Source organism: Actinomadura scrupuli (genome assembly GCF_050971785.1).
GTDB lineage: Bacteria > Actinomycetota > Actinomycetes > Streptosporangiales > Streptosporangiaceae > Actinomadura_E > Actinomadura_E scrupuli.
The window spans coordinates 573,594-631,264 of record NZ_JBPCCU010000001.1 but is presented as its reverse complement, the minus strand read 5'-3'; the positions used below and the strand labels follow the sequence as shown (position 1 = coordinate 631,264).

44 protein-coding genes and 1 other RNA gene (2 of these 45 cut by a window edge) are annotated in these 57,671 nt (G+C 71.6%); 16 read left to right on the top strand and 29 right to left on the bottom strand.

What is annotated here, in order from left to right:
• On the bottom strand, nucleotides 1–111 hold the beginning of the coding sequence (gene pgfA / locus ACRYCC_RS02880) for a cell envelope lipid trafficking protein PgfA (RefSeq protein WP_433808360.1). It extends 936 nt beyond the left edge of the window; the window shows 111 of its 1,047 coding nt (coding positions 1–111); its start codon is at nucleotides 109–111; its stop codon lies off the left edge, out of view.
• Nucleotides 112–193: 82 nt separating this feature from the next.
• Between pgfA and ACRYCC_RS02875 the strand changes: the two genes are divergently transcribed.
• The 5 genes from ACRYCC_RS02875 (at nucleotide 194) to ACRYCC_RS02855 (ending at nucleotide 5,656) form a co-directional block, all read left to right on the top strand.
• Nucleotides 194–1,660: an MFS transporter gene (locus tag ACRYCC_RS02875; RefSeq protein WP_433808358.1), complete on the top strand. Its 1,467-nt coding sequence runs from the start codon at nucleotides 194–196 to the stop codon at nucleotides 1,658–1,660.
• Nucleotides 1,647–2,462 carry a glycosyltransferase family 2 protein gene (locus ACRYCC_RS02870; RefSeq protein WP_433808356.1) on the top strand — a complete coding sequence of 272 codons (816 nt, stop codon included), beginning with the start codon at nucleotides 1,647–1,649 and terminating at the stop codon, nucleotides 2,460–2,462. The genes ACRYCC_RS02875 and ACRYCC_RS02870 overlap by 14 nt, the downstream gene beginning before the upstream one ends.
• Before the next feature lie 98 nt (nucleotides 2,463–2,560).
• Nucleotides 2,561–3,157, top strand: coding sequence for a PadR family transcriptional regulator (locus tag ACRYCC_RS02865; RefSeq protein WP_433808354.1), 597 nt, complete (start codon nucleotides 2,561–2,563; stop codon nucleotides 3,155–3,157).
• On the top strand, nucleotides 3,154–4,350 hold the full coding sequence (locus ACRYCC_RS02860; protein ID WP_433808352.1) for an FAD-dependent oxidoreductase: 1,197 nt from the start codon (nucleotides 3,154–3,156) through the stop codon (nucleotides 4,348–4,350). The genes ACRYCC_RS02865 and ACRYCC_RS02860 overlap by 4 nt, the downstream gene beginning before the upstream one ends.
• Nucleotides 4,351–4,444: 94 nt before the next feature.
• Complete coding sequence (locus tag ACRYCC_RS02855) at nucleotides 4,445–5,656, top strand: acyltransferase family protein (protein WP_433808350.1); 1,212 nt, start codon at nucleotides 4,445–4,447, stop codon at nucleotides 5,654–5,656.
• Between the two features lie 19 nt (nucleotides 5,657–5,675).
• Here the strand turns inward: ACRYCC_RS02855 and ACRYCC_RS02850 are convergent, their stop codons facing one another.
• From ACRYCC_RS02850 to ACRYCC_RS02810, 9 genes are all read right to left on the bottom strand, one after another.
• Nucleotides 5,676–10,307, bottom strand: a complete 4,632-nt coding sequence (locus ACRYCC_RS02850; RefSeq protein ID WP_433808348.1) for an alpha-(1->3)-arabinofuranosyltransferase domain-containing protein — start codon at nucleotides 10,305–10,307, stop codon at nucleotides 5,676–5,678.
• 39 nt (nucleotides 10,308–10,346) lie between these two features.
• Complete coding sequence (locus ACRYCC_RS02845) at nucleotides 10,347–11,657, bottom strand: glycosyltransferase family 4 protein (protein WP_433808346.1); 1,311 nt, start codon at nucleotides 11,655–11,657, stop codon at nucleotides 10,347–10,349.
• Nucleotides 11,654–12,463 (bottom strand): glycosyltransferase, encoded by an 810-nt coding sequence (locus ACRYCC_RS02840; protein ID WP_433808344.1) that lies wholly within the window; start codon nucleotides 12,461–12,463, stop codon nucleotides 11,654–11,656. The genes ACRYCC_RS02845 and ACRYCC_RS02840 overlap by 4 nt, the downstream gene beginning before the upstream one ends.
• Nucleotides 12,464–12,514: 51 nt before the next feature.
• Nucleotides 12,515–12,643 carry a hypothetical protein gene (locus ACRYCC_RS02835; RefSeq protein ID WP_433808342.1) on the bottom strand — a complete coding sequence of 43 codons (129 nt, stop codon included), beginning with the start codon at nucleotides 12,641–12,643 and terminating at the stop codon, nucleotides 12,515–12,517.
• A 10-nt stretch (nucleotides 12,644–12,653) separates the two neighbouring features.
• The gene (locus tag ACRYCC_RS02830; protein WP_433808340.1) at nucleotides 12,654–14,483 is read right to left on the bottom strand and encodes an MmpA family trehalose lipid delivery protein; all 1,830 of its coding nucleotides are present in this window, start codon (nucleotides 14,481–14,483) and stop codon (nucleotides 12,654–12,656) included.
• A 65-nt stretch (nucleotides 14,484–14,548) separates the two neighbouring features.
• Nucleotides 14,549–16,831, bottom strand: a complete 2,283-nt coding sequence (locus tag ACRYCC_RS02825; protein ID WP_433808338.1) for an acyl-CoA dehydrogenase family protein — start codon at nucleotides 16,829–16,831, stop codon at nucleotides 14,549–14,551.
• 81 nt (nucleotides 16,832–16,912) lie between these two features.
• The gene (locus ACRYCC_RS02820; RefSeq protein ID WP_433808336.1) at nucleotides 16,913–18,421 is read right to left on the bottom strand and encodes a hypothetical protein; all 1,509 of its coding nucleotides are present in this window, start codon (nucleotides 18,419–18,421) and stop codon (nucleotides 16,913–16,915) included.
• Nucleotides 18,422–18,527: 106 nt separating this feature from the next.
• Nucleotides 18,528–20,021 (bottom strand): hypothetical protein, encoded by a 1,494-nt coding sequence (locus ACRYCC_RS02815; RefSeq protein ID WP_433808334.1) that lies wholly within the window; start codon nucleotides 20,019–20,021, stop codon nucleotides 18,528–18,530.
• A 156-nt stretch (nucleotides 20,022–20,177) separates the two neighbouring features.
• Complete coding sequence (locus tag ACRYCC_RS02810; RefSeq protein ID WP_433808332.1) at nucleotides 20,178–21,020, bottom strand: EI24 domain-containing protein; 843 nt, start codon at nucleotides 21,018–21,020, stop codon at nucleotides 20,178–20,180.
• Nucleotides 21,021–21,146: 126 nt separating this feature from the next.
• On the opposite strand from ACRYCC_RS02810, the gene ACRYCC_RS02805 reads away from it, so the two are divergent.
• The gene (locus tag ACRYCC_RS02805; RefSeq protein WP_433808330.1) at nucleotides 21,147–21,602 is read left to right on the top strand and encodes a carboxymuconolactone decarboxylase family protein; all 456 of its coding nucleotides are present in this window, start codon (nucleotides 21,147–21,149) and stop codon (nucleotides 21,600–21,602) included.
• A 230-nt stretch (nucleotides 21,603–21,832) separates the two neighbouring features.
• On the opposite strand, the gene ssrA is transcribed toward ACRYCC_RS02805, so the two are convergent.
• The 6 genes from ssrA to ftsE all read right to left on the bottom strand — a co-directional run bounded on the left by ssrA (nucleotide 21,833) and on the right by ftsE (nucleotide 27,997).
• Nucleotides 21,833–22,204, bottom strand: a transfer-messenger RNA (tmRNA) gene (ssrA, locus tag ACRYCC_RS02800).
• 370 nt (nucleotides 22,205–22,574) lie between these two features.
• A complete protein-coding gene (locus tag ACRYCC_RS02795; protein WP_433808328.1) occupies nucleotides 22,575–24,545 on the bottom strand; it encodes a penicillin-binding transpeptidase domain-containing protein in 1,971 nt (656 codons plus the stop codon).
• A gap of 57 nt (nucleotides 24,546–24,602) precedes the next feature.
• Nucleotides 24,603–25,085 (bottom strand): SsrA-binding protein SmpB, encoded by a 483-nt coding sequence (smpB, locus tag ACRYCC_RS02790; RefSeq protein WP_433808326.1) that lies wholly within the window; start codon nucleotides 25,083–25,085, stop codon nucleotides 24,603–24,605.
• A 4-nt stretch (nucleotides 25,086–25,089) separates the two neighbouring features.
• A complete protein-coding gene (locus ACRYCC_RS02785; protein WP_433808324.1) occupies nucleotides 25,090–26,265 on the bottom strand; it encodes a S41 family peptidase in 1,176 nt (391 codons plus the stop codon).
• 66 nt (nucleotides 26,266–26,331) lie between these two features.
• On the bottom strand, nucleotides 26,332–27,243 hold the full coding sequence (gene ftsX, locus ACRYCC_RS02780) for a permease-like cell division protein FtsX (RefSeq protein WP_433808322.1): 912 nt from the start codon (nucleotides 27,241–27,243) through the stop codon (nucleotides 26,332–26,334).
• Nucleotides 27,244–27,307: 64 nt separating this feature from the next.
• Nucleotides 27,308–27,997, bottom strand: a complete 690-nt coding sequence (gene ftsE / locus ACRYCC_RS02775; RefSeq protein WP_433809903.1) for a cell division ATP-binding protein FtsE — start codon at nucleotides 27,995–27,997, stop codon at nucleotides 27,308–27,310.
• Between the two features lie 260 nt (nucleotides 27,998–28,257).
• Between ftsE and ACRYCC_RS02770 the strand changes: the two genes are divergently transcribed.
• Nucleotides 28,258–28,440: a hypothetical protein gene (locus ACRYCC_RS02770; RefSeq protein ID WP_433808320.1), complete on the top strand. Its 183-nt coding sequence runs from the start codon at nucleotides 28,258–28,260 to the stop codon at nucleotides 28,438–28,440.
• A 91-nt stretch (nucleotides 28,441–28,531) separates the two neighbouring features.
• Here ACRYCC_RS02770 and ACRYCC_RS02765 read toward each other — a convergent pair whose 3' ends face one another.
• Complete coding sequence (locus ACRYCC_RS02765) at nucleotides 28,532–29,563, bottom strand: DUF8094 domain-containing protein (protein ID WP_433808318.1); 1,032 nt, start codon at nucleotides 29,561–29,563, stop codon at nucleotides 28,532–28,534.
• A gap of 169 nt (nucleotides 29,564–29,732) precedes the next feature.
• Between ACRYCC_RS02765 and prfB the strand changes: the two genes are divergently transcribed.
• Nucleotides 29,733–30,857, top strand: coding sequence for a peptide chain release factor 2 (gene prfB, locus ACRYCC_RS02760; RefSeq protein WP_433808316.1), 1,125 nt, complete (start codon nucleotides 29,733–29,735; stop codon nucleotides 30,855–30,857).
• Between the two features lie 338 nt (nucleotides 30,858–31,195).
• Entirely contained in the window at nucleotides 31,196–32,179 is a 984-nt protein-coding gene (locus ACRYCC_RS02755; RefSeq protein WP_433808314.1) for a DUF8094 domain-containing protein, read from the top strand.
• Nucleotides 32,180–32,209: 30 nt separating this feature from the next.
• On the opposite strand, the gene ACRYCC_RS02750 is transcribed toward ACRYCC_RS02755, so the two are convergent.
• Nucleotides 32,210–32,680, bottom strand: coding sequence for an ATP-binding protein (locus ACRYCC_RS02750; RefSeq protein WP_433808312.1), 471 nt, complete (start codon nucleotides 32,678–32,680; stop codon nucleotides 32,210–32,212).
• 79 nt (nucleotides 32,681–32,759) lie between these two features.
• Between ACRYCC_RS02750 and ACRYCC_RS02745 the strand changes: the two genes are divergently transcribed.
• Entirely contained in the window at nucleotides 32,760–33,575 is an 816-nt protein-coding gene (locus ACRYCC_RS02745; RefSeq protein WP_433808310.1) for a helix-turn-helix domain-containing protein, read from the top strand.
• Entirely contained in the window at nucleotides 33,572–33,763 is a 192-nt protein-coding gene (locus ACRYCC_RS02740) for a DUF397 domain-containing protein (protein WP_433808308.1), read from the top strand. The genes ACRYCC_RS02745 and ACRYCC_RS02740 overlap by 4 nt, the downstream gene beginning before the upstream one ends.
• A gap of 385 nt (nucleotides 33,764–34,148) precedes the next feature.
• On the opposite strand, the gene ACRYCC_RS02735 is transcribed toward ACRYCC_RS02740, so the two are convergent.
• The 3 genes from ACRYCC_RS02735 to ACRYCC_RS02725 all read right to left on the bottom strand — a co-directional run bounded on the left by ACRYCC_RS02735 (nucleotide 34,149) and on the right by ACRYCC_RS02725 (nucleotide 42,770).
• A complete protein-coding gene (locus ACRYCC_RS02735) occupies nucleotides 34,149–38,978 on the bottom strand; it encodes an NAD-glutamate dehydrogenase (RefSeq protein ID WP_433808306.1) in 4,830 nt (1,609 codons plus the stop codon).
• 171 nt (nucleotides 38,979–39,149) lie between these two features.
• Nucleotides 39,150–40,820, bottom strand: a complete 1,671-nt coding sequence (locus ACRYCC_RS02730; RefSeq protein ID WP_433808304.1) for a serine/threonine-protein kinase — start codon at nucleotides 40,818–40,820, stop codon at nucleotides 39,150–39,152.
• A gap of 102 nt (nucleotides 40,821–40,922) precedes the next feature.
• Nucleotides 40,923–42,770 (bottom strand): serine/threonine-protein kinase, encoded by a 1,848-nt coding sequence (locus tag ACRYCC_RS02725; RefSeq protein ID WP_433808302.1) that lies wholly within the window; start codon nucleotides 42,768–42,770, stop codon nucleotides 40,923–40,925.
• Between the two features lie 483 nt (nucleotides 42,771–43,253).
• On the opposite strand from ACRYCC_RS02725, the gene ACRYCC_RS02720 reads away from it, so the two are divergent.
• On the top strand, nucleotides 43,254–44,225 hold the full coding sequence (locus ACRYCC_RS02720) for a C40 family peptidase (protein ID WP_433808300.1): 972 nt from the start codon (nucleotides 43,254–43,256) through the stop codon (nucleotides 44,223–44,225).
• Between the two features lie 35 nt (nucleotides 44,226–44,260).
• Here ACRYCC_RS02720 and ACRYCC_RS02715 read toward each other — a convergent pair whose 3' ends face one another.
• Nucleotides 44,261–45,379 carry a right-handed parallel beta-helix repeat-containing protein gene (locus tag ACRYCC_RS02715; protein ID WP_433808298.1) on the bottom strand — a complete coding sequence of 373 codons (1,119 nt, stop codon included), beginning with the start codon at nucleotides 45,377–45,379 and terminating at the stop codon, nucleotides 44,261–44,263.
• A 408-nt stretch (nucleotides 45,380–45,787) separates the two neighbouring features.
• Between ACRYCC_RS02715 and ACRYCC_RS02710 the strand changes: the two genes are divergently transcribed.
• Complete coding sequence (locus ACRYCC_RS02710; protein WP_433808296.1) at nucleotides 45,788–46,156, top strand: hypothetical protein; 369 nt, start codon at nucleotides 45,788–45,790, stop codon at nucleotides 46,154–46,156.
• Between the two features lie 61 nt (nucleotides 46,157–46,217).
• On the opposite strand, the gene ACRYCC_RS02705 is transcribed toward ACRYCC_RS02710, so the two are convergent.
• From ACRYCC_RS02705 to ACRYCC_RS02685, 5 genes are all read right to left on the bottom strand, one after another.
• Entirely contained in the window at nucleotides 46,218–48,266 is a 2,049-nt protein-coding gene (locus ACRYCC_RS02705; RefSeq protein ID WP_433808294.1) for an acetoacetate--CoA ligase, read from the bottom strand.
• Nucleotides 48,267–48,352: 86 nt separating this feature from the next.
• Nucleotides 48,353–49,075: an HAD family hydrolase gene (locus ACRYCC_RS02700; RefSeq protein WP_433808292.1), complete on the bottom strand. Its 723-nt coding sequence runs from the start codon at nucleotides 49,073–49,075 to the stop codon at nucleotides 48,353–48,355.
• 205 nt (nucleotides 49,076–49,280) lie between these two features.
• Nucleotides 49,281–50,909, bottom strand: a complete 1,629-nt coding sequence (gene pruA, locus ACRYCC_RS02695; protein WP_433808290.1) for an L-glutamate gamma-semialdehyde dehydrogenase — start codon at nucleotides 50,907–50,909, stop codon at nucleotides 49,281–49,283.
• A 159-nt stretch (nucleotides 50,910–51,068) separates the two neighbouring features.
• Nucleotides 51,069–51,581, bottom strand: coding sequence for a DUF6912 family protein (locus ACRYCC_RS02690; RefSeq protein WP_433808288.1), 513 nt, complete (start codon nucleotides 51,579–51,581; stop codon nucleotides 51,069–51,071).
• Nucleotides 51,582–51,768: 187 nt separating this feature from the next.
• Nucleotides 51,769–52,419 (bottom strand): HAD family hydrolase, encoded by a 651-nt coding sequence (locus ACRYCC_RS02685; protein ID WP_433809902.1) that lies wholly within the window; start codon nucleotides 52,417–52,419, stop codon nucleotides 51,769–51,771.
• 107 nt (nucleotides 52,420–52,526) lie between these two features.
• On the opposite strand from ACRYCC_RS02685, the gene ACRYCC_RS02680 reads away from it, so the two are divergent.
• Nucleotides 52,527–53,729: an acyl-CoA dehydrogenase family protein gene (locus tag ACRYCC_RS02680; RefSeq protein WP_433808286.1), complete on the top strand. Its 1,203-nt coding sequence runs from the start codon at nucleotides 52,527–52,529 to the stop codon at nucleotides 53,727–53,729.
• Between the two features lie 52 nt (nucleotides 53,730–53,781).
• On the opposite strand, the gene ACRYCC_RS02675 is transcribed toward ACRYCC_RS02680, so the two are convergent.
• Nucleotides 53,782–54,675, bottom strand: a complete 894-nt coding sequence (locus ACRYCC_RS02675) for an N-acetylmuramic acid 6-phosphate etherase (protein ID WP_433809901.1) — start codon at nucleotides 54,673–54,675, stop codon at nucleotides 53,782–53,784.
• A gap of 2 nt (nucleotides 54,676–54,677) precedes the next feature.
• Nucleotides 54,678–55,574, bottom strand: a complete 897-nt coding sequence (locus ACRYCC_RS02670; RefSeq protein ID WP_433808284.1) for a MurR/RpiR family transcriptional regulator — start codon at nucleotides 55,572–55,574, stop codon at nucleotides 54,678–54,680.
• Between the two features lie 162 nt (nucleotides 55,575–55,736).
• On the opposite strand from ACRYCC_RS02670, the gene ACRYCC_RS02665 reads away from it, so the two are divergent.
• The gene (locus ACRYCC_RS02665) at nucleotides 55,737–56,798 is read left to right on the top strand and encodes an N-acetylglucosamine kinase (protein WP_433809900.1); all 1,062 of its coding nucleotides are present in this window, start codon (nucleotides 55,737–55,739) and stop codon (nucleotides 56,796–56,798) included.
• Nucleotides 56,799–56,841: 43 nt separating this feature from the next.
• A protein-coding gene (locus tag ACRYCC_RS02660) for a glycoside hydrolase family 3 protein (protein WP_433808282.1) crosses the window boundary here: on the top strand, nucleotides 56,842–57,671 show its 5' end (the start). It continues 871 nt past the right edge of the window; the window shows 830 of its 1,701 coding nt (coding positions 1–830); it begins with the start codon at nucleotides 56,842–56,844; the stop codon falls past the right edge of the window.

Genomic DNA, 57,671 nt, shown 5'->3' with positions numbered 1-57,671 from the left:
ATCCGTCGGGGCCGCCAGGACCTGCTGGGCCACGTAGAACTTGACCATGGGGGCGAGGGAAAGGAAGAAGGCACCGAGCGCGACCAAGATCAAACCGGCCCGTCGCCGCATCTCTACCTCCTGGAAGCTGCCGCTATATTGAACGGCCGCGGCAATCAGCGTTAGGCCTCATCGAGAGGTTTCACAACCCTACATGACCGACCAAATCGCGCATCCTGATCGCGGAGCGGCCGCCTATCCCGGTGCCACCAGGGAGTACGGCGGCCGCGTACGCTGGCTTGCCCTGTTCGTCGTGCTGCTGGCCACGTTCATGGATTTGATCGATGTCACCATCGTCGGCGTGGCACTGCCCAAGATCCAGAAAGACCTGGGCGCCACCTATTCCACCGGTCAATGGATGGTGGCGGGATATGCGCTCTCGTACGCACTGACGCTGGTGACCGGCGGGCGGCTGGGCGACATCGCGGGCCGCCGGAAGGTCTTCATGACCGGCGTGGCCGGCTTCACGATCGCGTCCGCGGTGGCCGGCGCGGCGGTCACCCCGAGCATGCTGATCATCGCGAGGGTGGCGCAGGGCGCCTTCGGCGGCGTCATGGTCCCGCAGGTGATGTCGGTCATCGCCACCCAATTCTCGCCCGGCCGGGAGCGCACCATGGCCTTCAGCCTGTACGGGGCCCTGCTCGGCGTCGCCCAGGTGAGCGGGCCCGTGCTGGGCGGGGTGCTGACCGGCTACAGCGCCTGGCGCATGATCTTCTATATCAACGTGCCGATCGGCATCTTCGCGCTGGTCGGTGCGGCCTGCTGGATGAAGGAGTCCGCCTCCGATCACCCGTTGCGGCTCGACCTGCCCGGCGTGCTGCTCATCGGTGCCGCGTCCCTGCTGTTGTGCTTCCCCCTCGTGCAGGGACGCGAGCAGGGCTGGCCGCCGTGGAGCGTGGCCGCGATGGCGGCCGCCGCCCCCATGCTGGCCCTGTTCATCTGGTACGAGCGGCGCCGGGAACGGCGGAACGCCACTCCCCTGGTGCCCACCCACCTGTTCGGCAGGCGCTCCTTCAGCGCGGGCCTGACCTTGATGATCGTGCTGTTCTCCGGAGTCTCCTGTTACTTCATGATGCTGACCTGGGCTCTGCAGTTCGGGCTCGGCTGGACGCCCCTGCATCTGGCCATGACCAGCCTGGCCTGGCCGGCCGGCATCGCCTGCACGGCCCAGCTCACCAACCGGTACGGGCACCGGCACGGCAGGCGCCTGGTCGGGATCGGCACCTCGCTGATGGCGGCCGGCACGGCCCTGCTCGCCGGGGTCATCGCCCACTACGGGACCACCCTGACCAGCGCCGGGATCGTCCCGTGCATGTTCCTCAGCGGTCTCGGCATGGGCCTGACGATTCCCATCCTGTCCAACCTGGTCCTGGGCGACGTCCCCGCCGGCGACGCGGGCGCGGCCTCCGGAGTCCTCAACTCGGTGGTCCAGATCGGCGGGGCCATGGGCGTCGCGCTGGCCGGCGTCATCTTCTTCGGCGGGGCCGGCGCGCAGGCCGAGCTGAGCGCCGCCCCTCGTACGCTCGCGTACTGCGTGGCCGTGTTCGTACTGGCCGCCGTTCTGTCGCCGCTGCTGCCCCGGCAGGCCGCACCGCACGGGGGTCCCGTTGTCCAGTCCTGAGCGCCCGCTGGTGACCGTCGTGGTGCCGACCCGGGACGCCGCCCGCACGCTGGCCGCCTGCCTCGCCTCGATCCGCGCCCAGACCTACCCGGAGCTGGAGGTCATCGTCGTCGACAACGACTCCGCCGACGGCACCCGCGACATCGCGGCCGGGCCTGCCGACCGGGTCCTGGTGCACGGCCCCGAGCGGAGCGCCCAGCGCAACCACGGCTGGCGGGCGGGTTCGGGAGAGCTCGTGGCCTTCATCGACGCCGACATGGTGCTGGACCGGGAGGTCGTCGCCGAGGCGGTCGCCGCCTTCGCCGCCGATCCAGGTCTGGGCGGGCTGGTGATCCCCGAGCAGTCGTTCGGTGAGGGCTTCCTGGCCGGATGCCGGGCGGCCGAGAAGAGGTCGTACCTGGGCGACGCGGAGGTCGAGGCCGCGCGCATCTTCCGCCGCGAGGCCGTACGGCAGGCCGGGGGGTACGCCGAGGAGCTGACCGCGTTCGAGGACTGGGACCTCAACGACCGGGTCGCCGCGGCGGGTCACCGCATCGGCAGGGTCACCGCCTGCGTCCGGCACGACGAGGGACGGATGACGCTGCGCTCGGCGTACCGCAAGCGGCGCTACTACGGCCGCTGGCTGCCCGTCTACCGGGCCCGTCCCGGCGCGCGCTCGTTCGGCAGGCCCCAGTCGGTCCGGCGGCTGCTCCGCCACGGATCGCCGCCCATGATCCTGGGCTTGATCGCGCTCAAGGTCGCGGAGGCCGCCGGGCTCGCGGTGGGCTCGATCGAGGGCAGGCGCCTGTCCCGCCGCACCTGACGCGGGTGACCGATGAACGCCCGCTCAGACGTTTCTTGATAGTTGACATTGACTAATCGACACCAGATGGTTGATCCTGACTAAGAGATGAGGATGCCGTGGCGAAGCGGCGCAAGGTGGCCAATCCGCTGGCGCTGGCCGTGCTGGCCTTCCTGCTGATGGAGCCGATGCACCCGTACGAGCTGGGTCGGCGGCTGCAGGAGACCGACAAGGACCGCAGTTTCAAGTACAACCGGGGGTCGCTCTACATGGTGGTGAAGCAGTTGAGCAAGGCGGGCTTCATCGCCGAGCAGGAGACCGTGCGCGACACCCAGCGGCCCGAGCGCACCGTCTACGCGCTGACCGGCGAAGGCCGGGAGGAGCTCTACGACTGGCTGCGCGAGCTGGTCGCGCAGCCACAGGAGGAGTACCCGCATTTCGGCGTCGCCCTGTCGCTGCTGAGCGTGCTCTCCCCGATCGAGGCGGCCGAGCTGCTCGGCCGGCGGCTGACGGCGCTGACCGGCGAGGCCGAGGAGATCCGCGCGAACGTGCGGACCGCCTCCGAAGCCGGCGTCGCCTGGCTGTTCCTGGTCGAGGAGGAGTACCGGCTCGCGGTGCTGGACGCGGAAGTCCGCTTCGTCACGGGCCTCATCGAGTCGCTCAGCCAGCCGGACCATGTCCGGGCCTGGCAGGAATTCTTCGGGAGAGGGTCATGACAGGAGTCAGGACGGCACTGGTCATCGGAGGCGGGGTCGCCGGCCCGGTCGCGGCGATGGCACTGCACCGAGCGGGCATCGAGCCGACCGTGTACGAGGCGTACCCGAGCACGGCGGACGGCATCGGCGCCATGCTCACCGTCGCGCCGAACGGGCTGGACGCGCTGCGCGTCGTCGGCGCGGACGAGGCCGTGCGCGCCATCGGCCTGCCGATGAAGCGCACGGTGATGGCCGACGGCCGGGGCAGGCGGATCGGCGCGTTCCCCGGCCTGGCCGACCTGCCGCCGGGCCAGGCCATGTGGCGCTCCGAGCTCTACCGGGTGCTGCACGACCACGCCGTGGCGCACGGCATCCGGATCGAGCACGGCAAACGGCTCGTCGGCGTCGAGGAGACACCGGACGGCGTCACCGCGCGGTTCGCCGACGGCGGCACCGCGAGCGGGGACGTGCTCGTGGGCGCCGATGGAGTCCGCTCCACGGTCCGGACGCTGATCGATCCGGGCGCGCCCGCTCCGGACGACGTGCCCCTGCTGAACTTCGGTGCCGCGGCCGACCTCGCGGTGCCCGCGGAGCCCGGCACCGCCTACTTCGTCTTCGGCAAGCGGGCGTTCCTGGGCTACTGGGCGCAGCCCGACGGCCGCACCGCCTGGTTCGGCAACCTCCCGCACGACACGCCGATGACGTCCGCCCAGGCACGCGAGGTGCCGCCGGCCGAGTGGCTGCGGCGGCTGCGCGAGGTGTACGCCGACGACGTGCCCGGCCGTGACCTGCTCCAGCACACCAGCGCCGACCGGCTGTCCGTCCTCGGATCGATGGCGATCATGCCGAAGCTGCCGCACTGGCACCGCGGCCGGATGGTGCTGGTCGGCGACTCCGCGCACGCACCGTCCGCCAGCTCCGGCCAGGGCGCGTCGCTCGCCGTGGAGAGCGCCATCGAGCTGGCCCGCTGCCTGCGCGACCTGCCCGACGTGCCGAGCGCCTTCGCCGCCTACGAGCGGCTGCGCCGCCCGAGGGTCGAGAAGGTCGCGGTACGCGCCGCGCGGACCAACAACAGCAAGGCACTCGGGCCGGCCGCCGTCACCATGATGCGGCTGCTGATGCCCCTCGCCATGCGGACCGTGCTCACGCCGGAACGGACGCTCGGCCCCGAGCAGCGCCACCACATCGACTGGAACGCGGTCGTCACGGCGTAGGCCGATCGGTGTTCTGCGGGCGCCCTCGGCCCACCGGGCGACCTGAGGTATCTTTGGGCGATTTACGGCCCATGCCACCCAGGGAGAGCAGCGGGTGCCGACCGTACAGCTCGATCAGTCCACCGGGGCCCGGAGCCTGCCCGTCGTCTCCGGACACCAGGACGCCCTCGACGGCATCCGGGCGACCGCGGCGTTCGCCGTCCTGCTGTTCCATGTGGCCTCCGGGACCGGCTACATCTCCGACACCCGCGACGACGCGCTGGCCTGGCTGCTGTCCCGCGGGGAGATGGGCGTACCGATCTTCTTCACGCTCTCCGGGCTGCTGCTCTACCTGCCCTGGGCCAGGACGGTCCTGGAGGGACGGCCAGCCCCCCGGACCGGCCGCTACCTGTGGAAACGGGCACTGCGGCTGCTGCCCGCGTACTGGGCGCTGGTGGTGCTCACCCAGTTCACCTACGGCCGCGAGCACGTGCACGACGTGTGGGGCTGGGTCAAGCTGCTGACGCTCACCTACAGCTACGACCCGCACAACTGGTGGCAGGGCTATCTGGGGCCGAAGGGCCTGGGGCAGATCTGGAGCCTGACGGTCGAGGCCGCCTTCTACGTCACGCTGCCGCTGACCGCGGTGGCGCTGGCCGCGTACGCCCGCCGGGGCGGGGACGACCTCGACCGGCGCGGGCGGCGGCTGCTGACCGGCATCGGGCTGTACGCGGCGGTCTCCGTGGCCTACACGGTCGTGATGGCCCATTCGAGCCAGGGCGCACTGCTGGGGATGTGGCTGCCGCGCTACCTCACCTGGTTCGCGGTCGGCATGGCCCTGGCGGTCCTGTCGGCCTGGGCGCGTGCCGTCCCGGCCGGCTCGGCGGCCCGGTTCTGCCGTACGGTCGGCGAGTCCTGGGGGGCGTGCTGGCTGATCGCGGCGCTGCTCTACTGTGTCGCCTCCACCCCGGTCACCGGCAAGTCCCGGCTGGTCGCGGACGGCATCTGGACCTCGCAGTTCAACCTCCTGCTGTACGGGCTCGTCGCGGCCTTCTTCGTGGCCCCGGCCGCGCTGGCCGCGCAGTCCCACCCGGCGCTGACGGCGATCCTCGGCAACCGGGTGATGCGCTTCCTGGGGAAGATCTCCTACGGCGTGTTCCTCTGGCAGTTCGTGGTGATGTTCACCTGGTTCGACGTGACCGGGCATCCACCCTTCACCGGGAACCTGCTGGTCGACTTCCCCGTCACCGCGCTCCTGACGGTCGCGGTGGCAACGGTGAGCTACTACGTGGTGGAGGAGCCGATCCGCAAGCTCGGCCTGCGCTGAGCGCCGATCACTGCGCCGGTCACCATGCCCTCGGCAGCAGGTTCCGGCGCGTGCCGTCGTCCTCGGGCCGGCCGGCGGGTGCGCCCCGCTCGGCGGGAGGGACGGCCGGCGCGCCGCGTTCGGCGGGCGGAACGGCCGGGGCAGCGGGTCTTCCACGGCCGCGGTCCCGTCGTGGGCGCACCGGGGCGGTGCGGTCCGGCCCCCACTGCCCGTTGCTCATGCGGAGCTGCCCGGCGATGGTTCCCGCGGGTGCCCCGGGCACTCCGCCCGGCCGTCCCGTGGGCGCTTCCCGCGGCGACCGGGGCTGCCGGGGCGCCGCGCCGGTGGGCTGGCGTGGCCCCGCCGGGGCCACGGCCCCGGCCGGAGGCGGAGCCTCCGCGACCGCGGGCACGGCCTCCGCGACCGGAGGCAGAGCCTCCCTGACCGCAGACTCCGGCAGGGGGTCCTCGGCGGGGCCGTGCCGGTCCGGACGTTCGGCCAGGCCCACCGCCAGCCGGCCGACGACGACCATCCCGAACAGCTGCGGGACGACATCTCCCAGAGAGTCGCTCGCCGGTCCGGAGTGGCCGTGGATCTGCAGCCAGATGCTCAGCGCCAGGGCCACCGAGCCGCCCAGCATCGCACCGGCGGCCAGCCACGAGGAGCGGGCCGCCCGGCCGACCCACCCGCCCGTCCAGCCCGCCAGCACGGTGACCACCGCGGTCACCGCCAGCCCGGCGTACCCGCCGATCCAGAAGCCGGCGGCGACGGCGAGCACCGAGACGGCACAGCGCACGAGGAACGGAGCCGGCCCGGCGCGGCGCGGGGGTGCCCCGGTGGGCCGGCGGGAGTACGGCCAGACGGCGAGCAGGGCCAGCACGACCAGCAGGTTGAGACCGACGAGCAGCGCCAGCCGGTAGAGCGGATCGGGTTCGTAGGCGAGGTGCACGGTGCCCGTCGTACCGGCCGGGACCACCCAGGCCTGCCGCCAGCCGTCCAGCCGGAGCGGCTGCAGGACCCGGCCGTCGATCTTCGCCTGCCAGCCGGTGTTGTAGTTCTCGTTGACCACCAGATACGACCGGGTCCGGGCGTCGACGTCCACCTGCCGTTCTCCGGGTCCCCAGGCGCGGACGGTGACCGAGGACGTCTCCCGTTCGGCGGCCGCCGCCAGCCTGCCGCCGGGGTCGACCACCATGTTCTGGATCCGGAAATCGCTCCGGGGCGCGGCGGCGAGCCTGTTGTCGCCGGCCGTGATCCGTACCGTCCTGCACGCCTGGAAGCGCACCGGCCGCCCGGCGAGCAGATCGGCGATGGTCCCGGTGGCCTGGGTGGGTACGGCGACGCCGTTGAGGGTGAGCGGAGGGCCGGCGCCGCAGGGCAGGGTGAGCGGCGCCTGTCCCGGGGACCCGAGGTTGGCGACGCCGGGGATGGTGATGTCGGTGATCTGCCGTGGCACCTGGGTGGAGGTGAAACCGAGCGTCACCTTGCTCGTCTCCATCGGCGCGAACCGCAGCCTGCCCGTCTTGTCGAGCCAGCCCTCGCGGTACTGGCCGTTCTCGCCCTGCACCCGCACCCGCATCGCCACGCTCATGGCCGGACGGGTGACCGTGATCGAATCGATCCGGGTGCGCTGCGGCCAGGTGATGGTGTACCTGGGGTTGCGGTCCTCGCCGGCGGCGATCCAGCTGGTCGCCGGGTCCCCGTCGAAGGCGGACCTCGCCCAGGCGGCCGGGCTCTTCGACCAGGTCGAGCTGGCGGCGACGGACACGAAGGGGTTGGTCTTGCCGTACCTCTCGATGAGGGTGCGGCCCGTCACCACCGCCGTGCCGGTCAGCCTGGCCTGCTCCGTGGCGGGTTCGGTGAAGACCCGGGCGAAGCCGCCACCCTCCTCGTCGCGGCGTTGCAGGGTCGGCGAGCAGACCCACCGGATGGAGCCGCGCATGCAGTCGGAGGCGTCGGCGATGCTGCGGGCCATGACGACGGGGCTGGCCTTGCCTCCAGCGGGAGAGCCGGCGGCGCGGGTTCCGGCCGCGGGAGTGCGGACGGCGGGCGTTCCCTTCGCCGCGGTCCCCGTCGCGGGCTGCCCGGGGATGGCGGGCAGCCGGTAGAAGCGCTGTGCCTGGATCCCGCCGATCTGCAGCTCGGGGATGGCGACCCGGCCGGTGGTCGGGGCCTGCGACGACGAGGCGACCTGCTTGATGCGGATGCGCAGCCACCGGGTGGCGCCCTGGGGCACGTTGAGCGGCTGCGCCGTCGTGGTGAACTTCAGATCCTGGTCGAGGGCGCCCGCCTCCGTCTCCACGCTGATCTTCGCGGGCGGCGGGCCGAGGAAGCCGTTCTGGGAGAAGATCGCCCGTACGTTCGCCGGCTGGAGGGGCCGCTGGAAGGTGACCTTCAGCCACTGGCCGATCGGGCCGGTCCAGCCGCCGGTCTCCCACTGCGTGCCGGGGTCGCCGTCCATGGCGGCGGCGGGCAGGCTGCTCTGGTCGTTGAACGCCTCGATCGAGTTGGGATCCGCGGACGACGACGAGGCGGTGATGTTGTCGATCCCGGCGTACTCCGCGACCGTCTCGTACCGGTCCCAGCCGGTCTCCACCGGATCCTGGCCCACCACCTTGCCCGTCCGCGCGTTCCGGCCGGCGGTGAGGGTGGGCCCGATCAGGGTGCGGATGGTCCCCAGGTTGCGTTCGCGGCGCCGCTCGGAGTCGGCGATCACGGGGTCGCCCGCGGCCTGCGGGGCGTCGTCGTCGATCAGCGTCGACCGGCCCTTGAGCAGGCCGTTGTCGGCCAGGGTGACCAGCGCCTCCGGTGTTCCGTAGAGCCGGAGGGCCCGGCCGGCGTCGGCCAGGCTGATCACGTCGTCGGCGTCGGCGACCTCGTACACCTCCAGGGGCTGGTACGGCTGGTCGTACTGTCCGGTGGCGTCCGGCCAGCCGCTGTCCAGCGGGCGGCCGCCGAAGCCCGCCACCCAGCGGATCCCGGGCGAGGAGTCGAGCGCCTCGTGCACCCGGGCCGGCCAGGCGCCCTGCAGTTCCTGCCGGTTCAGGTCGTTGCGCACCAGGAGGTAGCGCACTCCCATCCGGGCCAGCATCTGCGACAGCCCGGCCGAACCCTGGCCGGTGGATACCCGCTGGTCGAGGGCGTCGAGCACCCGCGCGTAGCCGGGCGACCCCTGCGGGACGAGCTGACGGGTGCCCCACCGGGTGCGCAGCAGGGGCTGCATCACCTCGTCCATCGGGCGGCCCCAGGTGTACTCGCCGAACCGCGCCCCGGGCACCGCCAGCACCGCCTGCTCACCGGCCCGGCCGTTGAGCCACTCCGCCGCGTCCGTCCAGTACTTCGGGACCTGCGGGAAGTCGCCGGGGCCGGACAGCCCGTTGGTCAGCGCCGGGCTTGCCACCCCGGCCAGCGCCACGAGCGTCGCGGCGAAGATGCCCAGCCGGGGACGCGGACGGGCCACCGACGTCAGCAGGTGCATGATGCCGAAGGCGAGCGGGAGCCGGATGAGCCCGTCGAACTTGTAGAGGTTGCGCAGGGCCGCCAGCGGCCCGTCGAGCAGGTCCCGGATCGGGCCGGCGAGCGGGCTCTCCAGCCCGCTCACGTGGCCGGCCGTGACGATGACCAGACCCGCGAGCAGCGTCCACAGCAGGAAGGAGCGCTCCGGCAGCCGGGCCTTGAGCAGCCCGGCCAGGCCGAGGGCCGCCAGCCCACCGGTGATCACGATGAGCGGGACCCCGACCGACAGCGAGTGGCCGACGGGCAGCGAGGCCCCGTCGCTCACCAGGTAGTTGATCCACCGCTCGGCTCCGCGCAGCACGTTGACCACGCTGGTCGGCTGGGTGGTGGTGGAGGCCTTCTCGGTGTAGGTCAGCCAGGAGAACGCGTACTTGCCGAGCAGCAGCAGCGGCACGAGCCACCAGAGGGTGGCGAAGCCGACCGCCACCGACCACCAGGCGAGTGTGCGCAGCCGCGGCGCCCGCCAGGACCGGGTCAGCAGGTAGATGACCGGCACGGCGAGCACGCCGATGGTGGCCGTGCCGTTGATGCCGCCGCAGAGCGCGACGGCGATCCCCGACCGGGCGGCGGCCTTGAGCCTGCTGCCGCCCTCCACCGCCGTCACCAGGGGCAGCACGATCCACGGCAGCATCGCGAGCGGCAGATACTCCCAGGAGTTCTGCCCCAGCGCCGACAGTCCGTGCGGGCCCAGCGCATAGGCCAGGCCGCCGATCATCCGGGTGACCGGGCCGCCGATTCCCAGCCGGTCGGCGAGCCGGCGGGCGCCGAGGAAGGCGGTGCACATGAGCGCGGACAGCCACAGCCGCTGGGTGATCCACTCGGGCATGCCCACGAGGTGGCCGAGCGCGTAGAACGGCCCCATGGGGAAGAGGTAGCCGGCCGCCTGGTTCTGCAGCTGGCCGAAGTGGTCGACGTCCCACAGGTGCAGGGCCCGGCCGAGGAAGCCGAGCGGGTTCACCGCCATGTCGATCTTCGTGTCGGCGAGGATCCGGCCCGGCCGGGTCGAGGTCGCCAGCACGACCATGCCCAGGCAGCAGGCGAGGGCGCGCAGCCGCTCCCGGAACCGCAGGTCGATGTCGGCGGTGTCCGGGCCGGGCTCCCGGTCGATGTCGGCGAGCCGCTGGGCGATGGCGTCGACGTGCGTCGTCACGGACATGACCGCGCTCGCCTCCTCCCGCACCTCACGAGCGCGTGCTCACACCTGGTCGGCACGTCCCAGCAATCGCTCCACCGGGGTGGCGGGGCGTACCTCGGACACTTCGGCCGAGCCGCTCAGCGCCTCGTCGCGGACCGGGCCTTCGACGACCCGTGCCACCTCGCCACCGTACCCGCGGACCACCACCGCGCCACCCCCGGCCGAGTGCGCAGAACCGGCCCGCACCGACGCGGCCACCAGCTCGCCCATGCGCTCGGCCGTGCGTTCCCAGCTGAACTCCCCGGCCCAGCGGTGGCAGGCGTCCGCGATCCCGGCACGGCGGGCCGGATCGCCGAGCTCCCGCAGCGCCCGTCGCACGACCTCGTCCATCGGCTCGTCACCGCGCACCAGCCAGCCCGTGACCCCGTCGCGCACGGCGTCGCGCAGCCCGTCGACGTCGTAGGCCACGGTCGGCACGCCCAGCGCGGCGGCCTCCGCCACGCACAGCCCCCAGCCCTCGCCGCGGGAGGCGCTCAGATGCAGGTCCGCGCCGGTCACCAGGGCCGTCTTCTCCGCCTCCGTCACGAAGCCGTGCAGGGTGACGATGTCCCCCAGCCCGCGTTCGGCGACCTCCTTGGCCAGCCCCTCCGCCGAAGGCCCGGTACCCACGATGTGCACGCGCAGGCCCGGCAGGTCCGCCCGGAGCCGGTCCGCGAGCGCCAGGATCCGGTCCACCCGCTTGTGCGGGACCAGCCTGCTGACGCACACCAGGACGGGATCGCCGGGCACCGGGTGCTCAGGGCGCTCGGCGCGGTCCGGGATCGTCACGCCCACCGGGACCACGTAGACCGGGCCCGTCCAGCCGAGCCTTTCCCGCAGCGCCGACACGGTCGTGAGCGAGATGGCCGTGCAGGCCTGCCGCCGGTAGGTCCAGCGCGCCACCGGCCCCTCGAGCATCCTGCCGATCCGGGCGAGCCAGCCCGGAAAGTACATGCCGAACTGCTCGTCGTGCACATGGAAGATCGAGCACAGCACGGGAACCCGCCGGCCCACCGCCCACGGGGTGAAGAAGGGGATGCCGTTCTGGCAGTCGATGACGGCGTCGAAGGACCGGCGCCGCGGCGCCATCCACAGCAGCACCCGCGGATATACGGTGAACCGCCCGCCCATGCGGGCGAACTCCACGCCCTCCACCCGGTCACGGGCCGGCTGGCCGGGCGCGCGGGCGGTCACGTACCGCACCTCGGCGCCCTGGTCGGCGAACCGCCGGGCCAGCTCCCAGGCGTACCGTTCGGCGCCGCCCGCCGCGGGATGCCAGGGGTCCCGCCAGTTGACGATCGCCAGTCGTAGGCCCTCGACCTGCCCGGTCATCCGGCGCGATACCGTCCTACCTCGGTGAACTGCTCGTACGGCAGGTCCACGCGGAGGGCCGCGCTCGCCTTCAGCGGCACCGACGCCGGACGACCGGCCCGGCCGGAGTACCGCCGAGCGATCAGCCCGATCCGGGCGAGGTCGCGCAGGCATCCCAGCGAGTGCCTGCGGACCGAGAACGTCGAACCGGAGACGTCCTGCCAGCGCACCGCGACATCGTGCGGTTCGGCGCCGTGCCGGCGGCAGTGCAGCAGCAGTTCGACGTCGAAGGCGAACCCGGTCGTACGGAGGTCGGCGGCGACCGCGCGGGCGAGCGGGCCGGCGAAGAACTTGAAGCCGCACTGGGTGTCGGTGATGCCGCCGACGAGACCTCGGCACAGCCGGTTGAACATGATCGCCCCGAGCCTGCGCAACGGGTTGTGGCTGGTCCGCACCAGCGAGTCCGGGTGCCGCCGGGAGCCGACGACCACGTGCCGCCCGCTGCCGAGCAGTGTGAGCACCTCGCCGAGCACGCGGAGGTCGGTCGCCATGTCCGCGTCGCAGAAGCCGACGTACGGGGCGGTGGTGGCCAGCAGCCCGGTCCGGACCGCCGCGCCCTTGCCGCGCTGGGGGCAGTGCAGCAGACGTACCGGCACCGGGCCGGACCAGTCGCGCACGAGCTGCGCGGTCGCGTCCGTGCTGGCGTTGTCGACGACCAGGATCGCGGCGGGCACCTCGAGTTCGACCAGCTTGCGGGTCAGCAGGTCCAGGCCGCCCGGTAGCCGGGTGGCCTCGTTGTAGGCGGGGACGATGACCTCGAGGAGCACCGATCCGCTAGTTCCCAGGCCGCTCCCGGGTGAGCCCGGTCGGCGCACAGGTCACCGCGAGCCGTAGTTGTAGAGGGGCTTGGTGACCGGGTCCTTGTTGGCCGCGTTCGCCTGTACCAGACCAAAGGAGAACAGCGAGGCCAGCAGAACTCCGGCGAGCGCCGCGAATGCAATGCGCATCAGAAGGTCCTCAGGACGGGGGCGGGAGTCGAGTGACCAGAGTAGTGGCTGGTGCCCGAAATGACCAGACAACCATACAGAGAGCGATATGCCAGGCCAGGAGCACCAGCCAGAGGGGCGGGCCACCGTCCCGCACGTCCGCCGCTCCCGGAATCCCTCCCGGAATCCGCTCCGGAATTGCTCCCGGAATCCGCTCCGGAATCCCTCCCGGAATCCGCTCTGGAATCCGGTACAGCATGATGTCCGGACGGTCCACGACGAGTTCCGCACCCGCCAGGCGGGCCCGGTCCACACCGCCGAGGCCGGCGTCGGCGACCACAAACCGGATGCCGGCGCGCGCCAGCGGGCCGGTGAGCTCGCCGCCGCCCCTGATGACGGGATCGAGCCCCCGTGCGCGCGGGTCCTCCGCGGCGATCTCGACGGTGCCCACGATGACAGCGTCGCTCGTGATCACCCGCCGATCCAGGTAGCGCGGCAGCGGGTCCAGTACCCGCCGGCCGCCGTTCCACGGATAGCCGCGATAGGTCGCCCAGGGCAGGAGCAGCACGTCCCCGGGAGCGCGATCGGCGGCGACGGCCCGGCGGACCAGTGCCCAGTCGGCGGGATAGCCGACGGCCTGGAGGCGGCCCGCCGCACCCCAGGCGAGCGAGGGCAGCAGGGCGAGCGGGGCGAGCGTCACGAGCACGCCCACCACGGCCCCGGCCCAATCCGCCCGGCGAGCCCCGTCGGCCCGCCGAGGCCCCTCAGCCGGGCCCGCCCGCAGGGCTCGGTCCGCCGTGACGCCCAGACCGACCGCGATCAGGACGGCGAGCGGGGCGACGTACTGCTGTCCGTCCCGCAGCACCCCGAACCCGGCCCACCAGCCGATCGCGGTGCGCAGCACGCCGGGCACCAGCACGCCGAGCGCGGCGAGCAGGTAGCCCGTCAGGGCGGCGGCCGCCAACCCGCCCGCCCACGGCGACCGGCACCACAGCGCGTATCCGGCGAGGGCCGCCAGCACGACGGCCAGCCAGGCGGCCGAGGTGACCACGGCTCCGTAGCCCGGCGGCACGGTCTCGGCGTTCCATGCCCCGCCGAGCAGCAGCAGACTGCCCAGCGCCCCGAACGGCGTGTCCGCCCGGGCCGCGAAGGCCCCCACCGCCGAGGCGTCCCCCATCTGCCCGGACGAGCGGAACAGCCCGGTCACCAGCCAGGGCAGGCTCACCACCAGCAGGGCGGCCACCGTCCGGGTGGCCGCCCTGACCGTGGCCACCCGGGTCTCCGCCCCCGGGTGCTCACGCCGTACGGCGCACGCCATCGCGACGATCACGGCCGTCAGACCGGACACCGCCATCCCGGCGAACCCGCCGATGGCGGCGGGCACCAGGGCGCGGACCAGCCGCCACCCGCCGTTCCGCTCCGTGACACCGGCCGCGGCCCCCACGACCCAGGGCAGCGCGGCGTACCCGAGCAGCAACGCCCACTGGCCGAGCAGCAGCCGTTCCGCCACGTAGGGATTCCACGTGTAACAGACCCCGGCCGCCAGGCGCGGCAGCAGGCGCCGCGACGGCACCAGCGAGGCGGCCGAGGCACAGGCCATGACGAAGATCGCCAGCAGCAGCAGCTTCTGCACGACGTCGCCCGGGACGACCGTGGCGAGCGCGGTGACGACGGCGTCGCTGGGCACATGGCGGGGCAGCGCCCCGGTCAGGCCGAACGTGCCACGCGTGAAGGGCGGGTCCGGCACGAAGACCATGTCGTAGGACAGGATGAAGCCGGGCCGGAGTCCCGGCCCGATCGCCAGCAGCCCCAGCCCCAGGCCGGTCAGAACGGCCGGTGACTGCCGCGTTCGCCCCGTCATCAGGCGCAAAGGCTACCCGCGCGTCACCGCCCGGAACGACGCAAAGCCGCAATCCGGGCGACCGGCTACCTCCCCGGCTCCGGATCGCGTGGCAGGCCCAGCAGGCGTTCACCGATCACGTTGAGATTGACCTCGGTGGTGCCACCGCCGATCGTCATCGCGCGGGAGGCGAGCAGATAGCGGGTCCAGGTGCGCCGGGGCCCGGACTGCCAGCCTCCGGTGAGAGCCCCTCCGGCCCCCAGCAGGGTGAAGCCGTACTCGGTGACGTCCTGGCCGTGCTCCATGGCCACCAGCTTGCGTACGTTGGCGGTGGCGCCCGGGTCGGTGCCGGAGAGCTGCTTCAGCGTGGCGCGCAGGCCCAGCAGCTGGAAGGCGTGCTCGTCACAGGCCAGCCGTCCCAGGTTCGCCCGCACCACCGGGTCGTCGGCCAGGCCCAGCTCCGAGACGAGCCGTACGAGTTTGGGCACGTCACCGCCGAGCTGGAACGTCGAGGTCAGTCCCACCCGCTCGTTGGCCAGCGTGTTGCGGGCCACCTGCCATCCCGCGTCGACCGGCCCGACCACCAACGCGTCGGGCACGAAGACCGAGTCCAGGAACACCTCGTTGAAGATCGCGTCCCCGGTGCACTCGCGCAAAGGCCGGACCTCGATCCCCTCCGACGCCATGTCCACCAGGAAGTAGGTGATGCCCGCGTGCTTGGGCGCGTCCGGGTTCGTCCGGGCGATGCAGATACCCCACTGCGCCTCCCGGGCCAGCGAGTTCCAGATCTTCTGCCCGGAGAGCTCCCAGCCGCCCTCCACCTTCACCGCCCGGGTGGACAGGGAGGCCAGGTCGGAGCCGGCACCGGGCTCGCTGAACAGCTGGCACCAGACCGTCTCGCCGCGCAGCGTCGGCGGCAGGAAGCGCTCCTGCTGCTCGGCCGTGCCGTACTGCACCAGCGACGGCACCACCCACGCCGCGATCATCAGCGGTACGGGCCGTACGCTCGCGCGCTTGAGCTCCTGCTGGATGACCACCTGCTCCAGCGGCGACGCGTCCCGGCCCCACGGCCTCGGCAGGTGCGGGGTCACCCAGCCGCCCGCGGCCATCTCGGCCCGTTGCGCGAACGGCTCCATCGCGGCCAGCTCCGCCACCCGCGCCCCGATCTCCGCCCGCAGCGGCTCCGCGTCGGCGGGCAGTTCCAGCTCCATCGGCCGCCGTACGCCCGCCAGCGCCAGCCCGGCGAGCGACTGCTGCAGGGAGCTCGCCCGGCCGGTCAGGGCCCGCAGGGTCAGTGCACGCCGGTAGCAGAGGTGCGCGTCGTGCTCGAAGGTGTAGCCGACACCGCCGTGCACCTGGATGTTGTCCTCGGCGCAGCTCACCGCCACGTCGGGCGCCAGCACCGCGGCGACCGCGACGGCGTAGGCCCGCTGCTCCGCCGCCTGCCCGGCGCCGTCGCCGACCGCCCGCGCGGCGTCCCAGACCGCGGCCCGGGCGCGTTCCAGCCCGACCAGCATCCAGGCGCACTTGTGCTTGATGCCCTGGAACTGGCCGATCGGCCGCCCGAACTGCTCGCGGAGCTTGGCGTACGAGACCGCCGCGTCCAGTGCCCGGCCGGCCACCCCGCAGGCCTCGGCGCCCAGGACCACCGCCGCGAGGTCGCGGGCGCCCGCCGCGGACAGCACCCGCTCGGCGGGAACGGTGACGTCCCGCACCGTCACCGCGGCCACCGCGCGGGTCAGGTCGAGGCTCTCCAGCGGGTCGACCACCACGTCGGCGGCCTCCAGGACCACCCAGGTCCCGTGCTCCGCCCCGTTGCCGCCCTCGCCCTCGCCCGGGGAGACCGGCAGGACCAGGAGATCCGCGAGCCCGGCGCCCAGCACCGGCTCGACGCGCCCCTCGACCGTCAGGCCGCCCGGCCCGCGCGTCGCGGTGAGGGTCCCGTCGAGGGCGACCGCGGCGGTACGGCTCCCGTCGGCGAGACCCGGCAGCAGCTCCTGGCGGGTCTTGTCCCCGGCCCCCGCGGCGATGATCGCGCTGGCCAGCACGGTCGGGACGTACGGGCCCGGAGCGAGCCCACGGCCCAGCTCCTCGACGGCCACGGCCAGCTCGACCAGCGAGAAGCCCTGCCCGCCGTACTCCTCCGGGAGGTGCAGGCCCAGCAGGCCCTGATCGGCCAGCGCCGGCCAGAACGCAGGCCGCGGCGCGACGCCCGCGGGCTCCCCGGCGCCGCCCTCGGCGACCCGGGTGACCTCCTGCTCGGCCAGGGTCACCACCGCGCGGATCACATCGGTGGTGACGTGCCGCGCCGTGAAGCCACGGACGGAGGCCGCCAGGGCCTCATGCTCCTCGGTCAGCCCGATCGCCATGACTCACCTCATCCTGGTAGGGGTAGGTGGCAGGCTACTAGAACATGATTCGGTACGGCCCGGGCGCCGGCGATGCTCCGCTCACCGAACGACGCGGAGGGATTTCACGAGCGCGCGGATGTCCGGGCGTACGGTCTTGTCGCCCTTCGGCACCGCCACGTAGAAGACCCCGGGACGGGCGGCACCGGTGTCGACCACCGCGACGGCCACGATCTCCCCGTCGGTCGACCCGGTCAGCGCCTGGAAGCCGACCCACCAGCCCTTGAGGCCGCCGCTCAGCCGTTCCGCCGCGTACGTCCGCAACGTCGGCGGCTTGGCCTGGCCGGTGCCGATGACCTTCCGCGCGACGGCCTGCGCCGCCTCCGGGGTGGCCGAGCTTCCCAGCGACGCCGGGAGCGGCGCGGAGAGGTACTCGGCCCTGCCGGCCTCCATGATCCCCCTGAGCTGAGGTCCCTTCCTGCTGACGCCCAGCGCGGTGGCCAGTTTGCGGCGATCCTGCCCGAGGCTCCACTTCCCGCCGAGCCTGCTGTACGACAGGTGCGCCTTACGATCGATGATCCGGCCGATCGCCAGGCTCTTCCCCCCCGGGTAGCGCGGGAACGGCAGGGCCGCAGGGGTCGGGCTCGCGGACGGGACGGCGGGGACCGGCGCGGACGGGACCGGCGCCGACACCGGGCCTCTGTTCCGCTCGCCCCCGAAGGCCGCCGCGGCCGCGACGCCCAGGACCACCACGGCCACCGCCCCGGCCGTCGCGAGCAGAACGGCCCGGGATCGCTGACGACGGGCCGGCGGAGTGCCGGTCTCGGTGACCCCTCCGGCGGCGGCCGCCTCCAGATCACCGGTGTCCGGCGACACCACGGCGAACGACGTGGTGTCGGCATCGTCCCGCGTCTCCTCGGTGACCACGGTGAACATCGTCGTCACTGCCCCGGCATCGTCCTCATCAGACACGTCCTCCTCAGACGCGCCGTCAGCTGACACGTCTTCGTCAGGCACGCGCTCGGCTGACACGTCATCAGCAGGCACGTCCTGGTCGGACACGTCCTCGTCTGCCAGGCCCTCGTCAGACACGTCCTCGGGGACGGCGTCACCGGCATCCCCGCCGTCCGCCGCGTCTCCGTCGTCCGCCGTGTCGCTCTCGGCGGGCACCTCTTCCACCGGATCGCCACCGCCGCCACTGTCCACGTCCATGGCGTCATGAGAGACCACCTCGGTCGCGGCGGCCACGTCGGTCCCGGCATCGGTCTCGATCGGCTCCGCGCTCCCGGAGGTCCCGGTCTCCGCCCCGAGGGCGAACACCGTGGTCACCGCCGCCGGGTCGCCGTCCGCGCTCTCCACCTGCCCGGGACCACCGGAGCCCGCCTCGGGAGCCGCCTCGGGGGCCGCCGGCGTGCCGTTGGCGCTCTGCCGAACCGGGACGGCGTCGCCTGACCCGGCCCCCTCCGAGGCGGAGGAGAGCCGTGCCACGTCGTCGGCGGTCATGTCATCGGTGATCGTCGGGATCGGCCCCGTGTCGACATGGTCCGGTGGAAGGTAGGCGCCACTCAACCAGGAACTGGCTGCAGGGGTCGGCCCCTCGTTCTCAGGCACGTCCGGCAGGCTATGCGAAACATCCGACTCGTCCCATACGTCGGTGGTAACGCGCCTGGCACGAATGGACCTCGGAACGGACACGGTCGCGTGCCGGTATTGCGGGCTAGGGCAGCACCTTCAGCGAGCCGACCAGGAAGTTGATGTCCGGCCACAGCTTCCGGCTGGTGTTGGGGACCGCCATGAACAGGACCGCCGGGGTTTTTCGGCCCGCATCAATCACCGCCACGGTCACCACGTCACCGGTCGCCTTGATACCGGGCCGGTGGAAGGTCAGGTACGAGCTGATCAGCCAGCCCTTGTGCCCGTTCAGGTTCAGCGGCTGGGAGGCCAGCGGCTTCGTCTTGTGGGCGAACCCGTACAGCCGGGCCTCGGTCTGCTGGGCGTAGGCGGCGGCCGCCGCGCGCTCGGTCCCGGGACCCGCGTAGATGTCCTGCTCCGCCGGGCCGAGCACGCCGCTCAGCAGCTGGGCGTACCAGAGCTGCTTGGGCGTGTGCTCGGTCACCACGATCTGCTGACCGGACCAGCCGAGCAGCGCCAGCCCGCTCTTGCGGGTGGGCACCTTCCACGGCGCGCCGAGCCGGGGGTACGACAGCCCGCTGAAGGTGTCGTTGATCCGGCCGGCCGCCTTGGTGTGGGCGCCGGGGAACGTCGGCAGTTGCTTGTCGGGGGGGAGCGCGACCGTGGGCGGCTTGGCGCTCTTCTTCCCTGAGCCCTTGGCCGGCGTCGAGGGCTGCACGGACTTGTCGCCGCCGCCGGACTTGAGCAGGAACACCGTCGCCGAGGCGACCAGCGCGATCACGAGCAGGCTGACACCCACGAACAGGCCCACCCGCGACCGGCCGCCGGTCTCGGCCTCGAACGAATCAGAGCTGCTGCCGCCGCCGTCCTTGGACTCCTCGGCCATCCACTCCGGCATCCGCCAGTTCCCGGAGCTCGGCATACCGGGCTTGGGCGGCGTACCCGGTCCCGACATGTCGACGCCGGCGTAGTTGCTGTCACCGGCACCGGACTCGACGCCGTCGAAGGCGTGGGAGTCCCAGCCTGCCGGAGGAGCGGACGGCTGCGCGGCTCCGGCCTGCTCGGCGGGCGCACCGGGCCCGCCCGGGAAGGTCTCGCCGGCCGGCTCGGATCCGGGCGCTCCGGAGGCGCTCGCCTCGGGAGCCCGGTCGAAGGAGGGGTCCATGGGTGGGAAGTCGTCCTCGGTGAAACCCTGCGAGATGAAGTCCGACTCGGGGTAGCGGCGTGCGGGGAAGTCGGTGGTCGGAAGCTCCGGCGCCGGGAAGCCGGAGGTGGCGGACTCCGAAGCGGCCGGCTCGAGCGGCGGGGGCGGTGGGAAGCCGGGGGTGGCGAACTCCGCGGACGAGAAGTCGGTACGCCCCTCGGGGGCCTCGACCACCTCCGCGGAGAAGGTCATGCGACCCACGACGGGCTCCTGCTGCGCGGCGGTCGAGACGCCTGATCCTGCTTGCTGTGGCGTCGGCGCCGCGAAGGGATTCGCGTCGTTGGGCTGGGACTTCGGGCCTGTCGAACGGTCGGTCGGTGCGTAGTCGTTCACATCGCCGCCGGGCGCGTTCCAGCGCTCCCCCTGATCGGACATGCGGCACAGGCTACGCGAAGATCAACATTTGGCGCAGGAGACGCATCACACTCGCGACACATATTCTCCTCCGCAGATCGTCCACAGCTGTCAGCCCGTTACATCCGGTTACCGCGGTAAATGACGGCGGGTTCCAGGCGCACGCCCCGCGCGCTCCTACCGCCCGGTGCCGCCCGCCGGCCCGCCGGAGGGTATCGGCGCAGGTGGGGCGAGTCTTTCGCGGGCCAGCAGGGTGCCGCCGACCACCGCCCCGGGCATGGCCACGACCGCGCCGAGCGGGATCAGGAAGAGCACCACCGTGGCGGCACCGAACCCGACGGCGAGCAGCCGATGCCGTTTGAGCAGCTGGAACCGGTCCCGCCGCCGCAGGCCCCGCCGCTCCAGGGCCAGGGCGGTGAGCTCCCCGGTGAGCAGGTAGCCGGTGACACAGGCCGCCAGGACCGGCACCACCGTCTGGCCGATGACCGGTACGAAGCCCAGCGCGAAGAACAGCAGGCCGAAGAGGACCGCGAAGAATCCCAGGATCAGCCCGTCCTTGATGCCCCGGACGATCTGCGTGAACAGCGAGACGTCCTGCTCCGGCGGAGCACCACCATGATCGTTCTCGGCTCGTACGGCGAGCGACTCGTAGAAGGGCTCACCGACCAGCAACGTGATCGCGGTGAACGTCACCATGGCCAGGAAGACGGCCGAGCCGAAGATCGCCAGTGCCGCGATCGTCCGGATGGTCTGCCGGGCCCCCTCCGACCAGTCGTCGGCGAACGGCGTGACCCATCCGGCCACGTCCATCACGTAGACCCCGAGGCCCACCAGGCCCGCCACGTAGACCACGAGGACGATCAACGCCGGGATGAGGCCGAACAGCCACTGGGCAGGGTGCCGGGCCACCCAGCCGAGCCCCCGGGCGAGGTAGCCGACCCCCGCGAAGAGATCGCGAATGCCGCCCTGGCGCCGTGGCGCGGGCGGCTGAGCATACGGCTGTGCATAGGGCCCGTTCACCGCGCCACCTTACAGCGGCCCAGTCTGATTGATCCAGATTGGACCTTTTGACCTGCCAATACGGTTCCTAGAGTGGTCCTTCGGGCCCGCACGGGGTGGCGGGCGATGCCGTACGAGGAGTTGACGATGAACGCGCGCATGGACCTTGCCGCACTGGAGCCGGCGGCCTACAAGGCGATGCTGGGGCTGGAGAAGTACCTCGCCCAGAGCACCCTTCCCAAGCCGTTGCTCGAGTTGGTGGAGCTGCGCACGAGCCAGATCAACGGCTGTGCCTACTGCGTGGACATGCACGGGGCGGACGCCAAGGCGGGCGGGGAGTCCGACGAGCGGCTGTTCGCGGTGGCCGTCTGGCAGGAGGCGCCCTTCTTCACCGAGGAGGAGCGGGCGGCCCTGGCGCTCACCGAGGCCGCCGCGCGGCTCAGCGAGGGCGGTGACCGGGTGCCCGACGAGGTCTGGGAGCAGGCCGCCAAGCACTTCGACGAGCACACGCTGGCCGCGCTGGTCACGGCCATCGCGACGATCAACGCGTGGAACCGGATCGGCGTGGTCACCCGGATGGTCCCGAGGTCGTACCAGAAGTGACCCCGGGGCGTGGGGCGAAGCCCCACACCGGGGGTCCGGGGTCGCCCCCCGGGAAAAAACAGCGGCCCCCGGCGAAGGCGAGCAAAGCTCGCCGAACACCAAGGGCCGGGCCGAGCGCCAAGGGCCGCGTGGGGCGAAGCCCCACACCGGGGGTCCGGGGGTCGCCCCCCGGGAAAAAACAGCGGCCCCCGGCGAAGGCGAGCAAGGCTCGCCGAGCACCAAGGGCCGGCTCGTGGAGGTGCAGGGAATCGAACCCTGGTCCTACGGTAATGATTCAGGTCTTCTCCGGGTGCAGCCTGCTAGGCGTTTTCTCGGCCCCGGCACTCACGCAGGCAAGTTGCCGACGGGCTCAGCCGCTGTTTGTTTTTCCTACCAACCCCGCGACCGGGCTGGAAGGTGGAGTCTCCTTACGATGCCAGATCCCGGGTCGGAGACGCTCCCGGGCTGACAGAGTCGCTACTCGCCTCAGGCGGCGAGGGCGAACTCAGTGCGCTTAGAGTTGGCACTTATTGGTTTGTGGTCACAGGATTAACGAGGTCACGACCACAACCCTCGACCCGCTTCACCTGACTCGACCACCGCAGTCGAAGCCAGTCACCCCCATGTTGAGTTGTCAACCGGACGCCGAGGCGTCCAGAACAGACCGTACATGCACAACGCCCCGGAAGCCAACGGGATTCCCGCCGGTGTACGGCCCGGAGGGCCCGGAGCGGCCTCGGTGCGGCAGCGCGCCCACTCATGACGAGGCCCCGGTGGATGTGTAACGTGTCACGTCCACCGGGGCTGACCGGCAGGGTCGGGCCGGTCCGGACCCAGAGCCTCCCCCCGAGACGAGGCTCTGGTCTCATCACGGCGACTGAGCTCCGCAACCCCCAGGCGGGTCCCAGTCACTTACGTAGACGTGCGGGACCCCGGGGATGGTTGCAGCCTCCCGGCAAAGACATCACAAACTTGTAACGGAGTGGCCACGCGTCAGTGGGGCACGAACGGGGTCGTCCGGCCCGCCGGCCGGTTGGTCCCCGCGGTGGCGCTCGCGGGCGGCTTGGTCCCGGGCGTCGTCTGGTTGACGGTGGCCGCGTTGAGGAACTTGGCGGCGACCGTGGCGGCGTCGACCTTGCTCTCCACCGCGATGGCGAAGGCCACGTCACCTCGGTAGCCGACGAACCACGAGACGGTCCTGCCCTGGCCGTAGTCGACCGAGGCGGCCACGCCGTTGACCCGCGACTGGCCGGGAACGTTGGCCTTCTGGCCGGTGCCGTAGGCGACCGACCGCCGCATCAGCAGCTGCAGGCTCTTGACGACCCCTCCCGGCAGCACCTGCGGCTGGGCGAGGGGCGTCTGCTGCTGGGGCTGCAGGGCGGACTGCACGACGTTGTTGAGCAGCTGTGGCGGCCGCCAGGTCCCCGAGTCGACCGCACCCGCCACCAGGGCCATGGCGAGCGGGCTGGTCAGCACCTTGCCCTGGCCGATCATGGTGAGGGCCTTCTCGCCCTCGTTGACGGGCGGCCGCACCGAACCGGTGAAGACCGGGACCGTCAGGCCCCAGTCGAGACCCAGGCCGAACCTGCTCGCCTCCCGGGCCAGCGTCGCCGCGTCGAGCGAGCTGCCGAGCGGGGCCAGCGTCGTCGTGCAGGACCTCGCGAAGTTGCGGTCGAACGTCGCGTTGCCGGGCCGGGACGAGGCGGTGTTGATCACCTGGCCGCCGACCGTGACCGTGGCGGGGCACGGCAGCATCTGGCTCGGCTGCAGGCCGCGCTGGAACAACGCCTCGGCCGACACGAGGCCGAAGGTCATGCCGGGCGGGTACTGGCCCTCGAGGGCGAGGTTCCGGCCGCCGGTCCCGCTGTTGGCCACGGCGAGCACCTCGCCCGTGGAGGGCTTCACCGCGACCATGGAGGCCGGTCCCCGTACGCTCCTCAGCGCCTGCTCGGCCCGGACCTGGGTCTTGGGCTCCAGAGTCGTGCGGAGCGGCTGGGGGACGTCCTTGGACGGCCACGTGGTGAGCACGGTGGGCTCTTTGCCGTCCTGCGGGTTCTCCGCGACGACCTTCACGGTCGGGGTGCTGGCCAGCTGACGCTGGTAGAGCAACTGCAGGCCCGAGTCGCCGATGGTGTCACCCGGCTGGTAGGGCGCACCGACCTGCTGGAGCTTGACCGCGGTCGCCGGGCCGAGGGTGCCGACGAACTCGGCGGCCATGCTCGGCGCGATCTGCTGGATCTGCGACCGCACGACGAGGCCCGGGATCTGACCGGCCTTGGCGATGATCGATCTGTTCGCCGGGATCTGCTCCAGCGTCGCCAGCGGCAGGAACTCCTGGGGCGGTGCGGAGTTGACCCGGCCGATCAACCGGTCGGGGTCCAGGTTGGTGATCAGGGCCAGGGCGTCCAGGGTGGCCTTGGGATCGCGCAGCGACCGGGGGATGACGCCGACGATGTCGGTCCTGACCGCCTTGAGCAGCGGCTTGCCCTGGTAGTCCTGGACGGGTGCCCGCTTGGGCGTCTCGGTGACCACCGCCAGCCGCTGACCGTTCTCCAGCAGCGGATGGATGATCGAGGGGGTCCAGACGATCTTCCAGCCGGTACCGGACCGGCGCAGGTGCATCTGGCTCGGGTAGGTCCAGGGGTCGCCGTTCTCGCCGAGGTCGATCTTGACCTGGAACTGCGCGTCGTAGCCGTCGCCACTCTCAACGATCTTGGAATTGTTGATCGACAGCTTGACGGACGCCGCGTCGAGCTGCTGTGGCACCGCCCGCAGCGCCTCGGCCACGGCGGCGCGGTCACCGGTGGTGTGCTTGGCCGCCGCCGTGTAGTTCTGGACCTGCCATGCGATCAGGAAGTCCTGGACGGTCCCGAACGGCGAAGGCTCGGCGAAGCCACAGGCCCCCAGGGTGCTGACCAGCATCCCGCAGACCAGCGCGGCGCCGGCCTTCCTGGCCTTCGTCATCCACAGTCCCTTTCCTCGACCCCACGACGACGCCACCACGGCTCCGCTCCGGTGTCCTCACGCACGGCCGGGGGCCCGGCCACGCTGCCGGGTGACACGCGCCATCTCCCGCTTGCTCTCACGCTCCGCGATGGCCTGCCGCTTGTCGTGCGACTTCTTACCGCGCGCCAGCCCGATCTCGACCTTGGCCCTGCCGTCATTGAAATACAAGGCGAGCGGGATCACCGTCAATCCCGACTCCCGGGTCTTTTCGATGATCCGCTGGATCTCCCGCTTGTGCAGGAGCAGCTTGCGGCTACGGCGGGCCGAGTGGTTGGTCCAGGTGCCCTGGAGGTACTCCGGAATGTGCACGTTCATCAGCCACACCTCGCCGTCGCGGACCTGAGCGTATCCGTCCACCAGCGAGGCCCGTCCGGCGCGGAGCGACTTGACCTCGGTCCCCATCAGGACCAGGCCCGCCTCCCACGTGTCGTCGATGTGGTAGTCGAAACGGGCCTTCTTGTTCTGGGCGATGAACTTGCGCCCTTGCTCCCGTGGCACTTGATCATCCTCGGTCTTTCGTCGGCAGCGTGGCGAGCAGGCCGCGCAGCACGGCCAGTGCGCGCTGTTCGGCCGTCAGGGGCGGGCGATCGGCGGAGATCGCCACGTCAGGGTCGATCCCCACCCCATCGAGATTACGACCGGCCGGGGTCCGGTAGCGACCCACGGTCAGTTCCAGCGCGGACCCGTCGGCCAGCCGCACCGGCTCCTGGACCGATCCCTTGCCGAACGTACGTGATCCTACGATCACCGCGCGGTCCCGGTCACTCAGGGATCCCGCCACGACCTCCGCGGCGCTCGCCGTGCCGGCGTCCACCAGCACCACCAGCGGGGTCCTGCCGTCGCCGGGGGCCGTCACGTCGAACCGCTGCGGCGCGGCGCCGCGCTTCTCGTAGGTGACCACCCGGCCGCCGGTGAGGAAGGCCGACGCGGTCTCCACCGCCTCGTCGAGGAGGCCGCCGGGGTTGCCGCGCAGGTCGAGCACCAGCCCGCCCGCGCGGCTCGCCGGGTCGGTGGTCACCGCCTCGCGCACCTGCCGCCCCACCCCCCGGGTGAAGGCGGTCACCTGGATGAACCGGACCTGGCCGGGACGCGGCCGTACGGTCACGTCGCTGGTCTCCACCAGCGAGCGGCGTAGCCGGAAACGGTGCTCCACGCCCGCGCGGCGCACCCGGAGCTCCACCTCGCCGGCCGGCCGGCCGCGCAGTGCGGTCGCGACCTCGGTCACCGACCAGCCGGTGGCCGGCGACCCGGCCACGGCGATGACCACGTCCCCGACCCGTACCCCCGCCCGGTCGGCGGCCGAGCCGGGCTGCACGCTGGCCACCTGTACGGCCGCGCCCTCGGAGGTCCCCAGCCACAGGCCCACGCCGCTGTAGCGGCCGTTGAGCCGGCCCTGCACGTCGTCGTACTCCTGTGCGGTGTAGTAGTGCGCCCAGCGATCACCGAGGCGGCGCAGCATGGCGGTGACGGCGGCGCGTTCAAGATCACTACGCGGGACCGGCGCCGCGGCCTCACCGGCGATGCGCCGGGCCGCCTCGTCGAGGACGCCGGGCGGGCGGGCGACCGGCGGCGTGCGCTTCACCGGCCCGGCTCCGCTCATGACTCCGGCGCCATAGGCGCAGACCACCGCGACGACGACCGCCGCCCCGCGGAACGCACGACCCGTGAGCCGGAGCATGCCGGGCAGTCTACGCCGACGCGCCGCCGGCGGTCGGTGCCACGAGAAACGCCGGGCCCGCCCCGATCAGACCCGCAGGTAGCGGCGGAGGGTGAGGAACGAGGCTCCGGCGCACAGCAGGATGCCGAAGACCATCGAGACCACGATGACCTGGATCACCGATGCCCAGCCCAGCTGACTGGCGAACTGCAGCGAGCCCTGCAGCCGGTCGATCAGCATCATCTTGGCGACGATCAGCAACCCGGTGGCGATGACGCCGCCGACGAAGCCGGCGATCGCCCCCTCCAGGATGAAGGGCAGCTGGATATAGGTGTTGGAGGCCCCGACCAGCCGCATGATGCCGGTCTCCCGGCGCCGGTTGAACGCCGACAGCCGGACCGTGTTCGCCACCAGCAGCACCGCCGCGACGACCTGGATCAACGCGATGAGCAGCGCGGCCCACTGCAGGCCGCCCAGGATCCGGAAGAACTTCTTCAGGATCTCCTGCTCGTTGACCACCTGGTCCACGCCGGGAGCGCCGTTGAGCTGGGAGACGACGGCCTTCCACTGCTCGGGATTCTTCAGCCGGACCCGGAAGGAGCCGGGGATGTCGCCTTCCTTGGTGCTCTGCACGAAGCCGGGCTGGCTGGCGAAGCGGTCCTTGAAGCGGGCGAACGCCTGGGCCGGGGTCTCCTCGATCACGCCACCCGTACTGACCTGCGGCATCGCCTGGAGCTGGGACTTGAGCTTGTTCTTGTCCGTGTCAGAGATGTCCTGCTTGTTGCAGCTCGGGTTGGAGCTCGACTTGTTGCAAAGGAAGATCGAGACCTGGACCTTGCCGTACCAGTAGCTCTTGGAGTTGTCGACCTGGGCCTTGATGAGCAGGCCGGTGCCGAACAGCGCCATGGCGATGGCGACGGTGATGACGAGCGAGATCGTCATCGTCAGGTTCCGGCGTAGACCGATCCAGATCTCCTGGAAGACGAACTGTACTCGCATGTCCTTGGCAGTCCTCGCTGATCGGTGATTCCCATGGCGGTACGGACGCCGCCGGCCGTACGGTTCAGTACGCCTGGCCGTACACGCCACGCGCCTGGTCGCGGACGACCCGGCCGTCCTCGAGCTCGACGACCCGCTTGCGGAAGGCGTCGACGATCGCGGCGTCGTGGGTGGCCATGACGACGGTGGTGCCGGTCCGGTTGATCCGGTCGAGCACCTTCATGATGCCGATCGAGGTCGCCGGGTCGATGTTCCCGGTCGGCTCGTCGGCAAGCAAGATCATCGGTCTGTTGACGAAGGCCCTGGCGATGGCGACCCGCTGCTGCTCTCCACCGGAGAGCTCTTCGGGCAGCCGGTGTTGTTTGCCTTCGAGACCGACCAGGTCGATCACCTCGGGCACGACCTTGCCGATGAACCGCTTCGGCTTGCCGATCACCTCGAGCGCGAACGCGACGTTCTCGAAGACGTTCTTGTTGGGGAGAAGCCGGAAGTCCTGGAAGACGCAACCGATCCGGCGCCGCAGATGCGGCACCTTCCAGTTGGTCAACCGGCTGAGGTCCTTGCCGGCCACGTGGACATGGCCTTGGGTCGGACGCTCTTCTTTGAGCACAAGTCGCAGGAAGGTCGACTTACCAGATCCCGACGGACCGACCAGGAAGACGAACTCGCCCTTTTCTACGGCGACGTTCACATGCTGGAGGGCCGGACGGTTCTGGTTCGGGTAGACCTTGGTGACGTTGTCGAAATGGATCACGGCTGCATCACGGCGTGCCAGTCTAGGGGCTGTTAGACGACGGTGTCCGCATTCCTTGCCTGGGAAAACCATGGCAAGCAATCATCGGCCGGCGCGGGCTCCGGTTTGGCGGACCGGTTGGCCATCCCGCAGTCTAGAGGGGACACTGGCATGGATCGTCCAACTTGGGCGTAACCGACCTGGCTATCCGAGTCAGGCTCTTGTTACCAGAGCCGCCTCGGCCGCCGGCGCCGGCATGATCGGGAAGGGAGGGGTGCGGTATGAGCTGCGAACATCTGATCTGTGCTCGGTGCTCGGGGCCGGTCGTCGAGGGCCGCTGTCCCAGCTGCCGGGCCACGCGAGCCGAAGTGCACCACCATGGCCCGGCGGTGCCCCCGGCGGTGATCCTGCTCGCGCTCGTGCTGGCCTTCGTGCTGGCGCTGGTGCTGCGGCAGATGTACTAGCGCCCGCCGCGGAGCGGACGCGCCGGCCGGAACGCGCCGATCGAAGGCGCTGATCGGGATGCGCGGATCGGGATGGGCTGATCGTGATGGGCTAGGAGGGGCTGGCCTTGTTGGCCGCGTTGGTCGGCGCACCGTCATGGGCGATCACGTCCACCTTGGGCTGCGGGGCCTTGACCTTCGGCTGTACGGGGTCGTAGACGCTGAACTGCAGCGTCTCCCAGACCTGCAACTGGTCCTTGAGGACCCGTGAGTCGAGCAGATGTGCGACCTCGCGCGGGACGGCCGGCTGCAGGCCCTTCTTACGGACGTACGTCACGGTCTGCCGGTTCAGCGCGTACACCACCAGGCCGCCTCCGTCCACGGTCCGCAGGCCGAAGACCGGGAAGGCCGTCGCGGTGAAGACGGGCTCGTAGGTCAGCCCGGCCTCCTTGGCCTTCTTGCGGGCCTTCAACGTCTGGGTGTAGTAGCCCGAGGTGTAGGTCCCGGTCTTCATCACCCGGTGCCCGGGATTGGTGGCGCCCTCCTCGGCCATGGCGGCCTGGATGGACTGCACGTCGCGCGGTCTGATCACCAGGCTTCCGTCGAAGGTCGCCAGCGCCGTCGCGTAACCCTCCGGGTCCAGCTTCACCTGGGGGAGCTTGACCCCCTTGAGCAGCAGGGTGGACAGGCTCAGCTTCCACCGGCCGGTGACCGAGGCCCGGTTGAAGGCCATGAGGACCGAGCGCTTGGAGGCGGGGTCGCCCCGGACGGTCCGGTCCATCGACACCATGAACCACTGCGGGTACGAGCTGAGCCGGGGGACGTACACGGTTGGGGTCCCGTAGACGTAGCGGGACACCGGGTCGCCGGTGAAGGCCGACTTGCGGAACTCGGCCGCGGTCAGCTGGGCCTGGCCGTCGCTGGCCCACGACAGCGCCAGCCGCTCGTCGCCGCTGGCCCTGGCCACGTCCTCGTTGTTGATATAGCCCTTCAGCGCCTGGGCGGCGACCTGGGGGGTGAGCGGCTCCGCCGCGGGCGAGGAGGTGACGGCGACCGTCCTGGTCGGCGTACGTTTCGGCTTCGCGCAGGCGGTCGGCCCGGCCAGGAGCAGCACGACCGTGAACGCGGCCGCCGTCTTTCGCACCGTACCGCCCCCAGTTCGTCCGTGATCCGCCATGCTGATCGCTGATTCTGCCATCCGCGCGAACTCGCACGATGCCCGACCGGCCTCAACTGCGCATCCATCTTGCCGCCCGGCCACCGGAGGGCGTCAGGCGCTCTGGGCGCGGCGGACCGCCGATAAGCTGGGGGACGTGGCAGCCATCGACCCCATGGAACAGCTCAAGGAGCTCAACTCGACGCTCACCGGCATCGAGGCCGTACTCGACCTCGACGTGATGCGGCGCGACATCGCCGAGCTCCGCGAGGAGGCCGCCGACCCCAGCCTGTGGAACGACCAGGATCACGCCCAGGACGTCACCCGCCGGCTGTCGTACATGGAGAGCGAGCTGACCAAGGTCGAGGGGCTGCGCAGCCGCCTCGACGACGTCGGGGTGCTGTTCGAGCTCGCCGCGGACGAGGACGACTCCGACACCCGCGACGAGGCCATGCGGGAGCTGGAGTCGCTGCGCAAGGACATCCAGCAGCTCGAGGTCCGCACCCTGATGTCGGGTGACTACGACGCCCGCGAGGCACTGGTCACCATCAACTCCCAGGCCGGCGGGGTGGACGCCGCCGACTTCGCCCAGCAGCTCCAGCGGATGTACACCCGCTGGGCCGAGCGGCACGGCTACCCGACCGAGATCTACGAGACCTCCTACGCGGAGGAGGCCGGCATAAAGTCGACCACCTTCACCGTCAAGGCCCCCTACGCCTACGGCACGCTGCGCGGCGAGCACGGCACCCACCGGCTGGTCCGGATCTCGCCGTTCGACAACCAGGGCCGCAGGCAGACCTCGTTCGCCGGGGTCGACGTGGTGCCGGTCGTCGAGCAGACCGACCACATCGACATTCCGGACGACGACCTGCGGGTGGACGTCTACCGGTCGTCCGGCCCGGGTGGGCAGGGTGTCAACACCACCGACTCCGCCGTCCGGCTGACCCACCTGCCGACCGGCATCGTGGTGTCCTGCCAGAACGAGCGCAGCCAGCTGCAGAACAAGGCCACCGCGATGACGGTCCTGCAGGCCAAGCTCCTGGAGCGCAAGCGGCAGGAGGAGGCCGAGGAGATGAACAAGCTGCGGGGTGAGGGCACCAGCAGCTGGGGCACCCAGATCCGCAGCTACGTCCTCCAGCCGTACCAGATGGTCAAGGACCTGCGGACCAACCACGAAGAGGGCAACCCGCAGGCCGTCCTCGACGGCGCGATCGACGACTTCATCGACGCCGAGATCCGCTGGCTCCGCCGCGCGGAGGCCGAGGGCGGCGACTCCCTCTGACCCCCGGTGGCCTGACGCCTGTGGCCTGACCCCTGTGGCCTGACCTCGTGGCGGCGGGCCGTCGGCTCCACTCTCCGTATTCGCAGGGTAATTTCCCGGTCACCGTGTGATGATGGGAGTGCAACGCACCTTCGGGTGCCGGCGACCGGCACTATCCCGAGCGACCGCTGCGTGCGGGCTCGCCGGCACCCGATGACCCGTCCGGGAACCCCGACGGCACCTTGAGGGCTCCTCGGGGGCTCCCCGGCGGCCCCAGGTCCGGGTACGCGACACGCCGATGATCAGTGCGACGTACACTGACGCGCGCAACTGGTGACCCCCACGCTCCAGGATCGGCCATGCTCCGACGCCTCCTCCCGGCACTGCTCTGCGCCGCCGTGCTGTGCGGCGGCTGTTCCGGCGACGCGACGCCCCCGGTGGCCGATGTGCGGAGCACGGAGCCGGCCGTCCCACCGGCGATCACGGCACCCGAGTCGCTGAAAGTCCTCGACGACTACGTGACCGGGCACAACGGCGCGGCGGCGTCGGGCGAGCTCAAAGCCTGGCGGGACACCGCGACCGGCCCGCTCCGGGAGGTCCTCTCCGCCCAGGCGACGGCCGGCCACGGACGCCCGAAGTCCGGCAGGATCTCGCTGGTCAACCCGGTGATGTACGTCCCGAGGCTGACCGGCTACCCCCGGTGGTTCGCGGCCGCCGCCCTGGAGGAGCATCCAGGCGGCGGCGCGCCCGTCGAGGTGGTGCTGCTGTTCGTCCGCGCGACCGCGGCCGAGCGCTGGCGTCCCGCGCACCGGCTGCCCTTCAAGGGCCGGCCACCGGAGATCGCCACCGACGGTCAGGGGTACGCGCTGCCGGTGGCCCCGCAGGCGGCCGGTTTCGTCCTCGCACCGGGCGGGCTCCCCGCGGCCCATGCCGCCTATCTCAACGGGCGGACTTCTCCGGCGTTCGCCCCCGACCCGTACACCGCCTCCCAGCGCGCGCCGCTGCCGGCCGCTGGCGGCTGGAGCCGGACGGACGCCTTCACGCCCGGCGGCGCCCCGGTGTACGCGCTGCGCACCAAGGACGGCGGCGCCCTCGTCTGGTACACCGTCACGCAGGCCACCCGGCTGACCTCGGACGGCTCCGGCTCGGCGGCCACCCTGCCCGCGGCGGTCCGCGCCTACCTGGGCGGCGGCGAGGGCGGCGGCGAGGGCGGCGCCGAGAAGGCCGTGGGCAGAGCCGAGGCGACCTGGATGTGGCTGGCGATCGGCTACCTCCCCACCCGGGGCAGGGCGGCCGTCCTCGGCGAGAACGTCACCCTCACCCGCGCCACCGCCGCGCCCTGACCCGCACGCCCCGCGTCCCACTGGCCGGGGTCAGGTCCGCAGGCGGGCCCAGACCCATTTACCCGGCAAGCGGCCGGTTGCGGGGTCGATGGGGTCGGGCTGGTGACCCCAGCCGGCGGAGAGGGCCGCGACGAGATGCAGGCCCCGGCCGCCGTCGGTATCGAAGTCGTGCTCCGACAGGTCAAGGCCGTCCAGGACCGGCTCCACCGGAGGTGCCGGCCGGGGCGGGCGCGGGCTGCGGTCCCAGACGCCGATCACCACGGCGCCCGCCTCCCTGCGGAGGGCGAGTTTTATCTCCTGCCCGGGTGTCTCCCGAATGGCATTGGTGATCAGTTCGGTGACCACCAGAAGCGCATCGTCGGAAATATGAGAACAGTCCCATTTGCAGAGCCGTTGTTCCGCAAGCGTACGTGCGAGCCCCGCTGTGGCCGGGGACGCGAGCATGGGCATGAGCAGGTGTTCCGTCGCCATCGTCACCGATGTACCGCCCTTGGAGCGCATTCCGATTTCCTGCTCTCAGAATGGCTCGCTGGACCTAGCATCGGCTGTGTCCACAAGAATTCAAAACAGCGGAGGACTCATGCCGATCGTCCGCAATCCCCTCGACCCCAAGATCTCCTTCTGGCACTTCCTCGCCTACTACCTGCGCTTCACACGCGAAAAGCAGGGTCTCTCGCTCACTCAGTGGGGCCAGATCATCGGCGCGGCACGCTCGTCTGTTTCAAACATGGAGGCGGGCCGCCACAAGGTCCAGGACGACCAGGTCAGGCTCATCGACGGCCACTTCGGCACCGGCCGCCTCTTCGAGTTACTGCTCTGGTACGCCCGCACCGCCCACAATCCCGACTGGTTTCGCCAGTACACGGGGTACGAGAGACAGGCCCTCTCGATCAAGATCTATCACAGCCAGGTCATCCCGCTCGCCCTCCAGACCGACGAGTACACCTGGTGTTATGTGCAGACGGGCACCTTCAAGGACTTCGATGCCGAGATGGCGCAACGCGTCGCCCGCAAGCGAGCCATCCTCGATCGAGAGGACCCGCCGTACATCTGGGTTCTGCTGGATGAAAGCGCTCTGGCTCGCGTGGTCGGTGGTCCAGACGTCATAAGCGCCCAACTCCAGCGACTACTACTTCTGGCCGACAAGCCGAACATAATCGTCAGAATCGTACCCTTCACCGGAGGAGCACATCTCGGCGCCGACGGCCCCTTCCAGATCATCGGTCTCGACAACCGCGAGATCGCATATGCCGGTGCGCAGATCGGTGGACGCCTGATCGAGTCGCCCAGCGAAGTCCGGGAGATGTCGGTTATGTTCGATTTAATCGGCGCGAAGGCCGCCTCCGAGGATGCCTCTCGCGAGATCATCAAGCAGTACCTGGAGCGATACCTGTGACCACGCAATGGCGAAAGAGCTCTCACAGCGGAGGGGCCAACGACTCGGCGTGTGTGGAGGTCGCGCGGCTGCCCGCTGGCATCGGGGTGCGCGACTCCAAGCACCCCGCCGCCGGCCACCTGGCCCTGACCCCCGTCCAGTTCGCCGCCCTGCTCACCCAGGCCAGGCACGGGACCCTCGACCGCTGAACCCCCACCCTTCGTGATCATGCAATCGTCCGTCGAACGATTGCATGATCACGGGGTAGAAGCTCAGGCGCAGCGGCTCGGCAAGCGGATTCCATACTTCCGGGGGCCGGGGTCGGGGTCGGCGGCCAGACCCGCTCCTCCGTGACATTTGCCCTGACCACCGATGCGCGGCCCTGGATCACGCCCGATCAGCAGGCCGCCTCGGGGTGGTCAGGGCAAATGCGAGCCGAGAAGGCACCTCCCCCCGGCGGGCCATACGGAGTCCACCCGGCCGGCTCGCCACCTACGGACGGTAGGCGTCACGGTGATCGATTCCGCCGCCGCGCCACCGGTTGGGGGAAGCTCTGACACCAGATGGCCTGCCGGGTACCTCCATACCGCTACGTCACCGGGGCAGGGTGCTCGCCGTGACGAGGGTGCGGATGGCGCCCAGGGCTACCGACAGCGTGGCGAGGTCGAAACTGTCGCTCTCCCCGATCTCGGTGAGGGTCTGGCGGGCCCGCAGCACCGCGGCCTCGTTCTTCTCCACCCAGACCAGCAGCCGCTCCTCCGGCGGTATCCCCGGAGGCGTGGTCAGCAGGACGTCCCTGGTGAGCGCCGCGTGCGCCGCGTAGAGATCGTCGCGCAGCGAGGATCGGGCCATCGAGCGCCACCGGTCGTCCCGGGGCAGCGCGGTGATCCGGTCGCGGAGCCGGGCGAGCTGCAACCGGTCGGCCAGGTCGAAGTAGACCTCCGCGGTCTCCTCCACCGGCCGGTCGGTGTCATGGGCGATCTCGACCAGGTCGAACGTCGAGTAGGCCGGCACCATCACCGCCACCTGCTCGGCCAGTTCGTCCGGTACGCCGCGCTCGGCGAAGGCCGACCGGCGCTCGTCGAAGGCCTCGAGGTCCCGGCCGACCAGGAGCTTGGCCAGGACCGGCGCCAGGGCCAGCGCGCCGTCGGCGAAGGAGCCGATGGTCTCGGCGATGTCGAACGGCGGGCGCCGGTTGTGCAGCAGCCAGCGGGCGCCCCGCTCGGTGAGCTTGCGGCCCTCCAGCAGCATCGATATCTGCACGGACTCCTCGACCTGGTGGTCGAGCGCCTCGACCGAGGCCCAGAACCGCGGCATGTCGAACACCGCGCGGGCGACCAGGTACGCCCGGGCGATGTCGCAGTTGTCCGCGCCGGTCTCCTCGTTGAGCCGGAACACGAAGCTGGTGCCGCTCCGGTTGACCAGGTCGTTCACCACCTGGGTGGTGATGATCTCCCGGCGTAGCGGATGCCGGTCCATGTAGCCGCGGAACTTCTCGTGCAGCGGGGTCGGGAAGTAGTCGACCAGCCAGCTCTCGAGGTAGCTCTCGTCCGGCAGCGCCGACTCGACCAGCTCGTCCTCCAGGGTGAGCTTGGCGTAGGCGAGCAGCACCGCGAACTCGGGCTGGAACAGCCCGAGCCCCGCCTGCCTGCGCTCGGCGATCACCTTCTCGTCGGGCAGGAACTCCAGCCGCCGCTTGAGCTTGCCGTCGCGTTCGAGCCGGCGCAGGTAACGGGAGTGCACGTGCATCATGCCGGGCGCCTGCGCGCGGGCCGCCGCCAGCACGACGTTCTGCCGGTAGTTGTCGGGCAGCACCAGGTCGGCGACCTCGGCGGTCATGTCGTAGAGCAGCTGGTTGCGCTGCTTGCCGGTCAGCTCGCCGTCGCGGACGACCTGGTCCAGCAGGATCTTGATGTTGACCTCGTGGTCGGAGGTGTCGACCCCGGCCGAGTTGTCGATGAAGTCGGTGTTGACCAGGCCGCCGCCGCGGGCGAACTCTATCCGGCCGAGCTGGGTCATCCCCAGGTTGCCGCCCTCACCGATGACCTTGCAGCGCAGGTCGGTCGCGTCGGCCCGCAGCGAGTCGTTGGCCTTGTCCCCCACGTCGGCGTGGTTCTCGACCGCGGACTTGACGTAGGTGCCGATGCCGCCGTTCCACAGCAGGTCCACCGGGGCGCAGAGCGCCGCGTGGATGAGCTCGTACGGGGCCAGTGCCGCGACGTCGGAGGCGATGCCCAGCGCGGTGCGGATGTGCCGGTTCAGCCGGATCGACTTGGCGGCCCGCGGGAACACCCCGCCACCTTGGGAGATCAGCGAGGTCTCGTAGTCCTCCCAGGTGCTGCGGGCCATGGCGAACAGCCGCTTGCGCTCCTCGAAGGACACCGCCGGGTCGGGGTCGGGGTCGATGAAGATGTGCCGGTGGTCGAAGGCGAAGAGCAGCTTGATGTGGTCCGACAGGAGCATGCCGTTGCCGAAGACGTCCCCGGACATGTCGCCGATGCCGACGACCGTGAAGTCCTCCTTCTGGACGTCCTTGCCGAGCGAACGGAAGTGGTAGCGCACCGACTCCCAGGCGCCGCGGGCGGTGATGCCCATCGCCTTGTGGTCGTAGCCGACCGATCCCCCGGAGGCGAACGCGTCGCCGAGCCAGTAGTCGTACGACGCGGCGACCTCGTTGGCGATGTCGGAGAACGTCGCGGTGCCCTTGTCCGCCGCGACCACCAGATAGGTGTCGTCCCCGTCGTGGCGTACGACGTCGGGCGCGGGCACGACCTGGCCGTCCACCAGGTTGTCGGTGATGTCGAGGAGTCCGGAGATGAACTCCTTGTAGCACTCGATGCCGGCCTTCATGAAGGCGTCGCGGTCGCCCGGCGGGGGCAGTTGCTTGCCGACGAACCCGCCCTTGGCCCCGGCCGGCACGATCACGGTGTTCTTCACCGCCTGCGCCTTGGCCAGGCCGAGGATCTCGGTGCGGAAGTCCTCCGGCCGGTCCGACCAGCGCAGCCCGCCGCGCGCCACCGAGCCGAAGCGCAGGTGCACGCCCTCGACCCGGGGCGAGTACACGAAGATCTCGTACTTGGGCCGGGGCAGGGGCACGTCGGGGATCCGGTGCGGGTCGAACTTGATGGAGAGGTACGGCTTGTTCTGGTACAGGTTCGTGCGCAGGGTGGCGTGGATCATCGCGTTGTAGGCGCGCAGGATCCGGTCCTCGTCCAGGCTGGCGACCTCGTCGAGCTTGCCCTCGATCTCCTCCGCGATGCCGGCGCTGCGCTCGTCCTCACCGCCGGCCAGGCTCGGGTCCATCCGGCTCTCGAACAGCCGGACGAGCAGCCGGGTGAGGGAGGCGTTGCGGAGCAGCACCTGCTCGATGTAGCGCTTGCTGAAGGAGGTCCCGGTCTGGCGCAGGTACAGCGCGTAGGCGCGCAGCAGCATCGCCTGCCGCCAGTTCAGCCCGACGTGCAGGACCAGCGCGTTGAAGCCGTCGTTCTCGATCTCACCACGCCACAGAGCGCCGAACGCCTCCTGGAACAGGCCCTTGACCTCTTCGTCGGCGACGTCCGGGGAGGGTGTGTACCGCAGCCCCAGATCGTAGATCCACGAGGGCGTGCGATCGGCGGTGACGATCTCGTACGGGCGCTCGTCGATGACCTCGACGCCCAGGTTGTGCAGCAGCGGCAGCACATGGGAGAGGGAGATGGGCGGCCCCAGCCGGTAGATCTTGAGCCGCCGCTCACCCGGTGCCGCGTTGTACGGCTCGTACAGGTTGATCGTGGTCTCGCCGGACTCGGTGAGCAGGTCGAGCCGCTTGAGGTCGGCGACGGCGGTGCGGGCGGGGAAGTCGGCCTTGTAGCCCTCGGGGAAGGCGTCGCCGTAGCGGCGGGATAGCAGCCCGGAGCCCTCCTCCCCGCACTGCTCGACGATCGCCTCGGCCAGGTCGTCGGACCAGGACCGCGTCGCGGCCGCCAGCCGCCGCTCCAGCTCGTCGGTGTCCACGTCGGGCAGCTGCCGGCCGCGTTCGCCGCGGACGACCACGTGCAGCCGGGCCAGCATCGACTCCGACACCTGGGCGCTGTAGTCGACCTGGACGCCCTTGAACGCGCGCCGCAGGATCTCCTGGATGCGCAACCGGATCTTGGTGGTGTAGCGGTCGCGGGGCAGGTAGACCAGGCACGACATGTAACGGCCGTAGTCGTCCTTGCGCAGGAACAGCTTGAGCTGGCGGCGCTCCCGCAGCCGCAGCACCCCCATGGCGATCGGCTCCAGATCGTCCACCGAGGTCTGGAACAGCTCGTCGCGCGGATAGGCCTCCAGGATCTCGATCAGGTCCTGGCCGTCGTAGCTCTCCGCGGTGAACCCCGCCCGCAGCAGGATCTCGTCGAGCTTGCGCTTGAGCACCGGGATGTGCGAGATCGACTCGCTGTAGGCGACGTGCGTGAACAGCCCGAGGAACCGGCGTTCACCGATCACCTCGCCCTTGGCGTCGAACTTCTTGACCCCGATGTAGTCGAGGTAGTGCGGCCGGTGCACGGTGGCCCGCGAGTTGGCCTTGGTGAGGATGAGCAGCCGCCGCTCCCGGGCCTTTGCCCGGACCTCGGGGGGCAGCGCGGCGAAGCTGTCGGACTCCTGCTTGTCCTCGCGCAGGATACCGAGGCCGGTGCCGGGGATGGTGCGCAGCGCCGCGCCGTCCTCGCTCAGGGAGTAGTCGCGGAAACCGAGAAAGGTGAAGTGGCCGTCGGCCAGCCAGTCGAGCAACTCGACGCTCTCGGCGATCTCCTTGTGCGGCAGCGGCGGGGCCTGCTCGGCGATCTCGATCGCGATGCCGCCCGCCAGCGAGCGCATCTTCGGCTCGTCCTCGACGGCGGCGCGTACGTCGTGCAGCACCCGCTGCAGGTCGTCCTCCAGGCGGTCGAGCAGCTCCCGGTCGCTGGTTCGCTCGATCTCGATGTGGGTCCAGGACTCGTCGAGGTCCTGGTCGGTGTCGCGGTGGCCGCGGAATCCGTGCAGCTTCCCGAGGACGTCACGGTCCACGCCGAGCAGGGGGTGCACGATGAGGTGGGTGGTCAGCTGGTGCCGGTTGAGCTCCATCGTGAGCGAGTCGACCAGGTAGGGCATGTCATCGGTGACCACCTGGACGATCGAGTGGCCGGGATCCCAGCCGTACTCCTCGATGGTGGGGGTGAAGGCGCGCACCTTCGCCCGCCCCTGCGGGCGGTCCTCCCCCAGCGCCCGGTGGCTCATCGCCGGTCCGCAGATATCCGCGGGATCCCGGTCGAGTAGATCTTCCGGTGCCACTCCCCGGTAGTAGAGGCGCAGGAACTCCAGTGCGTCGCCGAGGTTCACCGCTCCCGTGCCGGGGGTCCGGGCACAGGTCTCGGCCGCCCGCTTGAGCAGATCGTCCTTTGCCTCTTCGAGCTTGCCGCCCATTACCTGTCTCACTCCTTAGTGATGCGCCGGCCGCCTGCGCCAAGGATCCCGCCACCAGGGCATGGCCGTCCGCAGACAGGCCGAACCCGCGGGGTTTCTCGCATGCGACCGCCACCACGTCACGTCGTTGTGACATGGCACTCCCCCTCGATACCTTAGCCAGATTTCCTGCTATGTCCCCACGATCGAGGGTCGTGGCCTGGCCGAATGTCCGTAGGCCGGGCAGTGACCGTCCGGGTCGCGCACCTGCCCGTCAGGACAGGGCTCCGGCTCCGGCGTGACGCAGTCACCGCCGTGATCACGGACCTGCCCGGGCGGGCACGTCGTCGGCTCCACACAGATGCCGTCCGAGCCCCGGACCTGGCCGCTGGGGCACGGTGACGGCATGCACTGCCCGTCCGAACCGCGGATCTGCCCCGCCGGGCAGGGCCGAGGCAGCGTCGGGCACCGGCCGTGGGCGTCCGGCTGGGCGCCGTTCCGGCACGTCACCGGCTGCACCGGCCGGGTGGTCGACTGGCTGGGAGTGGCGGTGTCCGGCTCCGGCTCCGGGGCCGCAGAGGTCGGGGATCCGAGCCCGCCGGAGTCCCCGGCCGACGCGGGCACCGAGGTCGTCGAGTTGTTCCCCACCCGCCCGGACGACCGCCCGTGGTCGGCGATCAGCATGGCGCCGACCACGATGGCCACGGTCGCCAGCACGGCCCCCGCCACCGCCAGGGCCGCCCCCCGGCCACCGCGCCGCGCAGGGTCCCCGGGCGGGTACCCGTGCCCGGAGACCGGGGCGGTGTCCGGCCCCCCGGCGCTCTCCAGCGGCACCACCGTGGTGTCCTGGGCGTACGGATACGGACCGGCCGGCGTCCCATGCCCGGCCGGTGAGTGCGGTGGGCCCGCGGTCCCCAGCTCGGTCGGCGGGTGTGCCGGGGTCCCCTGCGGGGGCGTGCGCCGGGCCGCCATGGTGGCGCCCTCGGCCAGCATCTCGGCCGCCGCCGGTGCCGACGGGGACGGCGACACCTGGGACTCGTCCTGGCCGAGCAGCCGCATCAGCAGCCCGCGGGCGGTGGGGCGCCGCCCGGGGTCCTTGTCCATCGCCGCGGAGACCAGCTCACGCAGCGGGCCGCCCAGGCCGTGCAGGTCGGGGTCCTCGCTCATGCTGCGCATGAGCACGGCGCCCACCGAGTCCGAGCCGAAGGGGGACCTGCCGGTGGCCGCGAAGGCGATCGTCGCGCCCCAGGCGAAGACGTCGGCGGGGCCCTCGGCCTCCTCGCCCCGCAGCTGCTCGGGCGCGATGAAACCGGGGGTGCCGATGCCCCTGCTGGAGGTCGAGGAGGTCGAGTCGAGCGCCCTGGCGATCCCGAAGTCGATCACTCGCGGACCGTCCGGGCCCAGGAGGACGTTCGCCGGCTTGAGATCGCGGTGCACGATGCCGGCCTGGTGGATGGCCACCAGCGCGGTCGCGATGCCGATCGCCAGCCGGTCCAGCGCTCCGCCGGTGAACGGCCCGCGCTCCGCCACCAGTTCCTTGAGCGACGCGCCGGGGACGAACTCGCTGACGAGGTAGGGCCGGTCCCCCTCCATGTCCGCGTCCAGCACCTGGGCGGCGCAGAACCGGGCGACCCTCTTGGCCGCGATCGCCTCCCGGATGAATCTGTTCCGTGCCGCCGGGTTGTCCAGCAGCTCGGGATGGAGCAGCTTGACCGCGACCTCCCGGCCGTCCTCGGCTCTGCCCAGGAAGACGGCGCCCTGGCCGCCCACCCCCAGCCGGCCCAGCAGCTCGTACGGCCCCAGGCGCCGCGGATCACCCGGCTGCAGAGGCGTCGTGGTGCCGTGCGTAACCCCGTCGTCCATGGCGGACCGCTCCTCCCGCAGTCACTGAGCCCGAGCGTACGACGCGTGACCGGTCGGTGTTAGATGCCTGTTGGTGCGATCGGCCTGTGAATCGCGGCACGATCAGCTACAGCCGGCGTATCCGCAGTTCGACGGCTGGGTCGAACCCGTGCCGGTCGAACCACCCGTGCCGGTCGTCCCGGTGCCGGTGCCGGTCCCGGTACCGCCGGTGCCGGTCCCGCCGGTGCCCGTGCCGGTGCCTGTTCCCGTGCCGGTCCCTGTTCCCGTGCCGGTGCCCGTTCCCGTGCCGGTCCCTGTTCCCGTGCCGGTGCCGGTCCCGGTACCGCCGGTGCCGGTCCCGCCGGTCCCGGTCCCGCCGGTGCCGGTGCCCGTTCCGCCGGTGCCGGTGCCGCCGCCGTGGTTGCCACCGGTCGTGCCGCCGGTCCCGCCGGTAGTCCCGCCCCCGGTCGTACCCCCGCCGGTCCCCCCGGTGGTGCCCGGGGTGGCGGTGGTGCCGGGAGTGGCGGTGGTCCCGCCGGTGCCGGCGTTCGCCGACGGCGTGCCGGCGGGCTGCGGACGGGTGCCCTGCGAGGCGGGGGCGGTGCCGCCGTCGTCATCGGTCGAGGTGACGGCCGTCGACGACGGGCTCGCGCTGGACGTCGAACCCGCGTTCTTCACCGGCGTCGAGGGGTCATGCTGGGAGAGCAGGAGGACTCCGGCCACCGTCGCCGCCGCCGCCAGCCCGCAGGCGCAGGCCAGGGCGGCCCGCCGGCCGGCCCCGCCCGCGCGGCGCCGGGGCTCGTACGGGGTCTGCGCGAAGTCGGCCGCGGGCTGTGCCCCGTACCCGGCCGCGGGCTGCGTGGCGGCGTCGGGCACGCGACCGCCCATCCCGAACGCCGCGGCCTGTGCTCCGTACCCGGCCGCGGGCGCCGTCGCGGCCATGGCGTCGTTCGGTGCGCCCCCGGCGACCGGCGACGTCCGGCCGCGAGCCGAGGGCCCGTCCGGCGTCCCCGCCGCGCGGGCGGCGAAGGAAAGGCTCGTCGCGGCGAGGGTCGCGGCCTGCTCCAGGACCTCGGTGCCCACCAGGTCGGGTCCGGCCAGCGGTGCCGCGACCTCGTCCTGGCCGAGCAGGCGCAGCAGGATCTGGCGGGCCGTCGGGCGCTCGGCCGGGTCCTTGGCCAGGCAGTCCCGGACCAGCTCACGCATGGGCCCGGACAGCTCTCCCAGCTGCGGGTCCATCGTGAGGATCCGGTTGACGACCAGGGGGATCGAGTCCATCCCGAACGGCGGCAGGCCGGTCGCGACGAAGGTCATCAACGCGCCCCAGGCGAAGACGTCGATGGCCGGGCCGACCGGCAGTCCCTGCAACTGCTCGGGCGCCATGTACGCGGGGGTGCCGACGACCCGGCTGGACACGGTCGAGGTGCCGTCCAGTGCCTTGGCGATCCCGAAGTCGATCACGCGGGGGCCGTCCGAGGCCACCAGGACGTTGGCGGGCTTGAGATCACGGTGCACGATGCCCGCCTGGTGGATGGCCACCAGCGCGGTCGCGGTGCCGATCGCCAGCCGCTCCAGCGTGCCCTCGCCGATGGGCCCCTGCTCCTGCACGAGCTGCGCCAGCGAGGGGCCTTCGACGTACTCGCTCACGATGTACGGGCGGTCGCCCTCGACGTCGGCGTCCAGCACCTGAGCCGCGCAGAACCGGGCGACCTTCATGGCCGCCACCGCCTCCCGGACGAACCGGGCGCGCGCGGCGACGTCCTCGGTCAGGTCCGAGTGCAGCAGCTTGATGGCGACTTTACGCACGCCGGGCGTGCCGGCCTCGCCCTGGCCGGCCTGGGCCAGGCCGAGGAAGACGGCTCCCTGGCCGCCCGTGCCCAGCCTGGAGAGCAGCTCGTACGGTCCCAAACGTCGCGGATCTCCCGCACGCAGTGGCGTCCCGGCCATCTGGTCCACGGTCGTCGCCTGCATGACGGACCGCTCCTCTCGGGGTCTGGCGAGCCTGCCGGTCAAGTGTCCGGTCGGTCCCGCATTCAGTGAGATGCGTCTTTCCGGGTTGCGGTTCGATCCGCCGTCGGAGTTACCCATCAACCAGGATGAGCCGCACGAAAGCGCAGTTCAGACCGGAGAAACACGGGCTTGTAATTACGCGGGCAGGGGTAGAGACACGCCTAGTGATCTTCACTGGTTCATCAAGGAGGAGTGCAAGTGTCTGTTCCGGTAAAGGCCGCCGCTGCTACGGCGGGCCTCAGTCTGGCTCTGGTCGCGGCGTCGGCGACGGCGTTCGCCGAGCCCCAGGGCCAGGCGAATCAGGATCCCCGGCCGCTGGCGCAACAGTCGGGCACGCTGCTGCCGACGGCACAGGATCCAGGAAGTCTCCCGGACGTTCAGGATCTGCCCAACATGCGAAACCTGCCCGGCCTATCAGGATTACAGGACCTCGATGATCAGGACATGCCGAGCATCGACGATCTGCGCGCCCTGCAGGTCCGTAGCGGACTGGGCGAGCTGCAGGTCCCTCACCTCCCGCAGCACCCGGCGGCGGCGCCCTTGCCGGCGCCCGCATCGGTGGCGCACCTGCCGGGGGCCCACCTGCCGGGGGCCGCGCCGGCGGCACCGCACGCCTCCAACCCGCAGAACCAGCAGAACCCGCCCGCCGCGTCCCTCACACTCGATCCACTGAAAACGATCGACCTGGGCGGCCCGCGGGCTCTGCACACCGCGCGGAACCCGCGATCTCCGCACTACCCGCGCGCCCACCGGAGCCGGCACGCCTCGGCGGACCTGCTGGGTTCACGCGCCCTGAACAGGCTGCACAGCCTGCACGACCTGCACGGCCTCCGCAGCCTGCACGACCTGCAGAGCGTGGAGGGCATCCGGAGCCTGCGCGGCCTGCACGGGCTGCACGACCTGCACGCACTGCGGGCCCTGCAGGCCGTCCCCGGCCTGCAGTCGGGACAGCGCCGGGCGCTGCGGCTGGCGCTGGTGCAGGAGGGCGTACGACATCGGCGGGCGACCCTGGTCGCGAAATGGAGGACCCGCGCCTCCCGCGCGGTCCGCTTCGCCTACAACCAGCGCGGCCGCCCGTACGTCTTCGGCGGCACCGGCCGGCGCGGTTTCGACTGCTCCGGGCTCGTCCAGCAGTCCTGGCGGCACGCGGGCGTACGACTCGCCCGGGTGGCCCGCTCGCAGTTCCACACCATCCGCACGCACGTCCCGGTCAGCCGGTTGCAGCCGGGAGACCTGCTGTTCTTCAACGGACTCGGGCACGTCGGGATGTACGTCGGCCGCGGCCGCTTCATCCACTCACCGCACACCGGTGACCATGTCCGAGTAGCACGGTTCGCCAGCTACTACCGCCGTGCGTTCGTGGGCGCCACACGCCCCGCCTGGCATCCCCTCCCCCGCGTCCCGACCAGCCTCTAGCGCGCGGGATGAGAGGTCCCCTGACCACGGTGCGGTCAGGGGACCCCGATCCAGCCTCCGGGGTGGTCGGTGGGCCGGGTGAGCCTGCAACTGCGGTCGGAGTCGGTGTTGCCCCCCAGCGACTCGTACCGGGCCAGCACGGCGCGGCAGTCGCCCGGGCCGGCCTTGGTGGTGTTGCCGGCGACGATGGAGTTCTTCAGCCGGATCCGCCCGGCGATGCTGCCGATCGCGTCCGAGACCGGGGCTCCGGGGTCGGGCAGATAGCCGAGAGTGATGTTGAGGCCACCGCCCCCGTCGTCGGCGTAGTTGTCAATGATCTTCGAGTCCACGATGTCGAGGCCGAGGATCCGCGCGTCGATGCCGCCGCCCAGCCCGGCCAGCTCTCCCGGGCGGGAGGGGTCGTGCGGGTTCACCACGCGGTTGTGGGAGATCGTCGACCGCTCGACCAGCCCCTGCCAGTCGAAGCGGATGCCGCCCGCCTCCCCTGCCTGGTTGTGGTCGACCAGGCTGTCGCGGAGCGTGAACGAGCTGAACGGGATGTTGAACACGCCGCCGCCGAACGTCGAGGTGTTGCCGGTGATGCGCACGCGTTCCATGGTGAGCTCGGAGGTGTTGAGCACTCCGCCGCCGCCGTAGTAGTTGTACGGCGAGGCGGTGGGCGCCGATTCCCCGCCGGTGACGGTCACCCCGGAGATGGTGGTCCTCCGCAGGACCGTGAAGACCCGGTCGAGGCGGCCGCCGTCGATGACGGTGGACTCCGGGCCCGCCCCGGTGATGGTGGTCGGCGCCATGATCTTGAGGTTGCCGCTGGCGGCGTCGCCCAGGGTGTAGTCCCCGAAGGCCCGGCCCAGCGGTGGCGGGATGGTGAGCGTGAAGTGACCGGACGGCACCACGATCGTCGAGCCCGGGTTGGAGTCGGCCTCCATGACCGCGGCGCGCAACGTGCACGTGCCGTCGGCGGCGCGGCACCGGCCGTCGCCGGGGGACGCGTCGGGCAGGTCCTTGGTGCCGTCTACCTCGAGCCGCAGGGCACCGGCCGCGTGGGCGGCCGGGACCCCGCTCACCGCCAGCGCGGCCACCGCCGCTCCGGCGATCGTGGCGCGGAGTGCCCCGCGGCGGTTCCGGAGCGGGGCCGATGTGCTGTGAGCTGCCATGTCAGGAGAACCTAACCGGGCGGTAACTTCCTGCACAGGCCCGTCCGCCAGGGTGGCCACACGCGGCAACGGTTGAACGGAAACCGGCCCGCGTACGTACGACAGTCAGACCCCGGCCATCGGGCTCGGCCATCGGGCTCCGCCGCCTGCGCCGACGCCGGTCCGCCGCGGCGGGCCGGGCGGCCCGCCCGGAGTCCCCCGCCCGGCCGCGGACGGCTCGACAGCCCCGCACCCCGAACTCGACCGATCCGCCCGACGGCAACGGATGGGTATGGACACGGTAAGTAATTACAGAGATACTCTCCGTGAGATACCGACCCCTCCCTCGCGGGGCGTCCCGGCGGGCCATCTGCCGGGCGTCCCGCGAGGCCTCGGCCCGGCAGGGCCCGGGATCATCGAAGGAGAGCAATGCAGGCGAAGAAGCTCGCAGGTTTCGCGCTGGCCGCCCTCACCGGCGCGAGCCTGGCGACGGTGGTGGCCGCCACCCCGGGATCGTCCGCCACCTCCGTGTCCGCGCCCGCACGGGCCGCCGACATCACCGGCTACCAGCTCGTCAAGCTGCCCAACGCCAACGTCCCCAACTTCAGCCGGCGCACGGTCCTGTGCCCGAGCGGCAAGCGGGCCGTGGGCGGCGGCGCCGAGGCCCAGGGCAACGACGCGATCCTCGTCGGCAGCTTCCCCACCGATGACGGGAGGGGCTGGATAGGCCTCGGCCGCCAGAACAACTACAGCACCGTCGGGATCAGCGTCTACGTCATCTGCGCAAGCGCGTCCTGAGCGCGTCCCCCTGAGCCTGGTTCCGGTCGGATGCGGCCGACCGGAACCAGGCTCGCCGCCGTCAGGCGCCGCCCTGGGCCGGCGGGGTGAAATACGCGAGGACCTCGGGGTTGGCCATGGCGTCGGGATTGGCCGCCTTGCCTGGCGGCACACCCTGCAGGATCTTGCGGACGGGCACTTCCAGCTTCTTGCCGGACAGCGTGCGCGGGATGCCCGGGACGACATGGATCTCGTCCGGCACGTGCCGGGGCGACAGCGCCGAGCGCAGCGCGGCGCGCAACCGGCCGGTCAGCTCCTCGTCCAGCGAGAAGGACGGGACGAGCGTCACGTACAGGATCAGGCGGCCGTCGGCACCGAGCTGCCCGGTGTCGATGACCAGGCTGTCGGCGATCTCGTCGAACGCCTCCACGACCCGGTAGAAGTCCGAGGTGCCCATGCGCACCCCGCCGCGGTTCAGGGTGGAGTCGGAGCGGCCGTAGATGACGCAGCCGCCGTCCGGCAGGATCTTGATCCAGTCACCGTGCCGCCAGACCCCGGGGAAGTCCGCGAAGTACGACTCGCGGTAACGGGCACCGGAGCTCCCGGCGGGCCGGTCGTTCCAGAAGTACAGCGGCATCGACGGCATGGGCTCGGTGAGGACCAGCTCGCCCACCTCGTCGATGACGGGCCGCCCCGACGGGTCGTACGCCTCGACCTTCGCGCCGAGCCCCCGGCACTGGATGACCCCCGCCCGTACCGGCAGCAGGACGCAGGGGCCGACGAAGCCGGTGCACACGTCCGTACCGCCCGACAGGGAGCCGAGCAGCAGATCCGCCCCTCCGGCACGGGCGACCGCGTCGTAGACCCAGTCGAAACCCTCCGGCGGCAGCGGCGAGCCGGTGGAGCCGATGCCGCGCAGCCGGGACAGGTCGAGGTCGCGGCCCGGCCGCAGGCCCTGCTTGCGCGAGGCCATGAGGTACGGGGCGCCGGTGCCGAAGTAGGTCGTCCCGGTGTCGGCGACCAGCTCCCACAGGTCGACGGGGGCGCCGTCGTACAGCACCACGGTCGTGCCGGCCAGCAGCCCGCCGACCAGGTAGTTCCACATCATCCAGCCGGTCGTGGTGTACCAGAGGAACACGTCGCCGGGCCCGAGGTCCTGGTGGAAGGCGAGCGCCTTGAGATGCTCCAGGACGATCCCGCCGTGGCCCTGCACGATCGGCTTGGGCAGCCCGGTGGTGCCGGAGGAGTAGAGGATCCAGAGCGGGTGGTCGAACGGCACCGCCTCGAAGACCGGCTCCGCCGGGCCGCCCGCCTCCGCCTCCGCCCCGGCGAGCAGCTCCCCGTAGGCCGTGGCCCCGTCCAGCCGGGCCGCGGGGTCCAGGTAGGGGATCAGCACGGTGGCCCGCACCGTCGGCAGCGCCTCCCGGATCTCCTGGACGACGCCGGTCCGGTCGTAGGCCGAGCCGTTGTAGCGGTAGCCGTCGACGGCCACGAGCACCGCCGGCTCGATCTGGGTGAACCGGTCGACGACGCTGGGGGCCCCGAAGTCCGGCGAGCACGACGACCAGATCGCGCCCAGCGAGACGGTGGCCAGGAAGAGGATCAGGGTCTCGGGGATGTTCGGCGCGTAGGCCACCACCCGGTCGCCGCGACCGACCCCCAGCGAGCGCAGCCCGGCCTGGGCCCGTGCGACCTCGCCGGCCAGCTCCGCCCAGGTGAGCGTACGGCCCGTGCCGCCGGCGGCGGGCTCGCTCCGGGAGATCACGGCCGTACGGTCCCGGAACTCCGGATCATCGGCCCGGCGCAGCGCGTTCTCGGCGTAGTTCAGCGTCGCGGAGGGGAACCAGCGGAGCCCGTCCACGGGCATCGGCCCGCCGGACCGCACCGGGCCGTCACCACGATGACCGATCACCTCGAAGTAGTCCCAGAGGGAGTCCCAGAACTCGTCCGGGGACTCCACCGACCAGCGCCACAGCTCGTCGTAGGAGGCCATCGCGGCGCCCGTCCGGTCCCGCAGCCAGCGCAGGTAGCGGGTGATCTGCGCGCGCTCCACGACCTCCGCGGACGGCTCCCAGAGCGGCGAACCCTCGGCCACCGGCATCGCGCCACCTCCCAGTTCGACAATGACCATTTAGCCGCTCCCGCAGGCAGGGGTGCAACTCCGGCCCCGGGACGGACCTCCCCGCGATCGGACCACCGGCCGGGAGCGCTCCTCGATCAGGAGGCGTTACGGCCGGTCAGATGCTCGATGGCACGCACGACGGTGGTGGTGTCGGCCAGCGTGGGCAGCACCACGTCGGCGCCCGAGGAACGCAGCTCCGCCTCGGTGGCGGCACCGGTCGCGACCCCGATGATCGTGGCGCGGGCGATATGGGCCGCGCGGACGTCCAGCGGCGAGTCGGCGATGATCACCGTGGTCGACTCGCCGAAGGGCACCGCGTACTTGCGGGTCGCCCGGGTCCGGGCCAGCTCCACCAGCGCGCCCTTGGGGTAGATCTCCGAGCCGTAGCCGCCGACCTCGAAGTCCACGTGCCGGTCGAGCCCGAGTTCGGTCAGCTTGATGATCGCATTGGGCTGGATCGCGCCGGTGAGCACGGACTGCACGACCTCGGGCAGCCGGGCCACCGCGTCGAGCGCCTCCCGGGCGCCGGGCAGCGCCCTGCCCTGCTCCCGCACGAGGCGGCGCCGGGCCGCGAAGGTGTGCGCGAGCGCGTCGAAGAACGCCGGCAGCGTTTCGTCGGTGGCCGGGACGCCGTTGAACGCCAGCGTCTCGAAGATGATCTCCGATTCGGTACGCCCCGCGGTGGGGGCCAGCCGCACCAGCGGACGCCCCGTCACCCGCTGGAAGGCCTCCGCGTAGGCCTCGCGGGTGACCCTCCCGACGTCGACCAGCGTGTGATCGATGTTCCAGAGGACCAGGCGGTGGTGCGTCATGGACATGCGGTTCCAAGCTTCCGAGGGAGGCGGGGGGCCACGGGCCGGGACCAGGACCGGGCGCGCCCCCATGGTCTTGCCTCCCGGGCGCTCCGTGCAACTCACCGCCCGCCCGCCCTCCGTGATCATGCAATCGTTCGTCGAACGATTGCATGATCACGGAGGTGTGGGTCGGGTCCCCGGGTGGGGGTCGGGGCGGGTGGAGCTCCGGTCAGCCCATGTGGGGGTAGCGGTAGTCGGTGGGCGGCACGAACGTCTCCTTGATCGTGCGGGCGTTGACCCACCGGATCAGGTTGAAGATCGAGCCGGCCTTGTCGTTGGTGCCGCTGGCCCGGGCACCGCCGAAGGGCTGCTGGCCGACGACCGCGCCGGTGGGCTTGTCGTTGATGTAGAAGTTGCCCGCGGCGAACCGCAGCCGCTCGCTCGTCGCCGCGATGGCCGCGCGGTCCTGCGCGATGACCGCCCCGGTCAGGCCGTACGGCGACGCGCCCTCCATCTGCGCGAGCATCGCGTCGTAGTCCGCGTCGGCGTAGACGTGCACGCCGAGGATCGGGCCGAAATACTCCTTGGTGAAGATCTCGTCGGTGGGGTCGGCCGACTCCAGGACCGTCGGGCGGACGAAGAAGCCCTCGGTGTCATCGGTGTCCCCGCCGGCCAGCAGCCGGATCGAGTCGGTCGCGCGGGCCCGCGCGATGGCCTCCCGGTGCTTGTCGAACGCCCTCCGGTCGATCACGGCGCCCATGAACAGCGACAGGTCCTCGGCGACGTTGCCCATGCTCAGTGCCTCGACCTCGTCGCAGAAGTCGTCGCGCACCCGGTCCCACAGGGACCTCGGGACGTAGGCGCGCGAGGCGGCCGAGCACTTCTGGCCCTGGTACTCGAACGAGCCCCGGATCAGGGCGGTGGTGAGCACGGCGGGGTCGGCGGAGGGGTGCGCGACGATGAAGTCCTTGCCGCCGGTCTCCCCCACCAGCCGGGGGTACGCCCGGTAGCCCGCGATGTTCTCACCGACCGTGCGCCACAGGTGCTGGAAGGTCGCGGTGGAGCCCGTGAAGTGGATGCCGGCCAGGTCCGGGTGCGGCAGGGCGACCTCGGAGAGGGCCTGCCCGTCGCCCGTGACCATGTTGATCACTCCGGGCGGGAGCCCGGCCTCCTCCAGCAGCCGCATCAGGAAGTGCGCGGAGAACTGCTGGGTGGGCGACGGCTTCCAGATCACGACGTTGCCCAGGAGCGCGGGCGCCGTCGGCAGGTTGGCCGCGATCGAGGTGAAGTTGAACGGCGTGATCGCCAGGACGAAGCCCTCGAGCGGACGGTACTCCAGCCGGTTCCAGATCCCCGGCGCGTTGCCCGGCTGCTCGGTGAGCAACTGCCGGGCGTAGTGCACGTTGTAACGCCAGAAGTCGATGAGCTCGCAGGCCGCGTCGATCTCGGCCTGGAAGGGCGACTTGGACTGGCCCAGCACCGTGGCCGCGTTGATCGTGGCCCGCCAGGGCCCGGCCAGCAGCTCGGCGGCCCTGAGGAAGATCGCGGCGCGGTCGTCGAAGGACAGCGCCCGCCAGCCGGGGGCTGCCTGACGGGCGGCCTCGATCGCGGTCCGGACGTCGTCGTCCGTGGCGTTGTTCAGCTGCCCCAGCGTGTGCCGGTGGTTGTGCGGCTCCACGACGTCGATGGGCGAGCCGGCTCCCGGCCGCTGCTCGCCCCCGATCGTCATGGTGAGCGAGAGCTGCTGCCCGCCCAGTTCCTTGATCTTCGCCTCCAGCGCGGCGCGCTCTTGGCTGCCCGGTGCGTAGGACTTGACCGGCTCGTTCACCGGTCCGGGCACGTTGGTCACGCCGTCCATGCTGCATGCTCCCCATGAAGTCGACGTCTCTGTCGATATGCACGCATCGTCGCATGGTTCCCCCACGCCCGCGAACCGCCCCTGAACTGCGATTACGGAAGGCCCGGGTTTTGGCGAGGAAGGCCGGCCGCACGGCGGGGCTCAGGAGAGCGGGCAGGGCTAGGGGAGCAGGTAGGGCAGTTCCTGCACGGCGTACCACATGAGCTCGTGGCCCTCGGCGCCGTCGACCGCGAAACGGGCGTCCTCGTCCCCGGCGTCGGCGGCCGGGAGCGCCTGTACGGCGGCCAGCACGGCGGGGCCGGCGACCACGTCGTCGACATGGCCGGAGGCGACCTTCCGCATCGGGATCGGCGCGCCGACCCGGACCAGGGCCCGCTCCCCCTCCGCCGCCATCGCCGCGTCACCGGGCTCGTACGACACCGCGTCCTCGGGCAGGTCGACGGCGAGCACGACCCTGCGCGGCGGGGCGTCGGGCGACCCGGCGAGCAGCCGCAGCGAGGCGCGGGCCGCCGCGGTCATGGCGGCGTACTCCAGCTCCTCCAGATCACCGTCGGCGTACCACTCGCGCAGGGCGGGGGTGACCGCGTACGCGGTGAGCGGCTCGGGACCGACCTCTCCGTCGGCCAGGGCGGCGGCCAGTGCGGGGAGCGTGGACGGCAGATAGACGCGCATGTCAGTCCTGGATCTTCGAGCAGGGTGAAAGGTGGCAGGTCGCGGCATTCAGTGTCGCACCATTGGCAGCGTACGGCGGCCTACGTCACCTACGTCCCAGGTATCGCCGAGTCGGGCCCGCGCCGGCCCGGGTCAGGGCCCAGGACCGGCCCGGGTCAGGACCGGCCCGGGTCAGGACCGGCCCGGGTCAGGACGCCGGGCCCGACAGCGGCAGGCCGAGGAGTTCCTCGAGCCGGGTCACGGTGTCCATGACGTCGGTGTGGTGCAGGCCGACCATGCCGAGGGCCTCGGCGGCACGGACGTTGTGCTCGATGTCGTCGACGAAGACGCACTCGGCCGCCCGCAGCCCCAGCCTGTCCAGCACCCGCCGGAAGATCGCCTCGTCCGGCTTGCGCAGGCCCACCTCGGCGGAGATCACGACGGCGTCGAACAGCTCCGCCCACAGCTCCCTCGGGTAGGTGTTGCCCCAGGAGTTGGACAGCAGGGCCGTGCGCACCCCGTGGGCCCGCACCGCGCGCAGCGCGTCGTACATCGGCTCGACCGGCAGGAACGCCAGGAACATGCGGTTCAGCAGTCCCTCGGCGGCCACCGGGCCGCCGTCGACGGTGCGCAACTGGGCGGCGAGCAGCCGCTCGAACTCGGCCGGGTCCAGCGAGCCGTCCTCCAGCCCGTGAATGGGGTTGGTCCCCGTGCCGGCGTAGGCCTCGGTCACCCAGGTGCGCATGACCTGGCGGTAGTGACCGGAGTCCAGCCGTTCGGCGGTGACCCACGCGGCGATGGCGTCGTTGAGCGGCGAGGTGAGCACGCCACCCCAGTCTGTGATCACACCACGCACCATCGGCACGACTCTCTCTCCCTCACCCCGGCGACCCCCAAGGCGCGCCCCACCTGGGATCGTACCGGGGCCCGCAACTGAACCGAACGGCGTTCTGTCACACTGGCGCCATGGACTTCGAATCGAGCGCCAAGGCACGCGACCACCTGGCGAGACTGCAGCGGTTCATGGACGAGCGGGTCTACCCGGCGGAGGCCGAGTACGCCGCGTGGCGGAAGGCCAACGACCCCCACGCGCTGCCCCCGATCGTCGAGGAGCTCAAGGCCGAGGCCCGGCAGCGGGGCCTGTGGAACCTCTTCCTCCCGGACGTCTCCGGTCTGTCGAACCTGGAGTACGCGCCGCTGGCGGAACTGACCGGACGCTCCCCCGAGATCGCTCCGGAGGCCGTGAACTGCGGCGCCCCGGACACCGGGAACATGGAGGTCCTGCACATGTTCGGCACCGAGGCCCAGCGCAAGCAGTGGCTGGAGCCGCTGCTGAACGGTGAGATCCGGTCCGGCTTCGCGATGACCGAGCCCGCGGTGGCCTCGTCGGACGCGACGAACATCGCCACCCGGATAGAGCGGGACGGCGACCACTACGTCATCAACGGCACCAAGTGGTTCATCACCGGCGCCGCCGACGAGCGCTGCAAGATCTTCATCGTGATGGGCAAGACCGACCCGGACGCCCCGGCGCACCGGCAGCAGTCCCAGATCCTCGTGCCGAGGGACACGCCGGGCGTACGGATCGTCCGGCATCTGCCGATCTTCGGTTACCAGGACCAGCACGGCCACTCCGAGATCGTCTTCACCGACGTGCGGGTGCCGGTCGAGAACCTCATCGCCGAGGAGGGCGACGGGTTCCGGATCGCCCAGGCCCGGCTCGGCCCCGGCCGGATCCACCACTGCATGCGGGCCATCGGCATGGCCGAGCGGGCCCTGGAGCTGATGTGCCGGCGCGCCTCGTCCCGGGTCGCGTTCGGCCGGCCGCTCGCCGAGCAGGGCGTCGTGCAGCAGCAGATCGCCGAGTCACGGATGGCGATCGAGCAGGCCCGCCTCATGGTGCTCAAGACGGCCTGGCTGATCGACCAGGCCGACGCCCGCGCGGCGCGCACGGAGATCGCCGCCATCAAGGTGATCGTCCCCCGGATGACGCTCGAGGTGCTCGACCGCGCCATCCAGGTGCACGGCGCGATGGGCGTCTCGGACGACACCCCGCTGGCGGCGATGCACGCCTGGGTCCGTGCCATGCGCATCTTCGACGGCCCCGACGAGGTGCACGTCCGCACCGTGGCCCGCCAGGAGCTGCACCGTTACGGGACCCGCGGCTGAGGTCGGGCCACCGGCCCGGCCGGTGACGCGACCCCCCGCCGGCCGCGTGCTCTCACCTGAGCTGGGCCACCGCCTCACGCACCGCGCCGCCGCTGGCCTGCAGGGCCGCGGCGGCGTGCGCGGCCGGCACCTCGCAGAGCAGGGCGACCAGCGCCACCCGGGTGTCGCCCCCGGCCTCGGCCAGCGCCTTCTCGCAGGTCGCGGTGTCGAGGTCGGTGGCCTCGCTGAGGATCCGGACCAGGCGCCGCCGCAGCTTGCCGTTGAGCGCGTTCACGCTGACCATCAGGTTGGAGTAGGTACGTCCCATCCGGACCATGACCGTGGTCGAGAACGCGTTGAGCACCAGCTTGGTCGCGGTGCCCGCCTTCATCCGCGTGGACCCGCTGATCACCTCCGGGCCGGTGGCCAGGCCGATGTGGACGTCCACCTCGTTGCCGAAGGAGGCGCTCGGGTTGGCGCTGATCAGCGCGGTGTACGCGCCGGTCCTGGCCGCCGCCCGCAGCGCTCCCACCACGTACGGGGTACGGCCGCTGGCCGCGATGCCGATCGCGACGTCACCGGCCCGCACCGAGCCGGCGTCGCGGGCACCCAGGTCGGGGTCGTCCTCGACGTCCTCCATCGACTGGTAGAGCGCGCCCAGGCCGCCCGCGTTGTGCGCCACGATGGAACCGCGGTCGATCCCGTACGTCGGCGGCAGCTCGGCGGCGTCGAGAACGGCGAGCCGCCCCGACGTGCCGGCCCCGAAGTAGTGCACCCGCCCACCCCGGCGGAGGGTCTCCACCGCCTGGTCGACGACCTGGGCGACCTGCGGCAGCACCTCGGCGACGGCCGCGGCCACGAGTTCGTCCTCGGCGTTGATGAGCCGCAGGACCTCCAGGGTCGGCATGGTGTCCACCTCGAGTGTCCGCGGATTTCGCTCCTCCGTGGGGAGATCGCTCAACGGCATCGTCATCGCCGTTTCCGCTCCTGCCGTACGCGCCGGCCCCGCACCGCCTCGAACGTGGACTCCAGTGCCTCCCTGGTCGGCTTGTAGGTCTGCTGGGCCACCCCGACGAACACGCAGTCGATGACGGTCAGCTGGGCCAGCCTGCTGGCGGTGGCCCCGGACCGGAAGGTGGTCTCCCGGGCGGCGGTGGTCAGCACATGGTCGGCCACCTCCGCGATCGGCGATCTCGGGAAGTTGGTCAGCGCGACCGTCGTCGCGCCCCGCTTGTGCGCCACCGCCAGCGCGTCGATGGTGTCGGCGGTGGCCCCCGTGTGCGAGATGCCGACCGCGACGTCGCCCTTCTCCAGGACCGCCGCGCTGGTCAGCATGATGTGCGCGTCCGACCAGGCGAAGCAGGTGCGGCCGATGCGGTGCAGCTTCTGCTGGAAGTCCAGTGCCACGAAGGCGCTGGCGCCCACCCCATAGACATCGACGCGGCGTGCGTCGACGATCGTGTCCACCACCAGGCCGAGGGCCTCGATGTCGAGCTGGGCCGCGGTCTCCTCCACGGCCCGGGCGTCGGCGTAGGTGACCTTCTCGACCACCAACTGCAGAGTGTCCTCCGGTCCGATGTCGCTGCCGACGACCCGGCCGCCCAGAGCCGACTGGGCCCGCCCCGCCTCGGTCGCGAGAGTGAGCCTCAGCTCGGGATATCCGGTGAAGCCGATGGCCCGGCAGAACCTGATGACCGTGGTCTCAGATGTGCCACATGCCTGTGCGAGCTCCGTGATGGTGGAGTTTGCTACGCCTTCAGGGTCATCGATGACCCGTTGAGCCACGCGGCGCTCCGCAGGGGGCAGCGAAGGGAGCAGGGAACGGACTCGCACGACCGTGCTGAGCGGTGGTGCGCCCCCCTGCATGTCCGCAGTCCTGATGTCGGTCTTGGTATCCGTTGGCGCTGCGCCGATGGGGTCCTGTCCGGCGGTTTTCCTCATGACAGAAAGTTTCTTACAAGCCGAATATCCCGTCAATGCCGAAAGGGCTACGGTCACGCTGTGTTGACCCATTTGGCCGGTCCGTACGTGGTCGGCGTGGATGCGGGTGGCACGAAGACCCGCTGCGTAATCATGACTCTGAGCGGAGCCGTCGTCGGAACCGGAACGGCGCCCGGCGCCAACCGCAACTCCGGCGGCGACACCGCTACCTCACTCACCACCGCCCTGCGCGCCGCGCTGGGCGACCTCGATCCCTACCTCGTCCTCCGTGGCGTCTTCGGCATCGCCGGGGCCGGCTCGGCGGGCAGACCCGCGGCCCTGCGCGCGGCGGCCTCCGCCTGGCAGGCCTGCGGGCTGACCGGAGCGCCCACCGTGGTCACCGATATCGCGGTGGCGTTCGCCGCGGGCACCACCGCCCCGGCCGGCATCGTCGTCTTCGCCGGCACCGGGGCGGGCGCCGCCGTCATCGACGACGGCACCATCGTACGCCGGGCCGACGGCTACGGATGGCTGGTCGGCGACGAAGGTTCCGCCGTCTGGATCGGGAAGGAGGCGGTACGCGCCGCCCTCGCGGCCTTCGACGGGCGCGGCAGGCCGACGATCCTGGCCGAGTCGGTGCCGCGGGCCCTGCTCGGCCACCAGTTCGTGCAGGAGAACCTTCCCGAGGGCACCGTCCCCGAGCCCCTGCCCCCGCCCGCACCCCCACCGCCCGGTCGCGGCGGGGCGGCGACCGCCACGGCGACGGCCCCGGAGATCAGGACCCGGCTGCCCCGCCAGACCGGGAACACCGTCGCCCAGGCGATCATCAAGGAGGTGTACGGGGCGCCGCCCGCCGCGCTGGGCAAGCTCGGGCCGGTGGTCTCCGCGGCGGCGATGGCCGGGGACTCGGTGGCCCGGCGCATCGCCGCCGAGGCGGCCGAATGGCTCCTGCTGGACGTGGACGCGGTGCGGTCCGCCGCCGACGTCTCCGCCCCGGTCGTCATGGCCGGGTCGGTGCTGGGCAACGGCCCGGTCGCCGACGCGGTGCGCAGCGGTCTCCGCGAGAGGTTCGCCAACGATCCGACCCCGGCGGGTGACGGAGCGGCGGGCGCGGCCGGAATGGCGCTGCGCCATCTCGGCCTCCCACCACCCGCGCTCCACCGGTGTTAGGTTCACCACGATCCGCGAAACGACCACGTCGGGGGGCCTGGTCATGGTGCGTCACCTTCGAGCGGCCCGCGCGCCGGCCGGAGCCCTGGCCGCTCCGCTCGCCGTCTCGCTGGCCGCCCCAGCGCTCGTCGCGGCACTGGCGGGCTGCGGTGGCGGCAGGGCCGTACCGCAGGCCACGACCACGAGTCAGGACCCCGTGCGACAACGACAGCGGCCACCGGATCCGGGAGGCCCCGCCATCCCGCGGGGCTCCTGGATCCGGGGGTTCGTCGCCGAGATGAGCGCGGCGGAGAAGGTCGGGCAGCTGTTCGTCCCGGCCTTCTCCAGCCGCGCCGAGGCGCTGTCGATGCTCCGGCGCTTCCACGTCGGCGGGTTCATCTACTTTCCCCGCAACGCCCGTACCCCGGAGCGGACGGCGCGGCTGTCCAACGCGCTGCAGGACGCCGCCAAGGTGCCGCTGCTGCTCGGCGTCGACGAGGAGCAGGGCATGGTGTCCCGGCTGCCCTACCTCACGGCCTTCCCCGGCAACATGGCGCTGGGCGCCTCCCGGCGGCCCGAGACCGCCCGGGCCGCCGCCCGCGTCACCGGCACCGAGCTGCGGGCGGTCGGCATCAACCAGAACTACGCGCCGGTGGCCGACGTCAACGTGGATCCGGCCAACCCGGTCATCGGGCTGCGCTCCTTCGGCTCCGATCCCGCGCTGACCGCCCGGATGATCGCCGCGGCCGTGGACGGCTACCAGGCGGCGGGGGTGGCCGCGACCGCCAAGCACTTCCCGGGCCACGGCGACACGGCCACCGACAGCCACACCGGGCTGCCGGTGATCGAGCACTCGCGGCGCCGGTGGGCCCGGCTGGACGCGCCTCCGTTCAC

Coding starts and splice junctions, on each gene's coding strand:
- ACRYCC_RS02795 (WP_433808328.1), bottom strand. CDS start 24,545: ATGACGAAGGCCAGGAAGGCCGGCGCCGCGCTGGTCTGCGGGATGCTG.
- ACRYCC_RS02700 (WP_433808292.1), bottom strand. CDS start 49,075: ATGTCCATGACGCACCACCGCCTGGTCCTCTGGAACATCGATCACACG.
- ACRYCC_RS02685 (WP_433809902.1), bottom strand. CDS start 52,419: ATGGTGCGTGGTGTGATCACAGACTGGGGTGGCGTGCTCACCTCGCCG.
- ACRYCC_RS02745 (WP_433808310.1), top strand. CDS start 32,760: ATGCCGATCGTCCGCAATCCCCTCGACCCCAAGATCTCCTTCTGGCAC.
- ACRYCC_RS02825 (WP_433808338.1), bottom strand. CDS start 16,831: ATGGCGATCGGGCTGACCGAGGAGCATGAGGCCCTGGCGGCCTCCGTC.
- ftsX (WP_433808322.1), bottom strand. CDS start 27,243: ATGCGAGTACAGTTCGTCTTCCAGGAGATCTGGATCGGTCTACGCCGG.
- ACRYCC_RS02730 (WP_433808304.1), bottom strand. CDS start 40,820: ATGGACGACGGGGTTACGCACGGCACCACGACGCCTCTGCAGCCGGGT.
- ACRYCC_RS02725 (WP_433808302.1), bottom strand. CDS start 42,770: ATGCAGGCGACGACCGTGGACCAGATGGCCGGGACGCCACTGCGTGCG.
- ACRYCC_RS02720 (WP_433808300.1), top strand. CDS start 43,254: ATGCCGAGCATCGACGATCTGCGCGCCCTGCAGGTCCGTAGCGGACTG.
- ACRYCC_RS02835 (WP_433808342.1), bottom strand. CDS start 12,643: ATGCGCATTGCATTCGCGGCGCTCGCCGGAGTTCTGCTGGCCTCGCTG.
- ACRYCC_RS02875 (WP_433808358.1), top strand. CDS start 194: ATGACCGACCAAATCGCGCATCCTGATCGCGGAGCGGCCGCCTATCCC.
- ACRYCC_RS02710 (WP_433808296.1), top strand. CDS start 45,788: ATGCAGGCGAAGAAGCTCGCAGGTTTCGCGCTGGCCGCCCTCACCGGC.
- ACRYCC_RS02850 (WP_433808348.1), bottom strand. CDS start 10,307: ATGTCCGTGACGACGCACGTCGACGCCATCGCCCAGCGGCTCGCCGAC.
- ACRYCC_RS02690 (WP_433808288.1), bottom strand. CDS start 51,581: ATGCGCGTCTATCTGCCGTCCACGCTCCCCGCACTGGCCGCCGCCCTG.
- ACRYCC_RS02750 (WP_433808312.1), bottom strand. CDS start 32,680: ATGCGCTCCAAGGGCGGTACATCGGTGACGATGGCGACGGAACACCTG.
- ACRYCC_RS02675 (WP_433809901.1), bottom strand. CDS start 54,675: ATGCCGTTGAGCGATCTCCCCACGGAGGAGCGAAATCCGCGGACACTC.
- ACRYCC_RS02845 (WP_433808346.1), bottom strand. CDS start 11,657: ATGACCGGGCAGGTCGAGGGCCTACGACTGGCGATCGTCAACTGGCGG.
- ACRYCC_RS02830 (WP_433808340.1), bottom strand. CDS start 14,483: ATGACGGGGCGAACGCGGCAGTCACCGGCCGTTCTGACCGGCCTGGGG.
- ACRYCC_RS02770 (WP_433808320.1), top strand. CDS start 28,258: ATGAGCTGCGAACATCTGATCTGTGCTCGGTGCTCGGGGCCGGTCGTC.
- ACRYCC_RS02715 (WP_433808298.1), bottom strand. CDS start 45,379: ATGGCAGCTCACAGCACATCGGCCCCGCTCCGGAACCGCCGCGGGGCA.
- ACRYCC_RS02705 (WP_433808294.1), bottom strand. CDS start 48,266: ATGGTCATTGTCGAACTGGGAGGTGGCGCGATGCCGGTGGCCGAGGGT.
- ACRYCC_RS02805 (WP_433808330.1), top strand. CDS start 21,147: ATGAACGCGCGCATGGACCTTGCCGCACTGGAGCCGGCGGCCTACAAG.
- ACRYCC_RS02735 (WP_433808306.1), bottom strand. CDS start 38,978: ATGGGCGGCAAGCTCGAAGAGGCAAAGGACGATCTGCTCAAGCGGGCG.
- ACRYCC_RS02680 (WP_433808286.1), top strand. CDS start 52,527: ATGGACTTCGAATCGAGCGCCAAGGCACGCGACCACCTGGCGAGACTG.
- ACRYCC_RS02815 (WP_433808334.1), bottom strand. CDS start 20,021: ATGTCCGATCAGGGGGAGCGCTGGAACGCGCCCGGCGGCGATGTGAAC.
- ACRYCC_RS02785 (WP_433808324.1), bottom strand. CDS start 26,265: ATGCTCCGGCTCACGGGTCGTGCGTTCCGCGGGGCGGCGGTCGTCGTC.
- pruA (WP_433808290.1), bottom strand. CDS start 50,909: ATGGACGGCGTGACCAACGTGCCCGGACCGGTGAACGAGCCGGTCAAG.
- ACRYCC_RS02860 (WP_433808352.1), top strand. CDS start 3,154: ATGACAGGAGTCAGGACGGCACTGGTCATCGGAGGCGGGGTCGCCGGC.
- ACRYCC_RS02755 (WP_433808314.1), top strand. CDS start 31,196: ATGCTCCGACGCCTCCTCCCGGCACTGCTCTGCGCCGCCGTGCTGTGC.
- ACRYCC_RS02670 (WP_433808284.1), bottom strand. CDS start 55,574: ATGCAGGGGGGCGCACCACCGCTCAGCACGGTCGTGCGAGTCCGTTCC.